This is a genomic window from Pseudomonas sp. GL_135 (assembly GCF_057834665.1).
This window is the reverse complement of record NZ_CM174408.1, coordinates 1497550-1553884: the sequence shown is the minus strand read 5'-3', so window position 1 is coordinate 1553884 and position 56335 is coordinate 1497550. Positions and strand designations below refer to the sequence as shown.

Annotated in this window: 54 protein-coding genes and 1 pseudogene (2 of these 55 running past the window's edge); 30 read left to right on the top strand and 25 right to left on the bottom strand. The window is 60.8% G+C overall.

Annotated elements, in window-relative coordinates:
• The 9 genes and pseudogenes from AC3ISG_RS07070 to AC3ISG_RS07030 all read left to right on the top strand — a co-directional run.
• A protein-coding gene (locus AC3ISG_RS07070; protein WP_489298836.1) for a MarR family winged helix-turn-helix transcriptional regulator crosses the window boundary here: on the top strand, nt 1–256 show its 3' portion. Its footprint begins 218 nt before the window's first position; only the last 256 of its 474 coding nucleotides appear in the window; its start codon lies off the left edge, out of view; the stop codon is at nt 254–256.
• An 86-nt stretch (nt 257–342) separates the two neighbouring features.
• A pseudogene (locus AC3ISG_RS07065) lies at nt 343–453 on the top strand (organic hydroperoxide resistance protein); the annotation flags it as partial.
• 244 nt (nt 454–697) lie between these two features.
• A complete protein-coding gene (locus AC3ISG_RS07060; protein WP_205487096.1) occupies nt 698–1195 on the top strand; it encodes a hypothetical protein in 498 nt (165 codons plus the stop codon).
• A 108-nt stretch (nt 1196–1303) separates the two neighbouring features.
• Entirely contained in the window at nt 1304–3169 is a 1866-nt protein-coding gene (locus tag AC3ISG_RS07055) for a type VI secretion system family protein (RefSeq protein WP_489298835.1), read from the top strand.
• A complete protein-coding gene (locus AC3ISG_RS07050) occupies nt 3156–3824 on the top strand; it encodes a DUF2931 family protein (RefSeq protein WP_489298834.1) in 669 nt (222 codons plus the stop codon). Before AC3ISG_RS07055 ends, AC3ISG_RS07050 begins: the two co-directional genes overlap by 14 nt.
• Nucleotides 3811–4500, top strand: coding sequence for a DUF2931 family protein (locus AC3ISG_RS07045; protein WP_489298833.1), 690 nt, complete (start codon nt 3811–3813; stop codon nt 4498–4500). The genes AC3ISG_RS07050 and AC3ISG_RS07045 overlap by 14 nt, the downstream gene beginning before the upstream one ends.
• The gene (locus tag AC3ISG_RS07040) at nt 4406–4855 is read left to right on the top strand and encodes a MarR family winged helix-turn-helix transcriptional regulator (RefSeq protein ID WP_489298832.1); all 450 of its coding nucleotides are present in this window, start codon (nt 4406–4408) and stop codon (nt 4853–4855) included. Before AC3ISG_RS07045 ends, AC3ISG_RS07040 begins: the two co-directional genes overlap by 95 nt.
• A gap of 155 nt (nt 4856–5010) precedes the next feature.
• Nucleotides 5011–5430 (top strand): organic hydroperoxide resistance protein, encoded by a 420-nt coding sequence (locus AC3ISG_RS07035; RefSeq protein ID WP_065993050.1) that lies wholly within the window; start codon nt 5011–5013, stop codon nt 5428–5430.
• Nucleotides 5431–5481: 51 nt separating this feature from the next.
• Complete coding sequence (locus AC3ISG_RS07030; protein ID WP_172609230.1) at nt 5482–6501, top strand: alpha/beta hydrolase; 1020 nt, start codon at nt 5482–5484, stop codon at nt 6499–6501.
• 348 nt (nt 6502–6849) lie between these two features.
• On the opposite strand, the gene AC3ISG_RS07025 is transcribed toward AC3ISG_RS07030, so the two are convergent.
• Both AC3ISG_RS07025 and earP read right to left on the bottom strand, forming a co-directional pair.
• The gene (locus AC3ISG_RS07025; protein WP_037011849.1) at nt 6850–7419 is read right to left on the bottom strand and encodes an elongation factor P; all 570 of its coding nucleotides are present in this window, start codon (nt 7417–7419) and stop codon (nt 6850–6852) included.
• An 87-nt stretch (nt 7420–7506) separates the two neighbouring features.
• On the bottom strand, nt 7507–8652 hold the full coding sequence (earP, locus tag AC3ISG_RS07020) for an elongation factor P maturation arginine rhamnosyltransferase EarP (protein WP_122623800.1): 1146 nt from the start codon (nt 8650–8652) through the stop codon (nt 7507–7509).
• Between the two features lie 123 nt (nt 8653–8775).
• Between earP and AC3ISG_RS07015 the strand changes: the two genes are divergently transcribed.
• From AC3ISG_RS07015 to AC3ISG_RS06960, 12 genes are all read left to right on the top strand, one after another.
• Nucleotides 8776–9171 (top strand): hypothetical protein, encoded by a 396-nt coding sequence (locus AC3ISG_RS07015; RefSeq protein WP_205487091.1) that lies wholly within the window; start codon nt 8776–8778, stop codon nt 9169–9171.
• 45 nt (nt 9172–9216) lie between these two features.
• Nucleotides 9217–9699, top strand: coding sequence for a GreA/GreB family elongation factor (locus AC3ISG_RS07010; RefSeq protein WP_489299463.1), 483 nt, complete (start codon nt 9217–9219; stop codon nt 9697–9699).
• 123 nt (nt 9700–9822) lie between these two features.
• Entirely contained in the window at nt 9823–10029 is a 207-nt protein-coding gene (locus tag AC3ISG_RS07005; RefSeq protein WP_065993044.1) for a hypothetical protein, read from the top strand.
• Nucleotides 10030–10131: 102 nt separating this feature from the next.
• Nucleotides 10132–10686, top strand: coding sequence for a DUF1003 domain-containing protein (locus AC3ISG_RS07000; protein WP_122623802.1), 555 nt, complete (start codon nt 10132–10134; stop codon nt 10684–10686).
• A 223-nt stretch (nt 10687–10909) separates the two neighbouring features.
• Nucleotides 10910–11713, top strand: a complete 804-nt coding sequence (gene dkgB / locus AC3ISG_RS06995; protein WP_489298831.1) for a 2,5-didehydrogluconate reductase DkgB — start codon at nt 10910–10912, stop codon at nt 11711–11713.
• Nucleotides 11714–12236: 523 nt separating this feature from the next.
• Nucleotides 12237–12974 carry a FadR/GntR family transcriptional regulator gene (locus AC3ISG_RS06990; RefSeq protein ID WP_122535620.1) on the top strand — a complete coding sequence of 246 codons (738 nt, stop codon included), beginning with the start codon at nt 12237–12239 and terminating at the stop codon, nt 12972–12974.
• Nucleotides 12971–13975, top strand: coding sequence for an ABC transporter ATP-binding protein (locus AC3ISG_RS06985; protein ID WP_489298830.1), 1005 nt, complete (start codon nt 12971–12973; stop codon nt 13973–13975). Before AC3ISG_RS06990 ends, AC3ISG_RS06985 begins: the two co-directional genes overlap by 4 nt.
• Nucleotides 13972–15105 (top strand): ABC transporter ATP-binding protein, encoded by a 1134-nt coding sequence (locus AC3ISG_RS06980; RefSeq protein WP_489298829.1) that lies wholly within the window; start codon nt 13972–13974, stop codon nt 15103–15105. The genes AC3ISG_RS06985 and AC3ISG_RS06980 overlap by 4 nt, the downstream gene beginning before the upstream one ends.
• Nucleotides 15102–16601: an ABC transporter substrate-binding protein gene (locus AC3ISG_RS06975; protein ID WP_489298828.1), complete on the top strand. Its 1500-nt coding sequence runs from the start codon at nt 15102–15104 to the stop codon at nt 16599–16601. Before AC3ISG_RS06980 ends, AC3ISG_RS06975 begins: the two co-directional genes overlap by 4 nt.
• A gap of 43 nt (nt 16602–16644) precedes the next feature.
• Nucleotides 16645–17589 (top strand): ABC transporter permease, encoded by a 945-nt coding sequence (locus AC3ISG_RS06970; protein ID WP_037011865.1) that lies wholly within the window; start codon nt 16645–16647, stop codon nt 17587–17589.
• Complete coding sequence (locus tag AC3ISG_RS06965; RefSeq protein WP_485619965.1) at nt 17589–18497, top strand: ABC transporter permease; 909 nt, start codon at nt 17589–17591, stop codon at nt 18495–18497. Before AC3ISG_RS06970 ends, AC3ISG_RS06965 begins: the two co-directional genes overlap by 1 nt.
• A gap of 69 nt (nt 18498–18566) precedes the next feature.
• A complete protein-coding gene (locus tag AC3ISG_RS06960; RefSeq protein ID WP_489298827.1) occupies nt 18567–20162 on the top strand; it encodes a gamma-glutamyltransferase family protein in 1596 nt (531 codons plus the stop codon).
• A gap of 57 nt (nt 20163–20219) precedes the next feature.
• On the opposite strand, the gene AC3ISG_RS06955 is transcribed toward AC3ISG_RS06960, so the two are convergent.
• From AC3ISG_RS06955 to AC3ISG_RS06940, 4 genes are all read right to left on the bottom strand, one after another.
• Nucleotides 20220–20867 (bottom strand): hypothetical protein, encoded by a 648-nt coding sequence (locus AC3ISG_RS06955; RefSeq protein WP_489298826.1) that lies wholly within the window; start codon nt 20865–20867, stop codon nt 20220–20222.
• A gap of 286 nt (nt 20868–21153) precedes the next feature.
• On the bottom strand, nt 21154–21483 hold the full coding sequence (locus tag AC3ISG_RS06950; protein ID WP_489298825.1) for a DUF202 domain-containing protein: 330 nt from the start codon (nt 21481–21483) through the stop codon (nt 21154–21156).
• 8 nt (nt 21484–21491) lie between these two features.
• On the bottom strand, nt 21492–21920 hold the full coding sequence (locus tag AC3ISG_RS06945) for a YidH family protein (RefSeq protein ID WP_489298824.1): 429 nt from the start codon (nt 21918–21920) through the stop codon (nt 21492–21494).
• A gap of 109 nt (nt 21921–22029) precedes the next feature.
• Nucleotides 22030–23340 (bottom strand): L-fuconate dehydratase, encoded by a 1311-nt coding sequence (locus AC3ISG_RS06940; protein ID WP_489298823.1) that lies wholly within the window; start codon nt 23338–23340, stop codon nt 22030–22032.
• A gap of 115 nt (nt 23341–23455) precedes the next feature.
• On the opposite strand from AC3ISG_RS06940, the gene AC3ISG_RS06935 reads away from it, so the two are divergent.
• From AC3ISG_RS06935 to AC3ISG_RS06920, 4 genes are all read left to right on the top strand, one after another.
• The gene (locus AC3ISG_RS06935) at nt 23456–24421 is read left to right on the top strand and encodes a LysR substrate-binding domain-containing protein (RefSeq protein WP_122622167.1); all 966 of its coding nucleotides are present in this window, start codon (nt 23456–23458) and stop codon (nt 24419–24421) included.
• Nucleotides 24422–24638: 217 nt separating this feature from the next.
• Nucleotides 24639–26192, top strand: coding sequence for an altronate dehydratase family protein (locus tag AC3ISG_RS06930; protein ID WP_122535629.1), 1554 nt, complete (start codon nt 24639–24641; stop codon nt 26190–26192).
• A 193-nt stretch (nt 26193–26385) separates the two neighbouring features.
• Nucleotides 26386–27711: an MFS transporter gene (locus AC3ISG_RS06925; protein ID WP_122622168.1), complete on the top strand. Its 1326-nt coding sequence runs from the start codon at nt 26386–26388 to the stop codon at nt 27709–27711.
• A gap of 449 nt (nt 27712–28160) precedes the next feature.
• Entirely contained in the window at nt 28161–29672 is a 1512-nt protein-coding gene (locus AC3ISG_RS06920) for a sensor domain-containing diguanylate cyclase (protein ID WP_489298822.1), read from the top strand.
• Here AC3ISG_RS06920 and AC3ISG_RS06915 read toward each other — a convergent pair.
• Nucleotides 29650–30432, bottom strand: coding sequence for a DeoR/GlpR family DNA-binding transcription regulator (locus AC3ISG_RS06915; RefSeq protein ID WP_489298821.1), 783 nt, complete (start codon nt 30430–30432; stop codon nt 29650–29652). The two genes, AC3ISG_RS06920 and AC3ISG_RS06915, sit on opposite strands and share 23 nt — an antisense overlap.
• Nucleotides 30433–30866: 434 nt before the next feature.
• Nucleotides 30867–32144: a serine/threonine transporter gene (locus tag AC3ISG_RS06910; protein WP_205487077.1), complete on the bottom strand. Its 1278-nt coding sequence runs from the start codon at nt 32142–32144 to the stop codon at nt 30867–30869.
• Between the two features lie 358 nt (nt 32145–32502).
• Here AC3ISG_RS06910 and AC3ISG_RS06905 point away from each other — a divergent pair, with 358 nt between their 5' ends.
• A complete protein-coding gene (locus AC3ISG_RS06905; protein WP_489298820.1) occupies nt 32503–32952 on the top strand; it encodes a DUF4440 domain-containing protein in 450 nt (149 codons plus the stop codon).
• Nucleotides 32953–33023: 71 nt separating this feature from the next.
• On the opposite strand, the gene AC3ISG_RS06900 is transcribed toward AC3ISG_RS06905, so the two are convergent.
• Both AC3ISG_RS06900 and AC3ISG_RS06895 read right to left on the bottom strand, forming a co-directional pair.
• Nucleotides 33024–34358: an ATP-binding protein gene (locus AC3ISG_RS06900; RefSeq protein WP_489298819.1), complete on the bottom strand. Its 1335-nt coding sequence runs from the start codon at nt 34356–34358 to the stop codon at nt 33024–33026.
• Nucleotides 34355–35038, bottom strand: coding sequence for a response regulator (locus AC3ISG_RS06895; RefSeq protein WP_122535636.1), 684 nt, complete (start codon nt 35036–35038; stop codon nt 34355–34357). The genes AC3ISG_RS06900 and AC3ISG_RS06895 overlap by 4 nt, the downstream gene beginning before the upstream one ends.
• 153 nt (nt 35039–35191) lie before the next feature.
• Between AC3ISG_RS06895 and dsbD the strand changes: the two genes are divergently transcribed.
• From dsbD to AC3ISG_RS06875, 4 genes are all read left to right on the top strand, one after another.
• Nucleotides 35192–36967, top strand: coding sequence for a protein-disulfide reductase DsbD (gene dsbD, locus AC3ISG_RS06890; protein WP_489298818.1), 1776 nt, complete (start codon nt 35192–35194; stop codon nt 36965–36967).
• Nucleotides 36967–37815, top strand: a complete 849-nt coding sequence (locus AC3ISG_RS06885) for a TlpA family protein disulfide reductase (RefSeq protein WP_489298817.1) — start codon at nt 36967–36969, stop codon at nt 37813–37815. The genes dsbD and AC3ISG_RS06885 overlap by 1 nt, the downstream gene beginning before the upstream one ends.
• The gene (gene dsbG / locus AC3ISG_RS06880) at nt 37812–38579 is read left to right on the top strand and encodes a thiol:disulfide interchange protein DsbG (protein WP_489298816.1); all 768 of its coding nucleotides are present in this window, start codon (nt 37812–37814) and stop codon (nt 38577–38579) included. The genes AC3ISG_RS06885 and dsbG overlap by 4 nt, the downstream gene beginning before the upstream one ends.
• Before the next feature lie 151 nt (nt 38580–38730).
• Nucleotides 38731–39294: a TetR/AcrR family transcriptional regulator gene (locus tag AC3ISG_RS06875; protein ID WP_122535640.1), complete on the top strand. Its 564-nt coding sequence runs from the start codon at nt 38731–38733 to the stop codon at nt 39292–39294.
• Between the two features lie 60 nt (nt 39295–39354).
• Here the strand turns inward: AC3ISG_RS06875 and fabF are convergent, their stop codons facing one another.
• From fabF to serC, 15 genes are all read right to left on the bottom strand, one after another.
• On the bottom strand, nt 39355–40629 hold the full coding sequence (gene fabF, locus AC3ISG_RS06870; RefSeq protein ID WP_489298815.1) for a beta-ketoacyl-ACP synthase II: 1275 nt from the start codon (nt 40627–40629) through the stop codon (nt 39355–39357).
• A gap of 40 nt (nt 40630–40669) precedes the next feature.
• Nucleotides 40670–41473, bottom strand: coding sequence for an SDR family NAD(P)-dependent oxidoreductase (locus tag AC3ISG_RS06865; protein ID WP_489298814.1), 804 nt, complete (start codon nt 41471–41473; stop codon nt 40670–40672).
• A gap of 169 nt (nt 41474–41642) precedes the next feature.
• Complete coding sequence (locus AC3ISG_RS06860) at nt 41643–41987, bottom strand: ComEA family DNA-binding protein (RefSeq protein ID WP_122535643.1); 345 nt, start codon at nt 41985–41987, stop codon at nt 41643–41645.
• A gap of 197 nt (nt 41988–42184) precedes the next feature.
• Nucleotides 42185–44179 (bottom strand): polysaccharide biosynthesis protein, encoded by a 1995-nt coding sequence (locus AC3ISG_RS06855; RefSeq protein ID WP_122535764.1) that lies wholly within the window; start codon nt 44177–44179, stop codon nt 42185–42187.
• Nucleotides 44180–44288: 109 nt separating this feature from the next.
• Nucleotides 44289–45305, bottom strand: coding sequence for an MraY family glycosyltransferase (locus tag AC3ISG_RS06850; RefSeq protein ID WP_489299462.1), 1017 nt, complete (start codon nt 45303–45305; stop codon nt 44289–44291).
• Nucleotides 45302–46270, bottom strand: a complete 969-nt coding sequence (locus AC3ISG_RS06845) for a UDP-glucose 4-epimerase family protein (protein WP_489298813.1) — start codon at nt 46268–46270, stop codon at nt 45302–45304. Before AC3ISG_RS06845 ends, AC3ISG_RS06850 begins: the two co-directional genes overlap by 4 nt.
• 123 nt (nt 46271–46393) lie before the next feature.
• Nucleotides 46394–47767: a phosphohexomutase domain-containing protein gene (locus AC3ISG_RS06840; protein ID WP_122535646.1), complete on the bottom strand. Its 1374-nt coding sequence runs from the start codon at nt 47765–47767 to the stop codon at nt 46394–46396.
• A 195-nt stretch (nt 47768–47962) separates the two neighbouring features.
• Nucleotides 47963–48202 (bottom strand): lipopolysaccharide assembly protein LapA domain-containing protein, encoded by a 240-nt coding sequence (locus tag AC3ISG_RS06835; RefSeq protein ID WP_122535647.1) that lies wholly within the window; start codon nt 48200–48202, stop codon nt 47963–47965.
• Between the two features lie 17 nt (nt 48203–48219).
• Nucleotides 48220–48519, bottom strand: a complete 300-nt coding sequence (gene ihfB, locus AC3ISG_RS06830; RefSeq protein WP_037011901.1) for an integration host factor subunit beta — start codon at nt 48517–48519, stop codon at nt 48220–48222.
• Nucleotides 48520–48720: 201 nt separating this feature from the next.
• Nucleotides 48721–50412, bottom strand: coding sequence for a 30S ribosomal protein S1 (gene rpsA / locus AC3ISG_RS06825; RefSeq protein WP_065992985.1), 1692 nt, complete (start codon nt 50410–50412; stop codon nt 48721–48723).
• Between the two features lie 121 nt (nt 50413–50533).
• A complete protein-coding gene (cmk, locus tag AC3ISG_RS06820) occupies nt 50534–51223 on the bottom strand; it encodes a (d)CMP kinase (protein WP_489298812.1) in 690 nt (229 codons plus the stop codon).
• Entirely contained in the window at nt 51220–53427 is a 2208-nt protein-coding gene (locus AC3ISG_RS06815; RefSeq protein WP_489299461.1) for a bifunctional prephenate dehydrogenase/3-phosphoshikimate 1-carboxyvinyltransferase, read from the bottom strand. The genes cmk and AC3ISG_RS06815 overlap by 4 nt, the downstream gene beginning before the upstream one ends.
• A gap of 28 nt (nt 53428–53455) precedes the next feature.
• Entirely contained in the window at nt 53456–54568 is a 1113-nt protein-coding gene (gene hisC / locus AC3ISG_RS06810; RefSeq protein ID WP_489298811.1) for a histidinol-phosphate transaminase, read from the bottom strand.
• A gap of 53 nt (nt 54569–54621) precedes the next feature.
• Complete coding sequence (gene pheA / locus AC3ISG_RS06805) at nt 54622–55716, bottom strand: prephenate dehydratase (protein ID WP_122535649.1); 1095 nt, start codon at nt 55714–55716, stop codon at nt 54622–54624.
• Nucleotides 55716–56335: the 3' portion of a 3-phosphoserine/phosphohydroxythreonine transaminase gene (gene serC, locus AC3ISG_RS06800; RefSeq protein WP_122535650.1), read on the bottom strand. 466 nt of this gene lie beyond the right edge of the window; the window shows 620 of its 1086 coding nt (coding positions 467–1086); the start codon falls outside the window, past its right edge — the gene reads right to left on this strand; its stop codon occupies nt 55716–55718. The genes pheA and serC overlap by 1 nt, the downstream gene beginning before the upstream one ends.

Below are 56335 nucleotides of genomic sequence, written 5' to 3'. Positions count from 1 at the left end.
CCTGCTGACCGATCCTGGCTCGCTGACGCCACTGCTCAAACGCCTGGAAGCCGAAGGCCTGATCCGCCGTACCCGCAGCAAGGAAGACGAGCGCGTGGTGCTGCTGACCCTGACCGAGCGAGGCAAGGCGCTGCACAAAAAGGCGCAGAGCGTTCCGCAATGCATTCTGGCCGCCAGCGGCATCAACCTTGAACAGCTGAAGGCCCTGCAGAAAGACCTGCTTGCCCTGCGTGGAAATCTGCAGGAAAGCATCTGATCGGCTGTCGTTATCGAGAATTCTCAAGAACCTCAAAATTTGACGTGCACACTAAGCAGTAGCGCAGTACTGCACATCAGTCTGCTGGCTTTGAACAAGCCGTAGCCCAGGCGCCGGTCGATGCAGCCCGCCAAGTGTGCCCTTACTCCAATCCCACACGCGGCAACGTCGATGTCCGTCTGCACATGACTGTCTGACACTCGCTCACACGCGCAGTGAAGCCCCTGAACTCGCAAGAGTCAGGGGCTTTTTGCTGAGTACGACCAGACACTTTCTGCAAGAAATGGACGACGCGCTTTTCATTTCCGTCCTACGTCATCGCAGGCAAGACGCTTCGGTTTCCGGCTTTGACCCTGATCATCATTTCTGTCCGACCCGCTCAATCATTCCGCATTGATTGATACGGCCCCTCTCAGAATGATCACGACTCAGGACCTGGGCATGACGACCTCACTCGCTCCGATGTACACCAATGAAGTGACAGGCGACTTTCTTCAGACACTCGACACGCCCACCTTCACCTCTGAGCAAATGGCTGAATTTCACGAAGACGCTGTGGCGGTCATTCGCAAAAAAGAAGCCTATTGCCTGGCCCATCCGCCCATCGGCATCTACCGGCTTGCCACTGAAGGCAGCCAGACCCGCAACGGCGGCATTGTTCAAGAAACGCAGTCGACGATCACGTGCACCCTGGAGAACGGCGAGCAAGTGCGCTTAGCGCATAAGGGAGACTGCGTTCTTTATCCGGATGGTTCCACCGCCCACATCATCACAGGCGCAGGCCACAGCAATGGTCACGTCGCGTTGGTGGGCAGCCGCTTGTGCAACGGCGACGAGATCATCAACACGCCACAGCCCCACAGACCGTTCGTAGCCCGCCAGGGCGTCCCTTTGGCTGCCGACTTCCTGCCTGCCGTTGGCAGCGCTAACGCCGAATAACACCCCACTTGCTTCCATTGCGCGACCTGCCCATCAGGCTTTCGCGTGGATCTCCCACATCCCCACTCTTTCGCATGGACGCGACACCTGAACAGGGAACGAGCACTGATGGCTACCGGTTATTACATTCGACTCTACGACAAGACCAGCTGTGGCGGATTCGTCATGGAAGCCACCTCCGGTATGGGAATGCACGGCATCGATCAATCGCGAGAGGGCGACGCGGTGAAGTGCGGTGTCGACGGTAAAACGTATCGTATCAGCGGCGGAATTTCCCACATGACCAGTGACGGCATTCGCCTGGCCGGCACCCTGGACAGTGTCAGCGGTTGCCCCTGTAAAGCCCGGTTGGAGCCGTCGCTATTCTGTGCCACTTACGAGAACGAGGAGTGTTCGGCGGCAGTAGCCGGCAGGCCTTTTTCCGCCGCTGGTTACAGGCAGGGTGCTGCCGTTGCAACTACGTCGATGCCACTCGGCGCACGCCGTACTGCCAATGCGCAGATGGAGCAGGACCTCGAAGAAGAGGAAGAAGAAGTCGAGCAAGAGCAACTGATTACTCTGCGCCTCGGCGTGTTCTTTGACGGCACCGGTAACAACCAGGCCAACAGCGAAACCGTTGCAGGTTGCATGGCGCGGGATGTCGGGCTGGAAAATGAAGCCGAAGAAATTCAGAAGTTCTGTGCCGAGTTTGGCTATGGGATTAACGGGAGTGCGCCAGACAACAGCTTTGGGAATGACACCTCCAATGTGGCGCGGCTTTATGATTTGTACATGGACCAAGCCGGCGAGCGTATTGATTCAGCAGCTGATGAAGCTTCCATAGCGGTGTACATCGAAGGGATCGGAACCGTCAGCGGCGGAGATGACGATCTTTGGGGTCAAGCAACTGGGAGAGGAAAAAATGGAGTACTGGCACGGGTTGAACAGAGTTCGCTGTTGGTTGCGCAGCGGCTGGGGGAGTTTCAAGACAACAACCCTGCAATAATAATTCGCCGTCTTGAGATCGATATATTCGGTTTCAGCCGTGGAGCAGCTGCGGCTCGTCATTTCGCCAATGACTTACGTAAAGGCGCAGAAAGTTTGCTTGCTGAAACTTTGAAGACAGACACCTCTGCATTCACCGAAGGGTTTGGCTGGAGGATTCAGCATGATGTCCACCTGAACTTCATTGGCCTCTTCGATACGGTACCAGCCATTGTCACGCCTTTAATGCTGGACTTTAGCCCCGGCAATGCTCGCAACGGGGGACTCAACCTGGGGCTTCCAAAGGGCGCCGCCCGCAACGTAGTGCAGTTGGTAGCGCGGGATGAGCATCGCCTGAATTTCGCCCTGATCCGCACCGAGAACGACATTGTCCTGCCCGGCTCGCACTCAGACATTGGCGGCGGCTACCGGCCTCGAATGCGTGAACGCCTTCTGGTCGCGAAACCGACCAGTAGCCAGGAACGAAAGACCACGCCAAACGCCCAGTCGCTTGCTTTTTCGCAATCCATTCAAAGCGTCGGGCCTTTGGTCAGACGCCTGCTCGATCAGGGGCTTGAGGTGGATATACATTGCCGCTCAGAAGACGAAGAGCGCACGCAGGAAAATCAAATCCCCCTTCACAAGCAGGTTTACGTCATCACCACACTTGATCGTGAGGTGGAGGGAGATTTGTCGAAGATTTATCTGCGGGTGATGCGTGAGCTGGCAGTACAGCACGGCGCCCCGCTCGATGTTATCAACGAGCACGACCAGCGCCTTTCCTTGCCGACTGATCTCGCCACCATTTCAGCGAAGATTCTGGGTTATGCAACAGGCAGGAGAACAACGCTTGATCTGACCACCGCTGAAGAGGATTTGTTGCTACTACGGTACATACATCTTTCAGCCGGTTGGAATGCGGTGAAAGACAGGAATAGAACGAGCATCGGACCATTGTTTATCAACCGGCCAACCGATGACTACCAGCGGATCGTTCATGACAATCGGTAAGTTCAAAGCGCAGCTTGGATGCGTTTTGGGTCTGATATTCAGCGGGTGCAGCACAATTTATGACGACGTAGAACTTCCTTACGACTCTTGGCGATTGGGCTTCTTTGCTCCCAACTATATGGAGGTCTGGATCGAAACCGCTGACGCTGTGGATATCAACGACAGATGGTTCAAGCGGGCAATGAGTGGCGTAGCAGCCGTGCAGACGCCTCCTAATTTAACGGGCAGTCCGAAGGGCTGGCCAAAACATCCGGGAGCAGGCGCTGGAAAACAAGTCTCGGGTGCTAATCTTCCTCGCTTTATATACGTGCGTTGGCAATCTCTGGCCGAACCGAAGACCTATCAAGCCTACATAGAAATACCTGAGCGCATTCGCAAAGCCATGCTGAAAGGTGAGCGCGCATATTGCAGGGCAGATAACAAATGGATCAACGATTATAGAGACCTGATTACGGTGGGCTTGGCTCCGGGAGGCGTAACTAAGACCTGGATTCAGGGAGGCTGTCTAAATGCAATTGAAGTCAGTCGCGTGCAGGGTCGCATAGTCGAGAAAGGTCCTCATGAAGGCCATTCAAACGGTCATTACTATCGCCCTCCCAATGAGGCATCGCAGGTCTACATCGACAAGTTCGGCATCCCTTATGACTCTTGGTGAAGGCCGATCAAAAAACATCAACGCCCTGCTCGGATGCGTTTTGAGCCTGATCCTGAGCGGATGCAGCAGCGCTAACGACTATGGCGTAGAGCTGCCCTATGACGCATGGCGATTGGGGTTTTTGGCGCCCAGTTATATGGAGGTCTGGATCGAAACGGCCGATGTCGTCGATGTCAAAGGCCGATTATTTAGACGAGCCATGAGTGGAGTGGCAGCGATACAGACGCCACCCAATTTCAGGGGTAAACCGATAGGATGGCCAAAGAGACCAGGCAGCGGCAAAGGGAAACATGTATGGCGCGCAGATGTGCCTCGTTTGATCTATGTCCGTTGGCAATCGTTGGCAGAACCACAAACCTACGAAGCCTACATTGAAATTCCGCAGGCAGCTCGCCATGCCATGCTGCAAGTAGAGGAAAACACATACTGCAAAGCGGCCAAAAACTGGATCACCGACCACCGTGAGCTGCTGGTAATCGGGCTCGCTCCGGGCGGCATTGCTAAAACCTGGATAAGAGGCGCTTGCCTGGACCCGATTGAAGTAAGCCGCGTACAAGGTCGGATAGTCGAGAAAGGTCCTCATGAAGGCCGTTCAAACGGCCTTTACTACCGCCCTCCCAATGAGGCATCGCAGGCCTACATCGACAAGTTCGGCATCCCTTATGACTCTTGGTGAAGGCCGATCAAAAAACATCAACGTCCTGCTCGGATGCGTTTTGAGCCTGATTCTGAGCGGATGCAGCAGCGCTAATGACTACGGGATGGAGCTACCGTATAACGCGGGGCGACCGGGCTCCCTAAAGCCACTGCTCAAACGCCTGGAAGCCGAAGGCCTGATCCGCCGTACCCGCAGCAAGGAAGACGAGCGCGTGGTGCTGCTGACCCTGACCGATCAAGGCAAGGCCCTGCACACCAAGGCGCAGAGCGTTCCGCAATGCATTCTGGCCGCCAGCGGCATCAACCTTGAACAGCTCAAGGCCCTGCAGAAAGACCTGCTTGCGCTGCGTGGAAATCTGCTCGAAAGCATCTGATCAGACCCGTAATCGGCCCCTCTGAAAAAATCTCAAAAATTTATCTTGCGCACTAAACATTAGCGCAGTACATTCTCCCTCACTTGCTTAGCGCACAAACATTTAGCGCCAAGATAAAGCTCGAATCCCATACCATCAGCACGTGAGGAATTACCATGCAAGCTCTCTACACTGCAGTCGCAACCGCAACCGGTGGCCGTGATGGCCGCGCTGTTTCCGACAACAAAATTCTCGACGTCAAACTGGCCACCCCAAAAGAACTGGGCGGCGCCGGTGGCGAAGCCACTAACCCTGAGCAACTGTTTGCTGCCGGCTACTCGGCCTGCTTCATCGGCGCACTGAAATTCGTCGCTGGTCAGAGCAAGAAAACCATCCCCGCTGACGCGTCGATCACTGCCCACGTCGGCATTGGCCAGATCCCCGGCGGTTTCGGTCTGGACATCGACCTGCACATCAGCCTGCCGGGCCTTGAACAAGCCGAAGCTCAGGCGCTGGTCGATGCGGCCCACCAGGTCTGCCCTTACTCCAACGCCACACGCGGCAACGTCGATGTCCGTCTGCACGTGACTGTGTAAAGGCTCGCCACAAGACCTCGTCCCCAACCCTCGTTTGACCGGGAGAAGAACATGAACACGTTTGGCAAGATTGTGGCTGGCTCGCTCCTCGCACTGTCCATCGGCAACGCTTTCGCGGCGACCGATACGGGCGTCGAGCACAACACGCAGGCGTTTCTGGACGCGCTGAATTCCGGAAGCGGCAAGCCGATCGAACAGCTTTCGCCCAAAGATGCCCGCGCGGTGCTGACCGGTGCCCAGGCCGGGGTCAAGCTGACCCTGCCCAAGGCCGATGTCAGCCAGAAGACCATTTCGGTGGACGGCCAGAACATCAGCCTGACGATCGTTCGTCCGGCCGGCGTCAAAGGCACCTTGCCGGTGTTCATGTACTTCCACGGCGGCGGCTGGGTGCTGGGCGATTACCCGACCCACGAACGACTGGTGCGGGATCTGGTAGAGGGTTCGGGCGCAGTGGCGGTGTTCGTCAACTACACGCCGTCCCCTGAAGCGCACTACCCGACGGCGATCAACCAGGCCTATGCGGCGACCAAATGGGTTGCCGAGCATGGCAAGGAAATCAACGTCGACGGCAAGCGTCTGGCGGTGGCGGGCAACAGTGTCGGCGGCAACATGGCGGCGGTCGTCAGCCTGATGGCCAAAGACAAAGGCACGCCAGCGATCCGCTACCAGGTGCTGTTGTGGCCGGTGACCGACGCCAACTTCGATACCGGTTCGTACGATCAGTTTGCCGAGGGTCACTTCCTCACCCGCAACATGATGAAGTGGTTCTGGGACAACTACACCACCGATCCGAAACAGCGCGCCGAGATCTATGCCTCACCGCTGCGGGCCACGACCGATCAGTTGAAAGGTCTGCCGCCTGCCCTGGTGCAAACGGCGGGTGCTGACGTGCTGCGCGACGAAGGTGAAGCCTATGCTCGCAAGCTGGACCAGGCCGGTGTGCCGGTCACGGCGGTTCGCTACAACGGCATGATCCACGATTACGGGCTGTTGAACGTGGTCAGCCAAGTGCCGGAAGTGCGCTCGGCAATGCTGCAGGCTTCGCAAGAGCTGAAAGTACATTTGAAGTAAAGGCAGTATAAAAAAACGGGTCGATCAGCAATGGTCGACCCGTTTGCATTGCTGGATTCCGTCGTTCATAACCCACTGTCGCGCAGCACACGCGGTCCCTGTGAGAGTGAGCTTGCTCACGAAGACATATTTCCAGCCGATGAAGATTTGGCGGATGTACCGGCCTATTCGCGAGCAAGCTCGCTCCCACCGCTCTTTGTCGACAGCTGCATCTGCGGCGGCGACACCTACTCCTACAAGGTCAGCGTGTGTTGGAACTGCCCTTTCACGCACCCACAAAAAAGCCCGACTCGATGATCGGGCTTTTTCGTGTCCGGCATGACATCACCGGTTTTACAAGAGCAGTGCTTATTTAGCACGGCCTTTGTAAGAACCGCCTTCGCGGGTGTCGATTTCGATCTTGTCACCGATTTCGATGAAGTCAGCCACCTGCAGCTCGGTGCCGTTGGCCAGTTTGGCCGGCTTCATGACCTTGCCCGACGTGTCGCCACGAGCCGAACCTTCGGTGTAGTCAACGGTGCGCACGATGGTGGTCGGCAGCTCTACGGAAACCAGACGGTCTTCGAAGAAGATCGCTTCGCAGACGTCGGTCATGCCTTCTTCAACGAATGGCAGAACGGCTTCGATGTCTTCAGCGTTCAGCTCGTACATGGTGTAGTCGGTGGTGTCCATGAACGTGTAAGTGTCGCCGCTGATGAAAGACAGCGTGGCTTCTTTACGGTCCAGGATCACGTCTTCCAGCTTGTCGTCGGCGCTGTAGACGATTTCAGTCTTGTAGCCGGTCAGCAGGTTTTTCAGCTTGGTCTTCATGATCGCGCTGTTACGGCCCGACTTGGTGAATTCAGCTTTCTGAACCAGCCAAGGATCGTTTTCCAGCTTGATCACGGTACCGGGTTTAAGCTCTTTACCAGTTTTCATTACGAGTATCCGAATTTGGATGAAAGATCTTTCTAAGCCCTGTACGAAAAGCCACTTTTCGTACAGGGCTTACTACAAGGCCGCGTATCATATCCAACTTTGGTAAAACCTTACCAGCGCAGTCGTCAGATCGTCCTGCAAGGCCTGTTCCAGACACCAGCGCTGGGCATGGGCGGCCAGTTCGTCGGCGTGTTGTTCCAGCGCATTCCAGCCCTCGGTCATGTCTGTTCCGCCATTCCAGCTGCGCCAGACCTCGGTCAGCGCCTGCCCTGCCGCCTCCGACAACCCCACCCGATACAACGCCAGAAACGCATCGAGTTTGGCCCAGTGGGCGTCGTCGTCCTGCTCATAGATGTGCCAGATCAGCGGCCGCCCCGCCCATTGCGCGCGGACGAATGAATCTTCCCCGCGCACCACGTTGAATTCGCAGCACCACAACAGCTGGTCGTAGTCTTCCTGGCGCACGAACGGCAGGACCTGAATGGTCAGGGCGTCGCGCACTTGCACGGCACCCGCCTTCAATTCATCCACGCCCAACCAACGCTGAACGTCACCCAGAATGCGGCCTTCAGGCACCAGCAAATGGGTCGTGCGATGAGCCTGGGCCAGGCAATCCAGCCAACTGCCGAGGCCGGCGTGCTCGTAGGCAAACAGCGACATCAGCCGCGCCTCGGCGTGAGGCGCAATGTTCAGGCGCTGGAGAAAGGATTGGCGCGCGGCGAAATCCGCCTGAAACGCCTGACGCTTGTCGATCAGGCCCGCCTCACGCAGCAACCCGCCGGTCTTGCCGGTGAAGCCGGGGAAGAAGAAATACTTGCGCAGGCCCGAGGACTGGATCGACGGCAGGCCGTGGCAACCCGACACCCAGTCCTCAGCGCTGAGGTATTCGAGGTTGAACCACAGCGGCCGTTTCTCAGCCCCGTGCATGGCCTCGATGTAATCCGGGGGCAGGCGACAGGCGAAGGCTTCGACCACCACATCCGGCAGCTCGGCCGATTGCCACGTCCTGGGCCATTCCTTTGGCCAATGACAAACGGTCACGCCATCGCGTATTTGCTCTTCCGCCAGCGGATCGGCACCCGGGCACAGCCGCGCAAACGCATTGAGGTCGTCGATCCAGAGGCGAACCTGCAGGTCGTGTTCGGCGACCAGTTGTCGGGCCAGGCGAAAGGTCACGCCGACGTCGCCGAAATTATCGACAACGCTGCAGAAAATATCCCAAGAGGCGTTCATCCGGGCTCCCTGAGGATGTTCAAAAAAACCGATTGTCCTTCATTGCAGCGCAGAATCACCAGCCCCGGTCGTGCGACAATCGCCACCACCGCTGGCCACATGCATACAAGTCTGGAGTCTGTCATGTACGTCAACCACCGCGAACTGTCTGTCACGCTGCGCCCGCTCAAGCTGATCCTGTCGATTGCCGCCGGTATCTGGCTGGGCTTTCTCGCCGTCCTGCTGAGCCTGTGGCTGATCTATAAAATGCTCCCCGCCGAGCAGACCCAGGCACTGAACAACGCGGCCGCGCAAATGACGACCCCGCCTGCGGCCAAGCCAAAGCCTGAAAGTGATAACCCGATGTTCGATCAGTACCGGCAGATTCTGCGCGACAGCGAAGCGCGGCAGAGCCAGGAAGCCGAACAGGCAGAGCGGCAACGCAGCTTCAACGGCCCGAAATGCCAGTTCTGGATGCAGCAGAACCAGACCGCGCCCAGCGAGAAAAGCCGCGCCAGCGTTTATCAATTCTGCGGTTGAGCCCCCTTTGTCGAGCCCTTCCATGCCCCCGAATACGCCATGCCCGTGAACAAGCAAACCGTCCTGCAGTGCATCGTCGAGAAGCTGCAGGTCGATCTCGATGTGGCCGTGCGGGCTGCGCAAACCGCCTACGAAACCGCGACCCACGAAGAGAACATCGCCGAGAACAAGTACGACACCCTTGGGCTGGAGGCCTCTTATCTGGCGGCGGGTCAGGCGCGGCGTGTGGAGGAAATCCGCCAGTCGCTGAACCTGTGTCGCAACCTGGTGCTCAAGCCCTTCGATGCACAGCGCGGAATCCAGACCGGCGACCTCATTGCCCTCCAGGCGAACAACGGTACGGAACAGCATTTGTTTCTCGGGCCTGACGCGGCGGGGCTGAAAATCAACGTCGAAGAACAGGTGATTACGGTGATCACGGCACGCTCGCCGCTGGGTCAGAGCCTGCTCGGCAAGTTCAATGGCGATGAGGTGGAAGTGGTGGTGAACGGCAGCCGTCAATCGTTCGAGATCACGCAAATCCTGTGATCCACTGATCATTTGCAGGGTTGTAGCGTCCGACTTTTTGTGGGTAAGGTGCAGCGTCGCACCACACAGGGTGAACCCCGGAACCCGGAGCCGGGGACACGGATTTAACCAAGGAGATATTTCATGACGAACGTCATCACTTTCCCTGACGCCCATGAACGTGATCGCCTCAAGTCCAGTGACCACCACGGGTTGAGATACCTGAACAAGAAAGAGCGACAACTGATCGACCGCCTGCGCATGACCAGTCACGCCGGCCGCCAGTACGTTTACGACTACGCCAGCATCATGCAGCGCTCCAAGCCGCTGTACCCCGAACCGGTGGACTGACGCGGCTCCCAGGGACGCGTATCGATTCAGCAGCGGTTAAGTACAACGCCAGTGGGCGTGGGCCTATAGTGGGCAGATGTTTCTGTCCTTCAGGAAAGCCCCATGCCCACCGCAACGCCTTCCCCGACGCCCGCCGAACCGAGCGCTGCCGCTGCGCCGGTCGATCACCTGCGCTTCCACAAACGCCACGCCCACCTGGCGCCGACCTTTGGCACCGATGCTTTCGCCCTCAAGGCCGAGGCGTTTGCGCGGTTCTTTGGCACCCCTACCTTTCTCGGCGCACAAACGTTGCTGGTGTTGCTGTGGGTGGGCGCCAACCTGAGCGGGCTGGTGTCGTTCGACCTCTACCCGTTCATCCTGCTCAATCTGGCGTTCAGCCTGCAATCGGCCTACGCCGCGCCGCTCATTCTGCTGGCCCAGACGCGACAGGCCGCCCGCGACAAAGCCAGCGCCGATGCCGACGCAGAGCACAGAGAAGCACTGGCGACCGCCAATGAAGAACGCATGGCCCGCGCCGCGCAGAACACCGCGCAGATGCTGGAACTGCTGGAACAAAACACTCGCCTCACCGAAATGACCAAGGTGCTGACCGAACGGGTGGAAGCGCTGACGGCGGACATGCATAAGCATTTCGTTAAAAGAGATGGGCATGTTTGATCTGGAGCCGGTCGCAGAACCCTGTGGGAGTGACCGCCACAGGCCCTCCGAAATCACATCCCGTTGAACGATCAAGCTCACACGCTGCCCCAAACTCCATGGCATTCATGATCCCCCGTCAAAACTCCCGTGCCCGCGCTGTGGTTTTTCCCTGCCAGCCGACGCGGGATACTGGGCATCTGCTTCATACCTCCCCTTCCCCCTTGAACTCTGGAGTTTTCCCATGACTGTTCCCGCATTTGGCCTCGGCACTTTTCGCCTGAAAGATCAGGTCGTCATCGACTCGGTCAGCAATGGCCTGGAGCTGGGCTATCGCGTCATCGACACCGCGCAGATCTACGGCAATGAAGCTGAGGTCGGTCAGGCCATCGAGCAGAGCGGAGTGCCCCGTGACGAGCTGTACATCACCACCAAGATCTGGACCGACAACTTTGCCGCCGACAAGCTGATCCCGAGCCTGAAGGAAAGCCTGGCCAAGCTGAAAACCGATCACGTTGACCTGACGCTGATCCACTGGCCGTCGCCGAAAGACCAGGTGCCGGTCGCCGAGTTCATGGGCGCGCTGCTGCAGGCCAAGCAGCAAGGCCTGACCCGCGAGATCGGGATTTCCAATTTCACCGTCGCGCTGATGAAAGAAGCCATTGCTGCGGTCGGCGCCGAAAACATCGCTACCAACCAGATTGAGCTGCACCCGTACCTGCAAAACCGCACCGTCGCCGATTTCGCCAAGCAACACGGAATCAAGATCACGTCCTACATGACCCTGGCCTATGGCGAAGTGCTAAAGGACCCGGTGATCGAGCAGATCGCCCAGCGCCACAATGCAACCCCTGCGCAAGTGACGCTGGCGTGGGCGATGCAGTTGGGTTACGCGGTGATTCCGTCGTCGACCAAACGCGCGAACCTGGAAAGCAACCTGAAAGCTGTGGACCTCACGCTGACCGAGGACGACATGGCGCAGATTGCCCAACTGGACCGCGGTCATCGCCTGACCAGCCCGGCCAGCCTCGCGCCGCAGTGGGATTGATTGACTGAGGGCTGCTCAGGTCAGGCCGATGCACCTGCACCCTGTTGCCTTGATGCACAAACGGTCTATGTGGGAGCGAGCTTGCTCGCGAAGAGGCCATTACATCCGCTGAATCTTTACCGGATGAAATGCCGCCTTCGTGAGCAAGCTCACTCCCACAGTGGCCAGCGTGTGCTGGACCAAAGTGGTGGATCAGCAAAAAGAAGTAACCCCACGACGCCCCGCGCTCTGATCCGACGCCCCCTAATAACGCACCCGAACCATAAACAGGCGCCCTGCCTGGTCCCTTCCTGAAATTGGTTCGCTTACTCCCTGAACCAATCCCGCCCCTGCGCGCGAACCAGACTTCCGAACCTTTGCCGATTGGCCCGAAGCAGCAGGATCACGCCTGCGCGCACGACCGGCCATCTGTCATTGCGGGCGAACCAATTTCCATTGGCATCGCTATTGCACTCGTCCCCTGTAGCCAGGCCCTGCTCCACGCGGCTCCTGGCCTCCGGTTCACCCGTGACGAGAGACGCAGATGGACAGCATCGACACCGACGCAACCCACGACACTTCGTCGAAGATGGCCCTCGACGCGCTGCGCCAACTGGTCGCGCAGCAGGCGGCGTTTCCCCAGCGGCCGCTGCCGACCGAACGCGACCTGGCGGTGGACTTCGGCGTCAGTCGCCGAGCCATTCGCCGCGCCCTGGCGGTGCTCGAAGCCGAGGGGCACATCTGGCGGCGGCAGGGCAAAGGCACTTTCGTCGGCCCTACCCCGCCGAGCGCGGCCATGAGCTTTGCCAGGCTGTCGAGCCGGACCAATTTCAGCGAGGTCATGGAAGCGCGCATCTATCTGGAGCCCGCACTCGCTTCACTGGCTGCGCTGCGCGCCAGCGGCGAACAGATGGCGATCCTGCGCCGACTGGCCGAACGCACCACTCACCAGCAACACGCCAGCGAACCCGACGCCGAAGGCATCGAGCTGTGGGACAGCGCGCTGCACCGCGGCATCGCCGAAGCCGCCGGCAACCGGCTGATGCTGGACATCTTCGAAATGCTCGACGCCATCCGTCTTGATCCGGCGTGGCGCGACCTGCGTCAACGCGCCCGCAACACCGACCGCCTGAGCACCTACAGCCACGATCACCACGACATCATCGGCGCCATCGAAAGTCGCGACCCGGCCAAAGCCGCCACCGCCATGCGCGGGCACCTGCGTGCGCTGCAACAGGCGCTCGATCACGTCATCCAGCAAGACCTCGAGGCCAGCGTATGAGTGCTTCACCCGCGAACACCCCATCGGTATTGAGCGTCAGCGACCTCACCGTGCGCTTCAAAGATGCCCCGGCCAACGTCGTCGACGGCGTGTCGTTCGCCATTCAGCCGGGCAAGACCCTGGCCATCGTCGGCGAGTCCGGCTGCGGCAAAAGCGTGACGTCCATGGCCTTGATGGGCCTGCTGCACGACACCGCCACCGTCCAGGCCAGCGCCTCGAACCTGCTGGGCGAGCCGTTGCTGGGTATGTCCGACGAGCGCCTGCTGGACGTACGCGGCAACCGCATGGCGATGATCTTTCAGGAGCCGATGACCTCGCTCAATCCGGTGTTCACCATCGGTGATCAGATCGCCGAAAGCGTGATGCGTCACCAGGGTCTGTCGGCCAGCGCCGCCCGCCAGCGCGCGCTGGAAATGCTGGAAAAAGTCCGCGTGCCCGATGCCCTTCAGCGCCTCGATGCTTACCCACACGAGCTGTCCGGCGGCATGCGTCAGCGCGCGATGATCGCCATGGCGCTGGCCAATGACCCCGCGCTGATCATCGCCGACGAACCCACCACCGCCCTCGACGTGACCATTCAGGCGCAGATCCTTTCGCTGGTCGCCAGTCTGCAGACTGAAACCGGCACCTCGATGATGCTCATCACTCACGACCTCGGCGTGGTCGCCGAAGTGGCCGACGAGGTCATCGTGATGTACGCCGGGCGCGTCGTCGAAAGCGGTTCGGTGAAGACCTTATTCGATGATCCGCAGCACCCTTACACCATCGGCCTGATGGGTTCGATGCCCTCGGTCGGCCCTCGCGAAGGACGGCTGGCGACGATCAACGGACGCGTGCCGACCCCGGCTGAAATGCCCGGCGGTTGCCGCTTTGCCAGCCGTTGCCCGTTCGTCATCGCTGCCTGCCGCGAAACCCGCCCTCCGTTGCTGGAAGTCTCCGCCGGACATTTCGCTGCGTGCATCCGCGTGCCACTTGAACAGCATCTGGGAGTCAGCGCATGAGCCTGTCAGGCCCACACATCGTGAATACCGGGGTGGCTGAATCGGCGCTGGAAAAGCCGATTCTGGAAAGCATCGCGGTGAGCAAACACTTTCACAGCGAAGCAGGATTGTTCCAGCGCAAGAAGCCGCCGGTGCAGGCGGTCAACGAGGTTTCCCTGGCCGTGCGACGGGGCGAAACCCTGGCGCTGGTGGGTGAGTCGGGCTCGGGCAAATCGACCCTGGGCCGCGTGCTGCTGAACCTGCTCAAGCCCACCGCAGGCGATGTCATTTATGAGGGCCGCAACCTGGGCAATCTACCTGCCGACAAGCTGCGTCAAGTGCGCCGGGATCTGCAGATCATTTTCCAGGACCCGTTCGCCTCGCTGAACCCGCGCATGAGCGTGGAATCGATCATTGGCGAGCCGATCTGGCTGCACCGCGACGACAGCCGTAGCGCACGCCAGGACAAGGTCGCCGAGCTGTTGCGTACGGTCGGTCTGGCGCCGGAGCACGGCAGCCGCTTTCCCCACGAATTTTCCGGCGGTCAGCGTCAGCGCATCGGCATCGCCCGGGCGCTGGCGTCGGAGCCACGGCTGATCCTCGGCGACGAGCCGGTGTCGGCGCTGGACGTCTCGGTGCAGGCCCAGGTGGTCAATCTGCTGGAAGACCTCAAGCACCAGTTCGGCCTGACCCTGCTGATCGTCGCCCACGGCCTCGCGGTGATCCGCCACATGAGCGACCGCGTGGCGGTGATGTACCTCGGCGAGATCGTCGAACTGGCGCCGGTCAACGCACTGTTCGAAACGCCCTTTCATCCCTATACGCAAGCGCTGATGGCCGCCGTGCCGGTCAGCCACCCGGACCTGCGCCGCCCACGCCCGCTGCTCGGCGGTGACATGCCAAGCCCGAGCAAACCGCCGTCCGGCTGCCGTTTTCACACCCGTTGCCCCCACGCCAAGCCCCTGTGCCGCGGAGTAAAGCCGCTCTTCGAAACCGTCGAGCCCGGGCGTCAGGTGGCCTGCCATTATTGGCGCGAAATCGCCAACGCCGGCGCCGGTTCGCTGATCGTGCCCACCCCCAGCGCCGCTTACAGCCAGCGTCTGAATCTGTTCAAAAGCCATCAAGCCCTTTCTCTGGAGAGTCAGCCATGAAGTTCGCCCACCTGATGACAACCACGTTGTTGCTGCTCGCTGCGAATGCGGCTGTCGCCGAAACCACCCTGCGCATCGGCATTCAGGACGACCCTGACATGCTCGACCCGCACCGCTCGCGCACCTACTCGGGGCGTCTGGTCTACACCGCGCTGTGCGACAAGCTGGTCGACGTCAACCCGGACCTGACCTACGCGCCGCAACTGGCCACCGCGTGGAACTGGAGCGAGGACGGCAAGACGCTGACCATGACCCTGCGCGACGGCGTGACCTTCCACGACGGCGAGGTGTTCGACGCCGCCGCCGTTAAGTTCAACCTCGACCGCGCCCGCACCCTGCCCGACTCCCTGCGCAAGAGCGAACTGGCGTCGGTGGAAAGCGTTGAGGTGGTTGACGCGAAAACCGTAGCGATCAAGGTCAAGCAGCCCGACGCCACGCTCATCTCGCAGCTGTCCGACCGCGCCGGGATGATGCTCGCGCCTAAAGCCTCAGCAACCGACGTGGCCTCGAAACCGGTGTGTTCCGGGCCGTACAAATTCGTTCAGCGGGTGCAGCAGGACCGCATCGTGCTGGAGCGCTTCGACAACTACTGGAACAAGCAGGCGTACCACTTCGACAAGGTGATTTTCCTGCCGATTCCGGACACCTCGGTGCGCCTGGCCAACCTGCGTTCCGGCGACCTGGACATCATCGAACGCGTTGCGCCGACGGACGTGAAGACCGCCAAGGCCGACAGCCACGTCCAGGTGTTCAGCACGCCGGGCCTGGGCTACATGCAGCTGATGTACAACACCAACAACGGCGACAAGGCCAACAACCCGCTGGGCAAGGACAAGCGTGTGCGCAAGGCCTTCGAGCTGGCCATCGACCGTGAGGCGATCAACCAGGTGGTCTTCGAAGGCCTGTACGCGCCGAGCGCCCAGCCGTTCCCGAAAAACAGCCCGTATTACGACAAGGACCTGCCGCTCCCGACCCGCGACGTCGAAGCCAGCAAAAAACTGCTGGCGGAAGCCGGGGTGAAGACGCCCCTCAGCGTCGAGCTGAAAGTCGCCAACAACCCCATTGCGCAACAGGTCGGCCAGATCATTCAGGCGATGGCCGAAGAAGCCGGGTTCAAGGTCAATCTGATCGCCACCGAATACGCCACGCTGCTCAGCGAGCAACAGGCCGGCAACTTCCAGATCGGCATGAGCGCCTGGTCGGGCCGTCCTGATCCGGATGGCGACATCCACCAGTTCGTGACCTGCAAGGGCGGCCAGAACGACGGGCATTTCTGCGACCCGAAACTCGACGAGCTGCTGAACAAGGCGCGCACCGTGAACGACCAGGGCCAGCGTCAGGCCCTTTACTTCGAGGCCCTGCGCCTGCTCGCCGAAGACGTGCCGACCAGCTACCTGTATTTCGATCCGCGAATCATCGCCATGCGCAGCAACCTCACCGATTTCGTGCCCAACCCGGATGGCCTGATTCGCCTGAACAACGTCGCTTTCAAATGACAGCGGCGCCCGTGGACAACCGCTTCGGCCGCGAGGAATCGTCATGCTGACTTTCATCCTGCGACGCCTACTCAGTGCCATCCCGACGCTGATCCTGGTTTCGCTGTTCGTCTTCACCCTGCAAAAGCTGCTGCCGGGTGATCCGGTCCAGGCCATGGCGGGTGAAGAGCGCGACCCGGCGGTGATGGAATACCTGCGCGAGAAATACCGGCTCAACGACCCGCTGCCGCTGCAATATGTGCACTGGGTCGGCAACGTCCTGCAGGGCGACTTCGGCACCTCGTTGCGCACCGAGCAACCGGTGACCGTGCTGCTGGCGTCGAAGCTGCCGGTGACCATCGAGCTGGCGGTGCTGGCACTGATCATCGCGCTGGTAATCGGCATTCCCACCGGGGTGATCTCGGCGGTGCGCAAGGGCACGTCGGTGGATTACGCGGCCAACGTGTTCGCCCTGTCGGGGATCTCGATTCCGCATTTCTGGCTGGGGATTCTGTTGATCATGATCTTCGCCGTGAAGCTGCAATGGCTGCCGGCCTCGGGGTTTGTGCCGCTGGGTGAAGACGTCGGGCAGAACCTGAAAACCCTGATCCTGCCGGCTTTCGTGCTGGGCGCCGGGCTGTCGGGCGTGCTGATGCGCCACACCCGCAGCGCGATGCTCGAAGTGTTGCGCGCCGACTACGTGCGAACCGCGCGGGCCAAAGGTCTGTTCCCGCGCACGGTGATCTTGAAGCATGCCCTGCGCAATGCCCTGATGCCGATCGTCACGCTGACCACGCTGCTGTTCGGTGAGTTGCTCGGCGGCGCCGTGCTGACCGAGCAAGTGTTCAGCATTCCCGGCTTCGGCAAAATGATTGTCGATGCCGTGTTCAACCGTGATTACGCCGTGGTGCAAGGCGTGGTGCTGTGCGTCGCGATCGGTTTTCTGCTGCTAAATCTGTTGGCCGACGTGCTCTATCGCCTGATCAATCCGCGTCTGAGGACTGCCTGATGACTTCGATTGCGACCCATCCTTCGGCGCCGCTGAACGCGCCGTCCCAAGCGCCGCTGAGAGAACCCCTTTGGCCACGCACCCGCTCGCCGTTCGTGAAGAAATTCCTCGCCAACAAGGGCGCAGTGGTCGGCGCGGTGGTGCTGATCGTCTTCATTCTTGCCGCGCTGCTGGCGCCGTGGATTGCGCCCCATGATCCGCTGAAGGCCAACTTCCTCGCCGTGCGCAAGGCACCTTCGCTGATCTACTGGCTGGGCACCGACGAACTCGGCCGCGACCTGTTCTCCCGCCTGCTCTGGGGGGCGCGCAGTTCGTTGCTGGCCGGTGGGGTTTCGGTGGCCATTGCCATGGTCATCGGCGTGCCGCTGGGCCTGTTGGCCGGCTACTTCGGCGGCAAGCTCGACGCGGTGATTTCGCGCGTCATGGAAGCGCTGCTGTCGTGTCCGTTTCTGGTGCTGGCGATTGCCTTGGGCGCGTTTCTGGGCCCGAGCCTGAGCAACGCGATGATCGCCATCGGGCTGTCGGCGATGCCGATTTTCTCGCGCCTGACCCGCGGTCAGGTGCTGGCGATCCGTCACGAAGATTACCTGGAAGGCGCCCGCGCCATTGGCCTGCCGGACCGCTGGATCATCCTGCGCTACGTGCTGCCGAACGTGCTCTCGCCGCTGGTGGTGCAAGCGACGCTGACCATCGCGTCGGCGATTCTGGCGGAAGCGAGCCTGTCGTTCCTCGGCCTGGGTCAACAACCGCCCTCGCCGTCCTGGGGCTCGATGCTCAACACCGCGAAGAACTTCATGGAACAGGCGCCTTGGATGTCCATCGCCCCGGGCGTGGCGATCTACATCACGGTGCTGTGTTTCAACCTGCTGGGCGACGGGCTGCGTGATGCCCTTGACCCGAAAAGCTGACGGCGCTCGCCCTTATACGCCGAAGCCGCGCCTCTATAACCGATCAACTGCCAAGAAGAGAACGACTGCATGTTCGATGATCTGGATTACAGCCAACCTTACGCATCCGCCCGCTCGCCGGTGATGGGCAACAACATGGTCGCCTGCTCGCAACCGCTGGCCGCACAGGCCGGGCTGGACATGCTGCGTCAGGGCGGCAACGCCGTTGATGCTGCCATCGCCGCCGCCATGGTGCTGACCGTGGTCGAACCCACCGGCTGCGGCATCGGCAGCGACGCCTTCGCCATCGTCTGGGACGGCAAGACGCTGCAGGGCCTGAACGCCTCGGGCCGCTCGCCGCAAGCCTGGACAGCGGAGCATTTCGCCGGCCAGCAGGAAATGCCCCAGCGCGGCTGGGCCTCGGTGACGGTGCCGGGCGCGGTGTCGGCCTGGGTCGCGTTGTCCGAGCGCTACGGCAAGCTGCCCTTCGCCACCCTCGCGGCACCGGCCATTGGTTATGCGCGGGACGGTTACCAAGTCACGCCGATCATTGCCGAACTGTGGCGGCGCGGCGCGGGGCTGTTGAAGGATCAGCCGGGGTTTGCCGAGTGCTTCCTCCAAGGCGGCAAAGCGCCGAAGGCCGGGGAGAAAGTTGTGCTGAAGGATCACGCGACAACCCTGGAGCTGATTGCTGAAACCAAGGGCGAGGCGTTTTATCGCGGCGAACTGGCCAAGGCAATGATCACTCACGCCCACGCCAATGGCAGCGTCATGAGCTTGGATGATCTGGCGAACCACCGGGTGGACTGGATCGATACTTTGTCGGTGCCGTATGCCGGCGCCGTGGTTCACGAGCTGCCGCCGAATGGTCAGGGCATCGCCACGCTGGCGGGTCTGGGCATCTTAGAAGCGCTGGGCGTGGGCGAGCAGCCGGTGGACAGCGTCGAGACCGTGCACCCGGTGCTGGAAGCAATGAAGCTGGCGCTGGCCGATCTCAATCAGCACGTCACCGACAACGACCACATGCGCGTGGCCGCGGAACACATGCTGGACCCGGCGTACCTGCGCGACCGCGCGGCATTGGTCGGCGAACGAGCGGAAGACCCGCTGCATGGCGCGCCCAAGGCCGGTGGTACGGTGTACCTGTCGGCGGCGGACGAGAGCGGCATGATGGTCTCGTTCATTCAGTCGAACTACATGGGTTTTGGTTCCGGCGTGGTGGTGCCGGGCACGGGCATCAGCCTGCAGAATCGCGGGGCGGGTTTTACCCTGGACCCGGATCACGTCAACACCGTGGCACCGGGCAAGCGGCCGTTTCACACCATCATTCCGGGCTTTGTGATGAATGCCGACGGCACGCCGCTGATGTCCTTCGGCCTGATGGGCGGGCCGATGCAGGCCCAAGGGCATTTGCAGATGATGCTGCGCATCCTTCGCTACAAGCAGAATCCCCAAGCCGCCGCCGACGCGCCGCGCTGGCGTATCGAGTCGGGCCTTAAGGTCGCGGTGGAGCGCTCATTTGATCCCCAAGTGATCGAAGCGCTGCGCGCCAAGGGTCACGACGTGGAGGTGGAAGACCCCAGCGGCGTGTTTGCCTTCGGCGGCGCGCAGATCATCCAGCGCACGGCCCATGGTTATGTGGGCGGGACCGACCCGAGGAAAGATGGGCTGGTAGCGGCGTATTGAATGCCATTGATTCAAGCATGAAGTGAGTGCACGATTTGGAATGAATGGCCCCCGTCACTAGAGAGTGACGGGATCTTCAACACCCATCTCCAAAACATTGAGCGTGATATTTAACGGCTTCTTGGATAAAAAAACCTTTCCAGCGTATTTTTCCAAATCAGAGATCGTATGATCACTGGCGCAGCAAATATTGCTGACCCAGTTCTTATCGACAGTTTGACGGTCCAGCCCCATGAGATATCCAGCGCTAGGTCGCACCAGCGTCACGGAATTATTGATGCCTGGCTTTATAAGGGAGCTGGAGTTTATGGCCCACCCCCCTCGCCAGCTCGAGTCGCGTGACTCACCTCTTGAACCAGAAACCCAGGACTGATTGTACTCGGTTGGGCTAGAAGTGCCGAACGGCGTGTTCTGACCTTGGACGTAGCAGGGAAGGCCGACGCTCTCACGTGGATTCATTGGATATAGCTGCCAAATCGCAACCAAGACTGGCCACATTACTGAACCATCGCTTAACGTTCTTTTATAGACAATCTCGTAGCTGCGTCCGCCTTCGCTATATTCCCTGAAAAGGAACCAAAACTGTTGAGGATCTGCGCTAGCTGAATTGAACCTTAGGCTATTTCCTGCAATCTCAAATCCACCCGACTCACCTGCAATATGCATAGTACAAGTGAAAGATTGATCTTTAATGTAAACAGTCATAACAATCGCCTCATTTCTAGATTAAATATTAGGAGGCCCTAGTTTTACGCTCGCAAATTGTGGTGTCTACTGTCACTAATGACAGTGCTCATGTTGGTCTGAGTCAGTCCGGTGGAGATTATCCCAAAGTGCCCACTGGCGTCGGAGGGGTGGCTAAACAAGAAAGCGAGGTGTCTCGAACAAGCTAGCGCCTAGCACCCTCCTGTACAAAGGAGGCGAGCATTTTAATCTTCACGCGCAGAAGTGATGGTGACGAATAGGACGCTAACCACAGGTGTTTGTCTGCTCAGCGAGACACCACCGCAACAACTCCCACCAGACTCAACACCATCACCGTGCAACCCAACACCGCCACTTCACGCAGTGGCGGCGGTATGCGCTCTTGGGCCATTCCCCGGGCGCTTTTGCGGTAGCGGGCATTGAGGCCGATCTGGATCAGGAGGCCCGCCATCAACGAAAGAATGACCGGCAGCAGCGCCACCCACCCAAACGGCGGAATCCAGCGCAGAAACAAGATGCACACGCCGATCAACGTCAGCAGCGTCCGACGCCAGGCCAGCAGCGTGCGTTCGGGTTGCAGACCGGGATCGTCGTGGCGCAACGGTACGGCAGGCATGCGCCGATTCACGACGCGCCGTAAATCAGAAAGACGATCAGCCCCGCCGCCACCAACCCGCCGCCCAACGACAGAATCGGCACCAGCACCGGCAACGGCAATGGCTTGCGTTGACGCATCGCCCGCTCGACCTTCAGCCAGCGCACGCAGGCACTGGCGCTCACCAACAAGGCCAGCACCAGCAACGACAGGGCCACCGCCCGACGCAGGCCCGGGCTGAACACGTCGCTGGTGAAGGCTTCGACCGCGATGCCACCGGCCAGAAACGCCAATGCCGTGCGGATCCAGGCCAGAAAGGTGCGTTCGTTGGCGAGGGTGAAGCGCGGGTCAGGCTCGCAGCCGCCGCCGAGCAGTGAAGCCGAGAGCCGGTCACGCTCGGGTGGCGTGACGGGGGCACTGGCGGGAGGGGTGACGTGGCCGGGCTCGGGGGAATTCATGTCGCACCGTGGTCGGGTAGATGCGACGGATCATACCGGTGATGCCCGGGAAAGGCCCGTGTCCACAGCGACATGGGGTTGTCTGTTGCCGCAGCGCTCCTGCCTCTGATTACCGGTTCGCCAGGTCCACCCACACCGCGCCTTCGGGATATTGATAGCGCTCCAGCGTTTCGGCGTGCATTTCGATGCTGTACCCCGGCCGTTGCGGTGGCATATAGCGACCGCGGCGGATGACCACCGGATCAAGGAAGTGCTCGTGCAGGTGATCGACGTATTCCAGCACGCGTTTGTCCAGGGAGCCGGACACGGCGATGTAATCGAACAGCGAGATGTTCTGCACGTATTCGCACAACCCGACCCCGCCACCGTGGGGGCATACCGGGATGTCGAACTTCGCGGCCATCAGCAGCACGATCAGCACCTCGTTCAGCCCGCCCAGCCGGGCCGCGTCGAGCTGGCAGAAATCCAGCGCGCCGGCCTGGAACATCTGCTTGAACATCACCCGGTTGTGGCAATGCTCGCCGGTGGCCACGCCAATCGGTGCGATGCGCTGACGAATCGTCGCATGGCCGAGGATGTCATCGGGGTGGGTCGGCTCTTCGATCCACCAAGGCTCGAACGCCGCCAGTCGGCGCATGTTGCTGATCGATTGCTCGACGCTCCAGACCTGATTGGCGTCCATCATCAGCGTGCGTTCCCAGCCCAGTTCGTCGCGCAGGATCGCGGCACGGCGCATGTCTTCTTCGATATCCGAGCCAATCTTCTGCTTGATGTGGGTCCAGCCTTCGGCCACGGCTTCGCGGGCCAGTCGGCGCATTTTCTCTTCCGAATAACCCAGCCAGCCCGGCGCGGTGGTGTAGCCCGGATAGCCCTCCTCCCGCATCTGCGCCTCGCGCTTCGCTTTGCCCGGCACTTGGCGACGGAGCAAGGCGATGGCTTCTTCGGGGGTGATTGCATCGGTGACGTAGCTGAAGTCCAGGCACTTGACCAACTGCTCGGGGGTCATGTCGGCCAGCAACTTCCAGACCGGCTTGCCCTCGACTTTGGCCCACAAATCCCAGACCGCATTGACCAGCGCGGCGGTGGCCAGATGGATCACGCCTTTTTCCGGCCCCAGCCAGCGCAACTGGCTGTCGCCCGCAGTGATGTTGTGCCAGAACGCGCCCATGTCCGCCGTGATCGATTCCAGGCTCAGCCCCACCACGCAGGGCGCCAGGGAGTGGATCGCGGCGGCGCAGATTTCGTTGCCCCGGCCGATGGTGAACGTCAGGCCATGGCCCTCCAGCCCTTCGGACGAATCGGTGTGCAGCACAACGTAGGCGGCGGAATAGTCCGGCGCGCTGTTCATCGCGTCGGACCCGTCAAGGGACAGGGACGTGGGGAAGCGGATGTCGCGGACGGAAATCGAGGTGATCTGCATGGTGGGCTCTTATTGTGGGTGGCAACGCATGCCTTGGAGGAGTGACAAGCGACTGTAGGCCTATCCGCGATACAGGCATAATCGCCAAATCCTAACCATCGATATCAAATCTGATATGTCAGACACATCACCTTCTTCCGATCTGCCTGGCACCTTCCCGACACTGAAAATCTCCAGCCGGCAGATCGCCTTGCTTAACGCCTTGGGGGAACTGGGCACTCTGCGCAAGGCCGCCACCGCCATTCACACTACCCAGCCCGCCGCCAGTCTGTTGCTGCAACAGCTGGAAGAGCGTCTCGGCGTGCAATTGTTCGAACGTTTGCCGCGCGGCATGCAGCCGACGCTGTTCGGCGAGGTGATGATTCGTTACGCCCGGGGTGCGCTCCATGAGTTCGAATACGCCGAAGCGCAGTTGGCTGAGCTGGCACGAGGGGCTACAGGAATGGTGCGCATCGGCGCAGTGATGGGCCCGGTGCCGACACTGCTGACCCGCGGTGTGCTGGCGTTCAAGGCCGCGCACCCGAAGGTGCGCATCGCCCTGGAAGTCGGCACCAGCGATGAATTGATACCAGCGCTGATTCGCGGCGATTTCGACGTGGTGCTGGGCCGCCTGCCCGATCAACTCGACGGCCAGAGCCTCGACATTCAGCGGTTCGAACAGGGCGAGCGCATGCGCATCATCGCCCGGCCGCAGCACCCTCTGGCGAGCCACAACGGGCTGACGCTGGCGGCGCTGGCGCCGATGACCTGGATCCTCCACCCGATCGGCAGCCCGATGCGGCGCCAGGTCGAAAACGCACTGCAGGCAGCGCAACTGATTGAGCCGCTGGACATCGTCGAAACCCGCTCGATTCTGGCAACCACCTCGATGCTCGAATCCTCGGACATGATTGCCGTGGTGCCCAATGACGTTGCCGACCACTACACGCGTTACGGCATGATCGCCATTCTGCCGGTTGAGTTGCCGTTGAGCATGGCCAATCTCGGGCTGATGACGTCGAAAGCCAGGCCGCTGTCGGCGGCGGTGAAGGCGCTGCTCACGTGTCTAAGCGCCATTTCTAACGGTGCAGACGGCCCATGAATTGATAACCCTGCGTTATCGCTCAATCGAAACCTTTCATTGGGAAATTACGTACTGGCTTCATAGAGTGGCTGAAAATCGGCCGACAACGTCCGCGCTCTGAAGCGGGTGCTTGATACGTCGTACATAACAATAACCGGCCAGCCGCGGTGCCGCTTCCTGAAGGAAGTTGCGTCTGGCACTGTTGACCCAGGCCGCAACCGTCATGAGAGGCCGCATGGAACTCATCGCCAAAACGCCCGCGTTCGATAGCAGCGCGCTGTTCATCCGCCTGAACCCCCTCGATAACGTGCTGATCGCTCGCCAGGCGCTGAGTGAAGGCACGTACCTGGACGAAGAAAACGTCACGGTCTCCCAGCCGGTTCCGTCCGGGCACAAGGTCGCGGCGGTGCGGGTCGAGCAAGGTCAGCCGCTGCGGCGGTACGGCCAGATCATCGGCTTCGCTTCCCAGCCCATCGAGGCCGGGCAGCACGTGCATGTGCACAACGTCGAAATGGGCGACTTTTCCCGTGACTACGCCTTTGGCGTCGACGCCCACGAGACGCCGAAAACCGAAGCGTACTTTCAGGGCATCGTGCGTGCCGACGGTCGTGTGGCGACGCGCAACTACATCGGCATTCTGACCTCGGTGAACTGCTCCGCCACCGTGGCCCGGGCCATAGCCGACCGTTTCCGCCGCGACATCTTTCCCGAAGCCCTTGCGGACTACCCCAACATCGACGGCGTGGTCGCACTGACCCACGGCTCCGGCTGCGCCATCGACTCCAAAGGCGAGGCCATCGACCTGCTGCGCCGCACCCTCGCGGGCTACGCCGTGCATCCGAACTTTGCGGCGGTGCTGGTGGTGGGCCTGGGCTGCGAGACCAACCAGATTCAGGACATGCTCGACAGCCAGGGTCTGAAGGCCAGTGACCAACTGCGCGCGTTCACGATTCAGGGCACCGGTGGCACGTCGAAGACCATCGCCAGCGGCATCGCGCAGGTGCAATCGCTGCTGCAGCAGGCCAATCAGGTCACCCGGGAAAGCGTCAGCGCCCGGCACTTGATCGTCGGTCTGCAATGTGGCGGCTCCGACGGCTACTCCGGCATCACCGCCAACCCGGCACTGGGCAATGCGGTGGACCGGCTGGTGGCGGCGGGCGGTACGGCGATTCTGTCGGAGACCCCCGAAATCTATGGTGCCGAGCATTTGCTGACGCGGCGCGCGGCCAGTCAGGCCATCGGCGAAAAACTCGTTCAGCGCATTCATTGGTGGGAAGACTACTGCCAGCGCATGAACGCCGAACTGAACAACAACCCCTCCGCCGGCAACAAGGCCGGCGGGCTGACGACCATTCTGGAGAAGTCGCTGGGCGCCGTGGCCAAGGCCGGCTCGACCAACCTGATGGGCGTGTATGAATACGCCGAAGCCGTCCGCGCCCAGGGCCTGGTGTTCATGGACACCCCCGGCTATGACCCGGTCTCTGCCACGGGGCAAGTGGCGGGCGGTGCGAATTTGATAGCGTTCACCACCGGGCGGGGCTCTGCGTACGGCTGCGCGCCAACGCCGTCGATCAAGCTCGCCACGAATAACCGCGTGTTCGAATTTCAACAGGAGGACATGGACGTCAATTGCGGCGGCATCGCCGACGGCACGACGACAATTGAGGAACGCGGCGCGTACGTGTTCCAGATGATGCTCGACATCGCCTCCGGCGCCCGCAGCAAAAGCGAGCAGCATGGTTATGGGCAAAACGAGTTCGTGCCTTGGCACATCGGTGCGGTGACCTGACAGGACAGGCTGCCTTGGTAGGACCGGCTTCAGCCGGGAAGCTGTCTTGCTTTCAGTGGGACCGGCTTTAGCCGGGAAGCTTTTCAAACGTCACACCGCAATATGGATGGTGCCCACACCGGCCCCTTCCCGGCTGAAGCCGGTCCTACACGAACGCAGCCGTTAAGCCCCACAACAATAAAAAAGGTGCGCAATGAAATCCCTCAAGACCTACCAGACGATAACCATCGTTTTTCTGATGCTGTTCGGGATCGTCAATTATCTGGACCGCAGTGCGCTGTCCATCGCCAATACGACGATCCAGAAGGACATGCTGATCAGTCCTTCGGAGATGGGCATTCTGTTGTCGGCGTTCTCGCTGGCCTATGCCTTCGCACAGTTGCCGATGGGCATGATCATCGACAAGCTCGGCAGCAAGATCGCATTGGGCGGCGCGCTGATGGTGTGGTCCATCGCACAGACCGCGTCGGGCTTCGTCAACAGCTTCAGCGGCTTCTTCGCCCTGCGCGTTTTGTTGGGGATCGGCGAGGCGCCGATGTTTCCCTCAGCCGCCAAGACCCTCAACGAATGGTTTGAAGAGCACGAGCGCGGCACGCCGACGGGTATTGTCTGGTCGGCGACCTGCATCGGGCCGTGCCTGGCACCGCCGTTGTTGACGCTGTTCATGGTCAACTTCAGCTGGCGCGGGATGTTCATCATTACCGGCGTGCTCGGCATCGTGCTGTCGCTGTGCTGGCTGATGTTCTACAAAAGCCGCGCGCAGTACCTGAAGGAATTGGCGGCAGAAGGTCGCGAACCGACCGTCCAGGTGGTTCAGGCCGACGCCGCGCCGAAGGCTTCGTTCTTCGCCGGCTGGCTGGACCTGTTCAAGCACCGCAGCACCTGGGGCACCTTCCTCGGTTTCATGGGCGTGATCTATATGCTCTGGCTGCACCTGACCTGGCTGCCCGGCTACTTCCAGCGCGAACACGGCCTGGACCCCTACCAAACTGCCTGGGTGGTGTCATTTGCTTATGTGTTCGGCGCGATTGGCACCATCGCCGCCGGACGCATTTGCGATCGGCTGGTCAAGCGCGGCGTGGGCGTGCTTAACAGCCGCAAATACACAGTGATCGGCGGGCTGGTGTTCGCCGCCGTGTTCACCCTGCCGCTGACGTTCGTCACCGGCCTGAGCGGGTGCGTCGCCCTGCTCTGCCTGGCGCTGTTCGGCATCAACCTGTCCAGCGCCACGGCGTGGATGGTGGTCAATACCGTGGTCGACACCAAACGCGTGGCGTCACTGGGTTCGATCCAGAATTTCGGCGGCTACATTGCAGGCTCCATTGCGCCGATCGTCACCGGCTTCAGCGTGCAATATTCCGGCACCTTCGCCACGGCCTTTGCGGTCAGCGCCATCGTCGCGTTGCTCTCGGCGGTCGCCTACTTCGTGCTGCTCAAGGCGCCGATCCCCGAACACACCACCACGGCGCAGAAGGACTGGCAGGCGAATCGGGATGAGGTGCAAGGGCGTCGGGTTTGATGGGTGCCCCTCCAGCGGATTCCTGGGACCTCGCACTCGGTCCCGGGAATGCTGCAGTAGCCCGCCGAACGCAACACCTGTGGGAGCGAGCTTGCTCGCGAAGGCGGCATTCCAACCGCTGAACATTTAGCGGATGTACTGGCCCCTTCGCGAGCAAGCTCGCTCCCACAGGTCGACATCAGCCAAACTCGCACACGGCCCTATAACCACGTCACGCCCACACAGCAGCACATCTACCGCAGATGATTTATAAGCCATAAATTTCCCTTCAAAATCCCGCACTTGTCCTACGCTGTGAGTCAGACGGGTCGCTGTTGCGATGCTGCGTGTCCGAACGAGTGGATTGTTCGTCACAGTGGCGGGTCTGAAATCGTGGCAGTCAGCGAGGGTGGGGTTTGAGACAGCTAGAAGGATCGGAATTCGGCGTCAGAAACCGAAGACTCAAACGCATGCCGGTGTTGTGGCTGGCGGGACTGTTTACCTTGCTGGTGTGCATCTCCATCACCAGCATCACCGTCTGGCAGCTGCGCCAGACGCGCATTCACGAGCTGGAAATCGCCAATACCACCGTCGCCAACCTTTCTCGCTCGATGGCGCAACACGTTGATGACGCATTTGATCAAGCGCACATCGCCGTGTCATCGGTGGTCGAACGGCTTTCCTTCGACGGCTTCGGCGCCGCCAGTGGTTCGCGCATGCACGATTATCTGCGCGCCACCGCCGCCAGCGTCCAGCAGATCCAGGGTCTGTTCATCTATGACAAGGATGGCAACTGGGCGGCAACCTCCCTTAACCACATGCCGGCCAACGCCAACAATGCCGATCGTGAGTATTTTCGGTTCCACCGGTCCATCGCCAGCAACCTTCCCCACATCGGCCCCGCCATCCAGAGCCGCACCACCGGCGACTGGATCATCCCTGTGTCGCGAAGGGTGGACGATGAGATGGGCAACTTCGCCGGTGTGGTGCTGGCCACCGTTGAACTGAACTACTTCGAACAGTTCTTTGAGCGCTTCGACATCGGCAAGCACGGCGTCATCACCCTGGCCATGGCCGACGGGACCGTGCTGGCACGACGTCCGCTCATTCAAAACGTGCGCGGCACCTCTATCGGCGACGGCGAATTGTTCCGGCTTTATGTCAGCGAACACTACGAAGGCACGGCGAACGTCGTGTCGATGCTCGACCACGAACAACGCCTGTACGGCTACAAGAAACTGGACCGCTACCCGATGGTGGTGCTCGCCGGTCTGTCCCAGCGCGAAGTGCTCGACGAGTGGCGGCAGTATGCGTGGCGCTCGCTGGCGATCATCATCTGCGTGGTGGTCGCCAACCTCCTGTTTGGGGTCTTGCTGTTCCAGCAGATCCGCTTCGGGCTGAATGCCGAATCACAACTGCGCATTGCCAGCCACTCGCTGGAAAAGCTTGCGCTACAGGACAGCCTGACCGGCCTGGCCAATCGACGGCACTTCCAGGAGATTCTCAGTCTGGAGTTTCGCAACGGTGAGCCGAACCTGCATCCGCTGAGCCTGATCATGATCGACATCGATTTTTTCAAGAGCTACAACGACAACTATGGCCACGTCGCCGGCGACAAATGCATTGTCGCCGTGGCCGAGTGCATTCGCAGCAACCTCAACCGCACTGGTGACCTCGCGGTGCGCTACGGCGGGGAAGAAATGGCCGTGTTCCTGCCCTACAGCGATATGCAGGGCGCCGTGAGTCTGGCGGAGAAGATTCGGTTGGCTGTGCTCACGCGAGCCCTGGAACATCAGGGCAATCCGATCGGCATCGTCAGCATCAGCCTCGGGGTTTACGGTTGTCGGGCGCAGGAATGCCAGAGCATGGAAGACTTCGTCAAACGCGCGGACGCGGCGCTGTATGCCGCCAAGCACCAGGGCCGCAATCGTACCGTCGCATGGCAGGAGTCGACGCTGCTCAGTGCGCTGCCTGCGCCGTGACGATCTGCGCGACCTTGCCGCGAAACAGCTCCAGCCGGTCGGCTGGCGCGTCGTGTTCGACCACCAGCGCGCCGACTTCCTCGCACTGCGCGACCTGATAGTGCGCGATGCTGGAAAGCTTCTCGTTGATCACAGCCACCGCCACCTGACCGCTGCGCGCCACCACGGCGCGCTTGAACTCGGCAACGTCCATGTCGAACGCGGTCACGCCTTTCAGCGCATCCAGGGCACAGGCGCCAAGAAAGCACAGATCGAAATTGAAGTGGGCAAGTTGCTGAATCGTGGTGAAGCCGTAGGTGCTGCCCGCCACGGGACTCAAGCGCCCGCCGAGCAGAATCACTTCCACTGCCGGCAGCTTCATCAGCTCGACCGCGATCAGCGGCGCATTGGTGGTGACGGTCAACGGCATGTGCGGATCAAGGGCTTTGGCGATCGCCAGATTGGTCGAACCGCCGTCGATAAATACGTGTTGCCCGGCGCTGATCAATGCCGCCGCCGCGACGCCCAACTGCCGCTTGCGCCCCGGCTCGTGCTCGACACGCGCCGCCAGCGGGCCGTCCGACGCCAGCGAAATCGCCCCGCCGTACACGCGTTTGCACAGGCCGGCAGACGCCAGAACGCCCAGATCGCGACGAATGGAATGCTCGGACACATTGAATTCGGTCGCCAGCTCTGCGGCGATCACCCGACCCTGCACGGCCAGGCGCTCGGTGATCAGACGCTGACGCTCGCCGGGGAACGCTTCAGGGTTGGCAGACATGGGGCCTCGATAAAGGGCTGAATCGATCAGGAACGAGCAGGATCATGGGGCGACGCAATTGGCAAAGTCAATGTGGCGACTATCTGAGAAGACCGGGCGGGGCAGTGGATCTACTGCGGCCAGACCACCGTCTTCGTGAGCAAGCTCACTCCCACATGATCGGCGTTTGCTGACCGACTTTGCGATTACCCGGACCCAGGCCGGAGGCCAACGGTCTCTCACTCAACTCAGAAGTGTGCGTGGTCGGTGCCCAACTGTGGGAGCGAGCTTGCTCGCGAAGAGGTCGGTACATTCCCCGAATGTTCAGTGATGAAATCCCGTCTTCTTGAGCCATGGGTTGCGCCATCTCGTTCATGCTCACACGAGCGGTATTGGCTATCCCACAGCGCAGCTTCAGGACGACGGACGATCTGCCCTCCGCCGCCCTTGGAGCGTCACTGCAACAACGAATAAACCAGCGCCGAGATCGAGATCAACCCTATCACCACCACAAACACGTTCGACAGCTTGCCCGCATACCGGCGCATGGCCGGCACTTTGCGCACGGCGTACATCGGCATGAGGAACAGCAGCGCCGCGATCACCGGGCCGCCGAGGGTTTCGATCATCCCGAGAATGCTTGGGTTGAGCGTTGCCACCAGCCAGCAGACTACCAGCATGAAGCCTGCGGTCAGGCGATCGAGCGTGCGCGGTGAAGGACGGCGGCCGGTCTTCAGCACCAGTCCTTTCAGGCCTTCGCTGGCGCCGATGTAGTGGCCCAGAAACGACTTGGTGATCGCGACGAACGCAATCAGCGGTGCGGCAAACGCGATGGTCGGGTTGCTGAAATGGTTGGCCAGATAGGACAGGATCGACAGGTTCTGCGCCTTGGCTTCCGCGAGTTGCTCCGGCGCCAGGGTCAGCACGCAGCTGAAGACAAAGAACAGCACCATGACCACCATCAGCAGATGGGCGCGTGCCAGGATCTGCGAGCTGCGCGGTTCGGCCTGCTCGCCATATTGACGCTTCTGGTCGACGGCAAATGCCGAAATGATGGGCGAATGGTTGAACGAGAAGACCATCACCGGAATCGCCAGCCACAGCGTGTGCAGCAGTGCCGAGGGTGCCGGAAAGCTGCTTGCCGTGGTGAGAATGCCGCCGTTCCAGTGCGGAATCAGAAACACGGCGAGGAACAGCAGCGCCACGATAAACGGGTACACCATCAAACTCATGGCTTTGACGATGATCTGCTCACCGCAACGCACCACCGCCAGCAGGCCGAGGATCAGCACGAACGCCAGCAGCGCGCGGGGCGGCGGCTGCACATGCAGTTGGTGCTCCATAAAACTGCCCACGGTGTTGGTCAGCGCCACGCTGTAGATCAGCAGGATCGGAAACACGGCGAAGAAATACAGCAGCGTGATCAAGGCACCGGCTTTCTTGCCGAAATGTTGCTCAACCACCTCGGTGATGTCCGCGCCGTTGCGGCCCGACAGCACGAAACGGGTCAGCCCGCGGTGCGCATAGAAGGTCATCGGGAAGGCCAGCACGGCCAGAATCACCAGCGGCCAGAACCCGCCGATGCCTGCGTTGATCGGCAGAAACAACGTGCCCGCGCCGATGGCGGTGCCGAACAGCCCGAGCATCCAGGTGGTGTCGTTTCGGTTCCAGGTCGTCACGTTCGCGGGTGCCGCGTCGACGGTGTGTTCGACGCTGTTGGCCTGATCATTCATCCGGTCGATTCTCCGTTGCCGGTGATAGCTACATGGTCAAAAGCGCGTCGAGAAAACATGGCAGTCGGCGCCCCTGACCGGTTCTCTACAGGGAAAGGGGCGCGATTGTCCGGGATTGGAGAGCAGAATCAAAGGCTTGTCGGACCAAAAGCCCGCGGGGCGGGATCATCGAAGTTTCAAACCGGCTTAACTTCCTGGTTAAAACAGCCACGATTCTTACTTAATGAACCGGACAATTCCCGCATCGAAGACGGCCAATTTAGTTTACGAAACGTATTGTAAATCCTCGGCAGTACAACTTTAAGTCGTCCTCAACTAGGCTCTCGACCCACATTCAACCGCCCATGGAAGGTAACGCATGCTTAAGACTTTTGCCGTCATTACACTGCTCACTGCCAGCACTTACGCGAGTGCAAACAACGCCCCCTCACACTGCGCAACACTTGATAAGCAGCAAGCGAAAATCCTGTTCGAGCGCTGGAACAACACACTGCAAACCGGCGATTCTCGCAAGGTCGCCGCGAACTATACGTCCGACGCCGTGCTGCTTCCGACCCTCTCCAACCAGCCCAGAACAGACCTTGCCGGCAAACTCGATTACTTCAACACGTTTCTTAGAAAGAAGCCGTTCGGCACCCTCGACAGCAGCACTGTTATTACAAGTTGCAACAGTGCAATCGATACCGGCCTGTACACGTTTCGTTTCAGCGATAACTCAGAAGTCCAGGCACGTTACACCTTCACTTACGCACTTGTTGATAACGAGTGGCTGATTACCTCCCATCACTCTTCGGCCATGCCGGAGTAGCGGACATTCAGCCAACAGTCGGCCTGAGGTGCAACGGCAGGCCGACTCCACTTTCAGACCCTTCCCACACGTCACTCGCCTGCGACATCGCGACGCAACGGCATGCTCAACTCCACGCGCAAACCGTCATGACGGCTGTCAAAGCGCAGCGAACACGCGCAGCGCTGAACAATGGCCTGAACAATCGCCAATCCCAGCCCGGCGCCGGGACTCTTGCCGTTGCGCCAGAAGCGCTGGGTGAGCTTGTCCAGATCCGGCTCGGGAATCCCCGGACCATGATCGCGAACGCGGAAATGCGCCTGCCCGTCGAAGGTTTCAACGCTCAGTTCCACCTGCGCCGCGGCCTGGCTGTGGCGCAGGGCGTTGTCCAGCAGATTGCGCAGTGCGGCCACCGCCAGCGCCGCCGGCATTTGTAGTGCAGCGCTGGACAACTGCGACGGAAGGATCAGTTCGATGCGCTGTTCATCGCCGTGACTGGCATCGTGAATCGCCAGCCGCGCGACCTGCTCGGCATCGCACTGCACGCCATCATCGAACGACAGGCTGCCCTCGACACGGGCCAACAGCAGCAGCTGTTCGAGGGTGCGGTGCATGCGGTCAGCGCCCTCCTCCGCATGGGCCAGCGCCGTGTCGCGCTTCTGACCGTCGGTCATGCGCGCCACTTGCAGATGGGTCTTGATGGCCGTAAGCGGGCTGCGCAGTTCATGGGCAGCGTCGCCGGTCAGCCGCCGCTCGCGCTCAAGGGTCTGGGCAATGCGCTGAAACAGCTGGTTCTGGCTTTTCAGCAGCGGCTGAAGTTCGCTGGGCAGGTTGGGCACGTCCAGTGGCTCGACCGAATCGGCGCTGTGGCAATTCAACGCATCGCGCATGCGGTTGAGCGGCGCCAGCCCCCGGCCGATGCCGAACCAGACCAGCGCCAGGCTGCCGAACAGCGCGACCAGTACCGGCACCGATGCCGCCAGCAGCACCGAGTGCCCGAGCACGTCGCGTTCGATCTGCCGGTCGGCGGTGCTCACCCGCACGTTGTCATGCATCATCGTGTACACGCGCCAGTGGTCGCCGTTGATCATTTGGTCATGGAAGCCGCTGGCATCGGCCTTCAGCGGTTCGCTCGGCGAGCTGTCGGTGCGCGCCAGCACCTGCCCGCGCAGGGAACTCAGCTGACAGGCCATGCCGTTGGGCAACGCCGGATCATCGGCCCGAAGCGAGCGAGTGTCGCTGCCGGTGGGCATTTGCATCTGTTCGAGTAGCCCCGCCACCATCCGCGCCGAGGCCTCAAGGCGTTGATCGAGGGACTGCATCATCTGCGTGCGCAAGTCGCGCAGCATCCACGCCGCCGCCAGCACCCAGATCAGAATGAACGCCGAGCCGAGGATCAGACTCAGCCGCGTCCGCAGGCTCATCATGGCGTGGGCTCCGAATCATGGCCGGCCGGGCCGAGGCGATAACCGAGCCCGCGGACGGTCTCGATGATGCGGCCACCCAGCTTGCGCCTCAGGTGGTGGATATGAACATTGAGGGCGTTACTCTCCACTTCGTCGCCGAAGCCGTACACGCAGTCCTTTAGCTGTTCGCCCGAAAGCACGCGCCCGCTGTTGTTGAGCAACGCTTGCAGCAAGGCCTGTTCACGGCGGGAGAGATCGACCGGCTGACCGGCAAGGCGGGTTTCCCGGCTGCTCGGGTCATAGCTGAGCACCCCATGTTCGATCACGTTGACGCTGCGCCCGGCCATGCGTCGCACCAGGGTATGCAGGCGTGCGCTGAGTTCACGCAGGTCGAAGGGCTTTAGCAGGTAATCGTCCGCGCCGGCCTGCAAGCCGTCAACACGGTCGGTGACGGTGTCGCGTGCGGTAAGAATCAGCACAGGGATTTCCACGCCCTGCTGGCGCAACTGGCGCAACAGCTTCAGGCCATCTTCATCGGGCAGGCCGAGGTCAAGAATCATCACGTCGAAATGCGCGGCCGACAGCATCGCCCGCGCCGATGAGGCCGTTGCCACGCGGTCCACCGTCAGGCCCTGGGCATCGAGGCCCGCGACGATGCCGCTGGCAATCAGGTCGTCGTCTTCACAAAGCAGTACGTGCATGGTCGGCCCCGAAAAAAAGGCGATTGAAGCGCAGAGGGATTAACGGCGGATTATGCACGAGCCGCCGCAGACACAACGCGCCCCATCGGGTTAATCGACTGTTAATCGCCACTGCGCAGGCTTCGCCCCATTCACTAAGGATGGAAAGAATGCATGCGTAATCTATGGTTGATGATGTTGATCCTTTTCCCGCTGCTGGCGCAGGCCCTGCCCGGTGGAGACCCCTTCCCGGCCAGATCCGGCCCTTCACTCTTCAGCGAGCAGCCGGATTTTCTGCCGGCCAGTAAAGCATTTAGCTTCACTTCTGAACGCTTGGCGACCGGCGAAACCCGGCTGAACTGGCAAATTGCGGACGGCTATTACCTGTATCGGCACCGGCTCAAGTTCGAAGGGCTGAGCCAGGAACAGCAGCCCGTCCTGCCGACGGGCGAGGACCATCACGACGAGTATTTCGGCCAGCAGCAGGTCTATCGGCAAACCCTTGCAGTCACGATCCCGGCCTCGGCCAGCGGTCAGATCAAAGTGGGCTGGCAGGGCTGCGCCGATGCCGGCTTGTGTTATCCACCGCAAAGCCAGCTCGTCAGTGTGAGCAGCGGCAACGGGCAACCCGCCAACGCTCAAGTCGGCGATCAGGCTGAAGATCAAGCGCTGGCCAGTGGGCTTGCGCAACGTTCTCTGGCCCTGAGCCTGCTGGCATTTTTCGGGCTGGGTCTGCTGCTGGCGTTCACCCCGTGTTCACTGCCGATGCTGCCGATCCTGGCCGGCGTGGTGGTCGGCAGCGGCGCAAGACCGGCACGAGGTTTTGCGCTGGCTGGGGTTTACGTGGTGAGCATGGCGTTGATCTACGCCGGGCTGGGCGTGGTCGCCGCGCTGTTGGGCAGCAACCTGCAATCGACCCTGCAACAGCCTTGGCTGCTGGGCAGTTTCGCAGTGCTGTTTGTGCTGCTTGCGCTGCCGATGTTTGGCTTCTTCGAGCTGCAGTTGCCAGGTTTTCTGCGCGATCGTCTGGAGAACGCCGGGCGTCAGCGCCACGGCGGCAGTCTATTGGGCGCATCTGTTCTCGGCGCGCTGTCGGGACTGATGATCGGCCCCTGCATGACCGCCCCCCTGGCGGGCGCGCTGCTGTATATCGCCCAGAGCGGCAATGCGCTGCATGGCGCCCTGGTGTTGTTCGTCATGGGCCTGGGCATGGGCCTGCCGTTGTTGCTGCTGGTCACGGCCGGCACGCGTTTTCTGCCAAAACCGGGGGCCTGGATGAACCTGGTCAAAGGCCTCTTCGGGTTTCTACTACTGGGCACGGCGCTGATCATGATCCGGCCGCTGCTCGCCGACGTGCTGTGGTTGGCGCTGTTCGGCGTGCTGCTGATCGTGGTTGCTTATAGCGCTATCCTGCAGACCCGGTTGCTGCCACGCGCCTCACTCCTCTGCGCACCCATCGGCCTGGTCGTGGGCCTGTGGGGCGTGATGATGGTGACCGGCGCGGCGGCGGGCGGCGACGATCCCTGGCAGCCGCTCAAGGTCTACAGCGGGTCGAGTTCGTCTCCCGCGATTGAGGCCGATGATGCATTCACCACTATCAAGGACCCGCAGGCCCTTGACCGGGAACTCGCCGCCGCCATAGCCACCGGCCAGTGGGTGCTGGTCGACTACTACGCCGACTGGTGCGTGTCCTGCAAGGTCATGGAGAAGAACGTGTTCGCCAAGGCTGAAACCCTGCAGGCATTGAACGGCGTGCGCCTGCTGCGCCTCGATGTCACGGCCGACAACGACGCCAGTCGCGCGCTGCTCGCTCGTTACAATGTGCTGGGCCCGCCGACGCTGGTGTGGATCGCACCGGACGGCAGCGAAAGGCGCGATCGGCGAATCACCGGCGAAGTCGACCTTGAGGGCTTTTTGCAGCACTGGGAAACGACCCGGGGGCGTGGCTGATGCTGAGTTTTTCCGTCGGGCCGTTTGCCCTGTCGCTCAACCATCTGCTGCTGCTCGTTGCCCTCGCGCTGGCGACTCTGGTCGGCTGGATCTGTGGCCGCAAGCAGAGGATCAACCCGGAACGCGCCGTGTTCGGCCTGTTCATGTTCGGGCTTCTGGTGGCGCGTCTGGCGTTCGTCGCGCGCTACTGGCCGCAGTATGAGAGTGACCCGCTGCGCATTGTCGATATCCGCGACGGCGGCTTCAGTGCCTGGCCTGGCGTGATCGCCGTTGTGGCCAGCGCCGTCACGATGGTGTGGCGACGACCGTTGCAGCGCAGGCCACTGGGGTGGGGCGTCGCCAGCGGGTTGCTGTTTTGGTGGCTGAGCAGTCTGGCGGTCGAAAGCATTCGTCAGGATGCCCCGCTGCCGGATCTGGCGCTTCGCAATGACAAGGGCGAGCGCGTTCACTTGCGTGACTACGCCGGGCGCAAGCTGGTGATCAACCTGTGGGCGACGTGGTGCCCGCCCTGCCGGAGGGAAATGCCAGTCCTGCAAGCCGCGCAACAGGCCAATCCCGACGTCGTGTTTCTGTTCGTCAATCAGGGAGAAAGCCCACGGGAGGTGGCGACCTTTCTCGGCAGCCAGGGTCTGCAACTGGACAACGTGTTGTTCGATGACAGGGGTGATCTGGGCCGACATGCCGGATCAGCCGCCCTGCCCACGACGCTGTTTTACGGCGAGAACGGCCGACAACAGGACGGGCATCTGGGCGAACTGTCCAGCGCCAGCCTGAAACATTACCTGGACGGTTTCGGCCAGCCTGTCTCCTCTTCCACCCCGTCTTCACAGCAAAGGATCATTCCATGAATTTTATTCACCCTGCGTTCATCGCCGTCGCCGTTTCGCTCAGCCTGCCAGCCTCGCTGGTTCACGCCGAAGACTTGCCCGCTCCGATCAAGGCACTGGAGGCCAAGGGCGCGACTATCAAAGGCAGCTTCGACGCGCCGGCCGGACTGAAGGGTTACGCCGCCGAGTACCAGAATCAGGGCATGGCGCTGTACCTAACCCCTGACGGCAAGCATGTGCTCGCCGGCAATCTGTTTAATGAAAAGGGCGAAGACCTGAGCACCGGGCCCCTGCAGAAACTGGTCTATGGGCCAATGGCCGAGGCGATGTGGAGCCGCATGGAAAACAGCACCTGGATCGCCGACGGTGTCAAAACCGCACCCAAAATCATCTACCTGTTCAGCGACGCCAACTGTCCGTACTGCAATCTGTTCTGGGAGCAGGCGCGGCCATGGGTCAAATCGGGGAAAGTACAGTTGCGCCACATCATGGTCGGCGTGATCCGCGAGGACAGCGCCGCCAAAGCCGCGAGCCTGCTAGCCGACGCAAACCCGGAAGTGGCTCTGCAGAAACACGAGCAGGCAGGCAAAGCCAGCACGCTCAAGGCCCTGCAAAACATCCCCAAAGACATCCAGACAAAACTCGACGCCAACATGAAACTGATGGAAGACATGGGCCTTTCGGCCACCCCGTCGATTTTCTACAAGGACGAGGCCGGACACCTCCAGCAACAACAAGGCGCGCCCCGGCCTGAGGCGCTGGCGAAAATGATGGGGCCGAAATAAAGGCGCTGTGACGCCGTCGTCATCAGCGGGCTGTAAATGAGGCGCTCTGACCGACGGCGACACGCGATCCAACGGGACTACTGCGCGGGCCTGTCAGACGTGTAAAAATGTCGACCACCATTTCAAGAGCCACAATCGGGAGGCTCGCTCCATGCGTTACGCCGAAGATCACAAAGCCCAGACCCACCAGCGCATCCTTCAGGAAGCCGCCGCGCGCTTTCGCCGTGACGGCATTGGCGCCACCGGTTTGCAGCCGTTGATGAAGGCATTGGGCCTGACCCATGGCGGTTTTTACGCCCATTTCAAATCCAAGGACGACCTGGTCGAAAAATCCCTGCGATGTGCCGTTGATCAATTGCATGCTTCACGGGCCGAGAAACTGGCCGAAGACAGCTCGACCCAGGCGTTCATCGACCTGTACCTGTCGACCGCCCATCGCGATCATCCGGAAAAGGGCTGCCCGCTGCCGACCATGGCGTCCGAGCTGGGCCAGCGGGGGCAACCGAGCGAGATCACCGACGAGTTGATCAACCGTATGCTCGCCACCCTCGAAGCCGGAATGCCGGCCGAAGGGCTGAGCCGCGACAAGAGCGTGATGCTTATGTCCGGGCTGGTGGGGGCGATGGTGCTGGCGCGCAGCGCGAAAGATCCGGCGCTGGCCGAGCGAATCCTCGAGACCACCCGCGATCAGCTCAAGCAACTGATCGAAGGCTGACCCTCACTTCCCTGCCCTCTTCGCGGCAGGGAAGCGTCACGTTTATTTCACTGAGGCCTCTCAGGGATGCCAGCGACGGAACAACACGCTGGCGTTCACGCCCCCGAAGCCAAAACCGTTCGACAGTGCGTACTCGATGTTCATCGGACGCGCCTTGCCGTGGACGATGTCGATGCCTGTCGCCGCCTCGTCAGGGTTCTCCAGATTAAGCGTCATCGGCGCGATCTGATCGCGGATCGCCAATGCCGTGAAGATCGCCTCGATACCGCCCGCTGCGCCGAGCAGGTGCCCGGTGGCGGATTTGGTCGACGTCACCGCAACACCGTTCTGGTCACCGAACACCGTTTTGATCGCCGCCATCTCTCCCTTGTCCCCCACCGGGGTGGACGTGGCGTGGGCGTTAACGTGCTGGACGTCGGCGGGTTGGATGCCGGCCTGACGGATCGCTGCGTGCATCGCCCGGCGCGCACCACTGCCATCCTCCGGCCCGGCCGTCAGGTGATAGGCGTCCGCGCTGGTGCCGTAACCGACCAGTTCGACAATGGGCGTGGCGCCGCGGGCGAGTGCGTGTTCCAGCGTTTCGATGACGATGATCCCCGCCCCCTCGCCCATGACGAAGCCGTCGCGGTCCCGATCAAAAGGCCTCGACGCGCGCTCCGGCGTGTCGTTGAAACCATTGGATAGCGCCCGCGCCGCCGCGAAGCCACCCAGGGCAACGCGATCAATGCAGGCCTCGGCGCCACCGCAGATGGCCACGTCCGCTTCACCGTTGCGGATCAGCCGCGCGGCATCGCCGATCGCCTGCACGCCCGCTGCACACGCCGTGACCGGCGCGCCCAACGGACCTTTGAAACCATGCTGGATCGACACATGCCCGGCCGCCAGATTGACCAGAAACGACGGAATGGTGAACGGCGACAAACGCCGCGGCCCACGGGTATCCGTGATGCGCACGGCCTCGGCGATGGCACCGAAACCACCCACCCCGGCGCCGATGATGGTCGCGGTGCGTTCGCGTTCTTCCTCGGTGGACGGCGCCCAACCCGCCTGCTTGACTGCCTGCTGTGCAGCGCCCAGGGCAAAGAGGATGAAGCGGTCCATCTTCTTCTGCTCCTTGGGCGGCGCGGCGGCGTCAGCATCGAACCCGGCTTCAGGGTCTTGCTCCAGCGTCGGCACCGGGCCGCCGACTTTCCCCGCCAGATCAGCCACCGTCTGCTCAGGCAACTGCACGATGCCGGAGCGGCCTTCGAGCAACCGCTTCCATACCGCCTCGACGCCGGAGCCCAATGGCGTTACCAGCCCCATACCCGTCACTACGATGCGACGCTCACTCATGGGTTCACCTTTTCCTCGTTTTTGGCAGTGGCCGGCACCGTTAAGCGCCAGCCGTTTTGTAACGCTGCGCCGCGTGCTGCAGCGACAGATTCGGGCCCAGCGCCAGCCGTGCCTGGGTGAAAGCCTGCCAGTGCGCGGCATCGGGCAGCGATGGAATGGTCACCAGCTCCTTCTGATCAAACCCGGCTAACGCGGCGTCGACCATTTCGTTGACGTCCATGACCATCTCCACCGGGAAGGCATTGATGTCCATGCCCGCGCGCTCCCAGATTTCAGTACGTGTGGCACCGGGCATTACCGCCTGAACCTGCACGCCCTTTTCGCTCATCTCGGCGGCGAGCGACTGGGTGAGGCTCAACACATACGCCTTGCTGGCGGCGTACACCGCGTTGAAGCGTTCCGGCAACAGTGGCACCACGGACGCGATGTTGATGATCGCCCCGGTACCGCGGGCCGCAAAACCGGCCGCTGCGGCGGAGGCCAGATGGGTCAGCGCAACGATATTGAGTTGGATCAGACGGTCCACTTCGCCCATATCCGATTCGGCGAGGGGCGTGCTCAGTGCAACCCCGGCGTTGTTCACCAGCAGCGTGATCAATGCGTCCGTGCGCAGCCGTTGCTCGAGGGCACTGGCGTCGGCGGGCTGGATCAAGTCGGCTTTCACCACCTCGACATTGATCGAATGTTTCGCGCGCAGATCCGTCGCCAGCGCTTCCAGACGCGCTTGGTCACGGGCCACCAGGATCAGATGAAATCCGCGCTGTGCCAAGCGGTCCGCGTAGGTGAAGCCAATGCCCGACGATGCGCCGGTGATGACAGCTTTGCCTTGATTTTGACTCGTCATGAACGTTCTCCACGGGTAATTGAGCGTAGCTGCGGAGGGATATTACGCCCGTAATTTAAAAAATAATATGTCGATCATCATTTTTATGATCGGTCCGTCAACGGCGAGCTTTGGGTTATTGCAGGCATGAAAAAGGCCGATCAGTGATCGGCCTCAGGCTCATGGGGTTTCAGTCAATCGACAGCTTGTCGCGGTTCTTGTCCAGCAGCGCCTTGCCAATGCCTTTCACTTCGATCAACTCGTCCACGGCCGTAAAGCCGCCGTGCTCTTCACGGTACGCGATGATGGCATTGGCCTTGGCGGCGCCGATGCCTGATAGCTCTTTCTGCAGGGTCTCCGCACTGGCGGCGTTGAGATTGACCTTTGAGCCCTGCACACCCAGCGGAGCGGAAATCGCAGGCTTGGCGACGTCTGCCGGCGTGGTGGCAGGGGCGGCGGAAGTCGCGGCATTCACGGCGAGGGATGTACCCGCCAGCAGCGCGAAGATCAAGGAGGACAGATAAGAAGTACGCATGAGTCATGCTCCATGGGCATCGTAAGTGGAAGCAGCATTCCTGAGCTGCTTCCCAAACCTAGCCGATGGCGGCAGTGCGTCAATGCAGGGATCGGTGACCGGATATGTCCCGGCGCGCAGGCCCGGTATATGTGGGGCTCGCGCCCGATTCAGGCCCGGTTTGGCTAAGTAAGAAAAGGTTTCCGTGGCGCGTGCACTTACGGTTCCCGACGACGCTGCTGATGGATCCAGTCGACGATATCGCCTTCCGGCGCGTAGCCGCTGACGGTGTCACCGAGGATCTGCCGAACGCGAGTGTAATCGTCATCGTCGAGCGCCTTGAGCAGATGCGAGAGGCTTTGCTTGAAGGCGTCCCACGACAGGAAGTCTTCCTGAGCGCTCATGATCATCGGGTGGCGAGTCGCCGCAACGTTGTTGCCGATCAACAGCTCCTCATAGAGCTTCTCGCCAGGCCGCAGCCCGGTAAATTCGATGGCAATGTCGCCTTGCGGGTTGTGTTCCGAGCGAATGCTCAGTCCCGACAGATGCACCATCTTCTCCGCCAGCTCGATGATGCGCACCGGCTCGCCCATGTCGAGCACGAACACGTCGCCGCCCTGCCCCATGGAACCGGCCTGGATCACCAGTTGCGCGGCTTCCGGGATAGTCATGAAATAGCGGGTGATCTTCGGGTGGGTGACCGTCAGCGGCCCGCCGGATTTGATCTGCTGATGAAACAGCGGAATCACCGAGCCGGAGGAACCCAGCACGTTGCCGAATCGCACCATGATGAATCGCGTCTTGTTGACCTGATGCACATTGGAGCGGTCGCCGAACATCACCGGCGCGGTTTCGCGGCTCAACGCCTGCAGCGTCAGCTCGGCCAGTCGCTTGGTGCTGCCCATCACGTTGGTCGGGCGCACGGCCTTGTCGGTTGAAATCAGCACGAAGTTGGCCACGCCCGCTTGGAGCGCCGCCTGGGCAGCATTCAGCGTACCGACCACATTGTTGAGCACGCCCTCGGCAATGTTGTGCTCGACCATCGGCACATGCTTGTAAGCCGCCGCGTGGTAGACGGTATTCACCTGCCAGGTTTTCATCACGTCCAGCAGTTTGGCGTGATTGCGGATCGAACCCAGAATGGGCAGCACTTTGACCTTGAGCGATTCGCGAGCGACGCGTCGCTCCAGCTCGGTGAGGATCGTGTACAGGTTGAATTCGCTGTGATCGAGCAGCAACAGCGTAGTCGGCTTCAGGAGCAGGATTTGCCGGCACAGCTCCGAACCGATCGAGCCCCCCGCCCCGGTCACCAGCACGCACTGATTCTTGATGCAGTGTTCGAGCAATTCTTCCTGGGCAGGCACGGCGTCGCGGCCGAGCAGGTCGGCGATGTCGACTTCCTGAAGATCGTCGACCTTCACCCGTCCCGCGGCCAGATCAGAGAAATTCGGCACGCTGCGCACGTGCAGCGGGAAGCCCTCGAGAAAGCCCAGAATTTCCCGTCTGCGCGCCCGGGCTGAGGACGGGACAGCCAGCAGGATCTCCTGCGCCCCAGTGACGTTGATCATCTGCTGGATGTGCTTGGGCTTGTAAACCTGCAACCCGGAAATGACCCTGTTGGAGATCGAATCATCGTCATCGATGAATGCCACCGGACGCATTGACCGGCCCATGCGCAACGCGGCAACCAACTGGTTACCCGCAGCACCGGCACCATAAACGGCCACTTTGGGCAACCCATCGTCCCGGGTCGCAAACGGAACATGGCGAACGGCGGAGAACCAGTCCCCCAGAAAATACTGACGCATGGCCAAGCGCAGGCCGCCAATCATGACCATGCTCAACCACCAGTAATTGAACATCACCGATCGCGGCACCACATGCTGGTGGTTGCTGTAGAGGTAGACGATAAACCCGAGAATCAGCGCCGACAGGCTGACTGCCTTGATGATCGCGATCAGCGCGTCGTTGCCGAAATAGCGCATGACTGCGCGATACATGCCGAAACGAATGAACAGCGGGATAGCAACAACGGGCGCACAGGCGAACAGCCAGGTGTGGATTTCCAGGGGGTTGATGAGTTCGTCGATGCCCAGGCGGACGACAAACGCCATCCACAAGGCAAACCAGATCAGACAGACGTCTGCGGCGACCTGCATGATCCGCTTGTGCCGGCGAGGCAACGCCAGCAGCGAAGTACGAATTTTCTCCATTTTCCCCTCAAGCACGCGTTCAAACTCCTTCCAGTCGACCCCTGCGTTGACCATTGATTCCTGTCCCGCCGGGGATTCGGATCAACAGCTTCAGCGCCAATGTCCACACTCAGCTCTTTTCAAGCGCCCCTGCTTTGAACAGGACTGCCAGAGCGAGCAGTGGAGCGTAAGCAATGATCACGCCGAGTGCGCCGTCCAGATTGAAACGGGTGACACACACAGCGACCGGCAACAGCCAGCACAGATTGATTACACCGACTGCGGACGTCACCGGAAGGTGCTTGCCAAAACGTCGCGAGGCGAATTGATAAGCGTGACTTCTGTGAGCCTCATAGACCTTGTCGCCCCGAACGAGCCGACGGATGAGGGTTACTGTAGCGTCTACGATGAAAACCCCGAGGAGAATAAGCCATACCCACAAGAACTGCGAGGAAATCCACGTGCCCTGCAGTGATAGACAGCCCAGCATGATGCCGAGGAATCCGCTGCCGGCGTCGCCCATGAAGATCTTTGCTGGGGGAAAATTCCAGAACAGAAAGCCCGTCACTGCGCACGCCAGCAGGACCGGCAGCCACACCATCGAGGCGAAACCGCTCAGCGCGTAGATGAGCGCCGCGCCCACGCAGACACAGATCGCCTCAACGCTGGCAATGCCATCGATGCCGTCCATGAAGTTATACAGATTGAGCAGCCACACCAGATAGAACGCCGCCAGCACGTTAACAATCAAGCCCGGCGCCAGCGTCATGCCGAACACGCTGATCGCAGGAAGACCACCCAGCCAGAACAACGCCCACGCCGCAGCAAAAAAATGCCCCAGCAGACGCCATCGCGCTGCGATATGACCATGATCGTCGAGAAACCCCAGTGCGGCGATCAATGCGCCCGCGCCAGACATGGCCAGAAACAGGTCGCGCCCCAACAGTCCTGTAGAGACCATCCAGACCAGTACAACCAGGTAACTGATGACAATCGCCACACCGCCGCCGCGCGGCGTCGGAATCGTATGGGAGCTTCTGCCGTTGGGAATATCAATCAGGCTCTTGTGCAGCGCATACCGGCGCAATACATGCGTCAGCGCAGACGAAAAGAACACAACAGCAACCGCGACCCACCAATAGTTCATGCTCGATCCGTAACCAGAAAATGCTCGACGGTCTTCTTCAAGCCGTCCTCTACCGATACCGGGGGCTGCCACTGCAACCGCTCGCGGTTTTTGCTGATGTCCACCCGCAGCGATCCCAGCACCCGCTCGGCCGCGGATTTGCGACCCAACAGGGTGGCGCCGAGCATGATAAGGGATTCGGGGACCGGAATGAGCCAACCGGATGCAGGCAGGTGCGCGCTGAGGCGGCTGGCCAGCTCAGTGGTCGACAGGTCCCGGCCATCACTGACCAGAAAGACCTGATTCGCGGCAGCAGGATGATCGATGCAAACCTGGATAAGGTCGATCAGGTTATCCAGCGAAACCAGACTGCGTGCGTTGTTCACTGAACCGAGGGGTAACGGCACACCTCTGCGCAACGTGCGCATCAGTTGCAGGAAATTGGCTTTGACCCCGGGCCCGTACACCAGGACCGGACGGATGATCACCACTTCCATCGTAGAGGTCTTTGCGAGGGTCAGAAGGCCCTGTTCCGCTTCGTGCTTGGAAATGGCGTAGGGATCGCTCGGATTGGGAGCGTCGTCCGCACGAAAGCATTCGCCCCGTGCCGTTGATTCGCCGTTGACCTTGATCGTACTGATGAAGATGAAGCGCCGGACACCGGCTGCAGCGGCCTGCTCCGCCAGATGCAGCGTGCCGAGGGTGTTGACCTCCCGGTACAGCGAAAGCGGGTCAGCGGCCGTGTCGCGCATGACATGCACACGCGCTGCTGCATGAACGACCGTATCGACGTCGTGCAGGACTGTCTGCCATGGGGTATCGGCATTCAGCCCGGCAACAATGGCCGTCGTAACGTTTGGAGAAGAGTGGGTCGTCGCTTGTCTGCTGAGCGCGACAATGTGCGCGTCAGACAGGTGTGCAAGGTGGTCAACCAGCGCTGTTCCTAAAAATCCCGAACTCCCTGTTACCAGGATTTTTCTGGTCATATCCGATCCATGCACATAAAGATTCGCCGTCCATCATGACGGCCGCTGCATGGCAGCGGCGCCATTGTAGACGATTGACTCGCGGCCCCGCCATTCAGTCAGCAGGGCCGTGCGCCAGGTGCATCACTTGCCGTTGATCAGCGCTTCGATCTCTTTGACCTTGGCTTCTACCAGGGCTGGATCACGGCGGCTTTCCACGTTCAGACGCAGCAAGGGCTCGGTGTTCGAGCCGCGCAGGTTAAAGCGCCATTCGGCGAACTCGAGGCTAATGCCGTCGGTTCTGTCGATGTTCGAGCAAGACGGCGTGTAGTGTTCCAGGATCTTGGCGATGATGGATTTGACGTCTTCAACCTTGTAGTTGATTTCGCCGCTGCACGGGTAGGCCGCCATGCGCTCATCAACCAGTTGCGAGAACTTCTTGCCGGACACGGACATCAGCGCGGCGACCAGCAGCCACGGGATCATGCCGCTGTCGCAGTAGGCGAAATCGCGGAAGTAGTGGTGAGCACTCATCTCGCCGCCATACACGGCATCTTCCAGCCGCATGCGCTCCTTGATGAACGCGTGGCCGGTTTTGCACAGCACCGGCGTACCGCCCGCCTGCTTGACCTGATCGATGGTGTTCCAGGTCAGGCGTGGGTCATGAATGATTTTCGAGCCAGGGTGTTGCTTGAGCAGCATTTCGGCCAGCAGGCCAACGAGGTAGTAGCCCTCGACGAAACGGCCTTGCTCGTCAAAGAAGAAGCAGCGGTCGAAATCGCCGTCCCAGGCCAGGCCCAGGTCGCAACCGTGCTTGAGCAGCGCGTCGCGGGTGATGCTGCGGTTTTCCGGGAGCAGCGGGTTCGGCACGCCGTTGGGGAAGTTGCCATCCGGTTCAGCGTTGATGATCACCCACTCGAACGGCAGCTGGGAGCGGATCGCGTCCAGTGCAGGACCCACAGCGCCATTGCCCGGGTCGGCCAGGATCTTCAATGGACGCAGGTCGGCACCTTTGACGTAGGTCAGCAGGTGTTCGATGTAGGCGGTTTTGTCCGGCTTGGACTGGACGCTGCCGTGCTGAGCGGCGACCTGACCGAAGTCTCCCGCATCCACGCGCTGGCGAATGGCATCGAGCCCGGTGTCGCCGCTGATGGGACGGGACGATTTCTGGACCAGCTTCATGCCGTTATAACCCTTCGGGTTATGACTGGCTGTGACCATCACGCCGCCGTCTGCATCGTAGTGGCTGGTGGCGAAGTAGACTTCTTCGGTGCCGCACAGGCCGATGTCGATGACATCGGCGCCGGCTTCCTGAATGCCTTTGATCAATGCCTGAGCGAGAGCCGGGCTTTCAAGACGCATGTCTCTGCCTACAACGATATTTTTGGCACCCAGTTCAACAACCATGGACCGCCCGATGCGGTACGCGATGTCATCATCGAGGTCATTGGGCACTTGGCCACGGATGTCGTAGGCCTTGAAGCAGCGAGTCTGCAGAGCGGGATAGTCGGAACTCATGTGTAAAAACCTATGCGACGAAAAAACCCGAAGGTTCCTCTGTTCAGTAGAAGCAGCTCGAATAACGAACTGCACGCAACCCTCGCGCCTGAAAGCTTGAGGCGTGGGTTAGGCATTAAAAAAGGAGATTAGTTATAAGTGCGCTTGTAATTATCTTCAGCGCAAGCGCTGAGGTGTCTGGCGCGCGGGATTCTATCAGGGCAGACGTGACGCTTTGGGCTTCCTGCGCAGACGCGCGATTGAGACCAACAGGGGGCCAATCAGCATGCCCACCAGCAGTGCAAAGATCACCGGCACGGCGACAGGCAGCTCGGGCGCATTCCAGCCAAAGAACACCAATGCAACGGCTTGCTGGTTTTCCAGCACAAATACAACAATCGCCGCTGCGATCAACAGGGCGATAACTAAAAAGATCAGACGCTTTACATTTCGCATGAGAACCCCTCAAAGAGCTATTGGAGCTCATGCTCCTCTTCTTCGTTCACCCGGTCGCGGAGCTCTTTGCCTGGTTTGAAGTGAGGGACAAACTTGCCGTCGAGGCTGACAGACTGACCTGTCTTTGGATTACGGCCTACGCGGGGCGCGCGGTAATGCAGCGAGAAGCTGCCGAAGCCGCGTATTTCAATACGGTCGCCCGTCGCAAGGCACTGCGACATCTGCTCAAGCATGGTCTTGATGGCCAACTCCACATCTTTGGATGAGAGCAGTCCTTGATGGGTGACAATTCGTTCGATCAACTCCGACTTCGTCATATTTTTCCCTTCTTTTTCAAGCAGCTAGGTAAAGCGCTTTGAAGGTTTTAGCATGACCTGAAGGATTTGAACAGAGTGTGTCCGGACTTAAATGAGACGAGCTTCCAGATCGTCAACCGGCCAATGGCCGAATCTGCCGTAAAACACCCGCCCACAAAAAAGGGCGACCGAAGTCGCCCTTTTTCAATGGTCAGACAGAACTCAGTTCTGTTTTTCCATTTGAGCACGCAGCAGGTCACCCAGAGTGGTAGGACCAGTGCTTTCAGCGGTTTCAGGCTTGCTACGCAGGCTCTGAATCGCTTCTTTCTCGTCTTCAACGTCTTTCGACTTGATGGACAAGCTGATCACGCGGCTCTTGCGGTCAACGCTGATGATCTTGGCTTCGATCTCTTCGCCTTCTTTCAAAACGTTACGCGCGTCTTCAACGCGGTCACGGCTGATTTCGGAGGCTTTGAGGGTCGCTTCGATGTCGTCGGCCAGAGTGATGATGGCGCCTTTGGCGTCAACTTCTTTAACGATACCGCGAACGATAGCGCCTTTGTCATTGACAGTGACGTACTCGGAGAACGGATCGCTTTCCAGCTGCTTGATGCCCAGCGAGATGCGCTCACGCTCTGGATCAACCGACAGGATCACGGTGTCAAGCTCGTCGCCCTTCTTGAAACGACGTACGGCTTCTTCGCCCACTTCGTTCCAGGAGATGTCGGACAGGTGAACCAGACCGTCGATGCCGCCGTCCAGACCAATGAAGATACCGAAATCGGTGATCGACTTGATGGTGCCGGAGATCTTGTCGCCCTTGTTGAACTGGCCAGAGAAATCTTCCCACGGGTTAGATTTGCACTGTTTGATGCCCAGGGAGATACGACGACGCTCTTCGTCGATGTCCAGAACCATGACTTCCACTTCGTCGCCAACCTGAACGACTTTAGACGGGTGGATGTTCTTGTTGGTCCAGTCCATTTCGGAAACGTGTACCAGGCCTTCCACGCCTTCTTCCAGCTCTGCGAAGCAGCCGTAGTCGGTCAGGTTGGTAACACGCGCGGTGACGCGAGTGCCTTCCGGGTAACGAGCCTTGATAGCAACCCATGGATCTTCACCCAGTTGCTTCAGACCCAGGGAAACACGATTGCGCTCGCGATCGTACTTCAGGACCTTTACATCGATCTCATCGCCAACGTTGACGATTTCCGATGGATGCTTGATACGCTTCCAGGCCATGTCGGTGATGTGCAGCAGGCCATCGACGCCACCCAGATCGACGAATGCGCCGTAATCGGTGAGGTTCTTGACGATACCCTTGACCTGTTGGCCTTCCTGCAGCGATTCCAGCAGAGCTTCGCGCTCGGCGCTGTTTTCGGCTTCCAGGACACTGCGACGGGAAACGACAACGTTGTTGCGCTTCTGGTCCAGCTTGATGACCTTGAATTCCAGCTCTTTGCCTTCCAGGTGCGTGGTGTCGCGCACTGGACGGACGTCAACCAGAGAACCTGGCAGGAACGCACGGATGCCGTTAACGTCGACTGTGAAGCCGCCTTTAACCTTACCGTTGATAACGCCCTTGACCACTTCCTCAGCTGCGAAAGCCGCTTCCAGAACGATCCAGCACTCGGCACGCTTGGCTTTTTCGCGGGACAGCTTGGTTTCGCCAAAGCCGTCTTCGACCGCGTCCAGCGCAACGTGCACTTCATCGCCAATCTTGATGGTCAGCTCGCCAGCGTCGTTGTGGAACTGCTCCAGCGGGATGAGGCCTTCAGACTTCAGACCAGCGTGAACGGTGACCCAACCAGCCTGGTAATCGATATCGACGATGATCGCGGTGATGATCGAACCGGCCTGAAGGTTAAGAGTCTTTAGGCTTTCTTCGAAAAGTTCAGCAAAGCTTTCGCTCATTTTAATTCCTGTTGATAAGGGCGAAGAATACGCCCATCTGCCACGCTCCAGACAACGTGGGTTTCGTTCATATGAAAGAAAGCCTGCGGGACTATGACTGGTCTCCCACATGGCTTTCTGGTCATCCGGCGAGATCGCGGAGTGCGACTTCACTCAGGATGCGTTCAAGCACCTGCTCGATGGACAATTCGGTGGAATCCAGCTGAATGGCGTCATGCGCCGGCTTGAGCGGGGCTACCGCTCGCTGGGTGTCGCGCTCGTCGCGGACACGGATCTCATCTAGCAGACTCGGCAGACTAACATCGTCACCCTTGGCCTTCAACTGCAAATATCGCCGGCGGGCACGCTCGTCGACGCTGGCCGTCAGAAAAATCTTCAATGGCGCGCCGGGAAAGACCACCGTGCCCATGTCGCGGCCGTCGGCAATCAGGCCCGGAAACTCCTGAAACGCCCGCTGGCGCTGCAACAATGCTTCGCGAACCGCCGGCAACGAGGCCACCTGCGACGCGCCACTGCCTACGTGTTCATTGCGGATGGCCGACGTCACGTCCTCACCTTCCAGGATAATGCGCTGACCGTGGTCGTCGGTCGCTGCCATGAACTGCACATCCAGATGCGCGGCCAGCAGCTTCAATGCTTCTTCATTGGTCAGGTCGACACCATGGTTGACTGCGGCGAAGGCCAGCAGCCGATACAGCGCGCCGGAATCCAGCAGGGACCAGCCCAGACGTTCGGCCAGCTTGCCCGCCACTGTGCCCTTCCCGGAACCGCTAGGTCCGTCGATCGTAATGACCGGAGCTTGAACTTTCACGATTGCCCCTCTTGCGTTACACGAATACCCACCTGAGCACACAGCGTCAGGAAACTGGGAAATGAAGTCGCCACATTGGCGCAGTCCCGGATGTGGATCGGGCTGCCCGCGCGCAGCGACGCGATACTGAATGCCATGGCGATGCGGTGATCACCTTGCGCATTGATTTGACCACCGCCGACGGTTCCACCATCAATAATGATGCCATCTGCAGTCGATTCAATGTTTATACCGAGCGTCGCCAGACCGTCGGCCATGGCTTGAATGCGGCCGGATTCCCTGACACGCAGGGCCTGGGCACCGTTAAACACGGTTCGCCCTTCGGCGCACGCGGCGGCAGTGAGAAGTGCCGGAAGCTCGTCGGTAGCCAGGAGCACCAGCGCCCGGGGTATATCGATCCCTTTGAGGCGGGCATGGCGCACGCGCAGATCCGCCACCGGCTCACCGCCGGCGTCGCGCGGGTTAAGCAGCGTGATGTCCGCACCCATCAGGCGCAGGATATCGATAACGCCCGAGCGCGTCGGGTTGACGCCCACGCCTTCCAGAATCAGGTCGGAGCCTTCGGCGATGGAGGCTGCCGCCAGGAAAAACGCCGCCGAAGAAATATCAGCGGGCACTTCGATGCGTGCGGCCTTGAGCTCTACCCCTGACTGCAGCGCCGCAGTCCCGTCATGGACAGCAACCGAATGGCCGAACCCTTGCAGCATACGCTCGGTATGGTCCCTGGTCGGCGCCGACTCATGCACCATCGTTGTGCCATTTGCGTAAAGACCGGCGAGCAACAGCGCGGATTTCACCTGAGCGCCGGGCAACGGCATGTCGTAGCGGACGGCCTGAAGCCCCTGCCCGCCGCGAACGGTCAGCGGCGGTCGGCCGTCCTCTGCGGTTTCGATCACCGCGCCCATCTGACGCAGTGGCTCGACGACACTGGTCATCGAGCGCCGGGACAGCGACGCATCGCCGGTCAGCACGCTGTCGAATCGCTGCGCGACCAACAGGCCACAAAGCAGGCGCATCGACGTGCCGGAGTTACCGAGGTATAGCGGCCCCGGCGCAGGTTGAAGCCCGTCAAGCCCAACGCCATGAATGGTCAGGCGACCGTGGTGCGGCCCTTCGATGACCACGCCCATGTCGCGGAAGGCCTGCAAGGTCGCCAGCGCGTCTTCGCTCTCAAGAAAGCCTTCGACGACGCTGGTGCCTTGGGCCAGTGACCCGAGCATGATCGCCCGGTGGGAAATCGACTTGTCCCCCGGCACGCGAACCCGCCCCCTGACCACGCCGCCCGGCTGGGCAATAAAGCTGAGGTCGGCGCCTGAGGTTTTTTCAACGTAAGCACGACGGGCGAGGATATTGCCGAAATGCTCCCGGGCGACGCGAGCCCGGGTGAACACACCGAGCAACTGATGTCCGTCGCCTGCATCGACCGCGTCGCGCAACGCATCCAGGTCGCTGCGGAAGGTGTCGAGGGTGCGCAGCACCGCCTCGCGATTCGCCAGGAAGATGTCATGCCACATCACCGGATCGCTGCCGGCGATGCGCGTAAAGTCGCGGAAGCCGCCCGCGGCATAACGGAAGATATCGAGGTTTTCGTTGCGCTTGGCCAGGGAATCCACCAGACCGAAGGCCAGGAGGTGAGGCAAATGACTGGTCGCCGCCAGCACTTCATCGTGACGCTCGACCTGCATGTGCTCGACGTCAGCGCCCAGAGCCGACCAGAGACGATCGACCAGCGCCAGCGCAGAAGGGTCGGTTTCAGCCAGCGGTGTAAGGATGACTTTGTGCCGCTTGAACAGCTCGGCGTTGGAGGCTTCCACCCCGCTCTGCTCGGAACCGGCAATCGGGTGCCCGGGCACGAAGCGTGCGGGCATCACACCAAACGCTTCGCGGGCAGCACGGACCACATTGCCCTTGGCGCTGCCGACATCGGTGAGCACGGCATTGCCCAGGTCCAGGCCTGCCAGTATCCCGAGGAGCTTTTCCATGGCCAAAATCGGCACGGCCAACTGAATGACGTCCGCGCCTGTGCAAGCGGCAGCGAGACTGTCTTCACAGCGATCAACCACGCCCAGTTCGACGGCCAGTGTGCGCGATTGCGGGTCGAGATCGACGCCCACCACTTCGCGACACAAGCCACTCTCCCTCAAGCCTTTGGCGAATGACCCTCCGATCAAGCCGAGGCCGACCACCACCAGGCGGCCGATCACAGGCTCAGCGGGTTGCAGCGACATGACATCAACCACGCGCCAAAACCTTGCTCAACGCCTCAAGAAAGCGGCTGTTTTCTGCTGGCAGACCAATGCTCACCCGCAGATGATGGGGCATGCCGTAACCGCCGACCGGTCGAACGATGACGCCTTCGCGCAGCAATCCTTCATAAACCGAAGCGGCTTCGCGGCCCAGATCAACGGCGATGAAGTTGGCTTTGGAGGGAATCCAGCCCAGGCCCATCCGCCCCAGCCCTTCTTCGAGCTGCTGCATGCCGGCTTCATTCAGCTGACGGCTTTGCGCAACATAGTCAGCATCGTCCAGCGCGGCGCAGGCAGCTGCCAGTGCAAGGCTGTTGACGTTGAATGGCTGACGCACGCGGTTCAGCACGTCGGCCACGACCGGCGAGGACAACGCATAACCGACGCGCAACGACGCCAGGCCATAGGCCTTGGAGAACGTCCGCGAAACCAGCAAGTTCGGATAGGCATTCAGGAAGTCGAGCCCGTCAGGCAGTTCCGCACCTTCGGCGTATTCAATGTAAGCCTCGTCCAGCACAACCAGCACGTCCCTGGGCACCTGAGCGAGGAAGTCCGCCAAAGCGCCCGGCCCGAACCAAGTCCCGGTGGGGTTGTTCGGGTTGGCGATGAAGACGACCCGGGTGTTGCTGTCGATGGCGGCGAGCATGGCCGGCAGGTCGTGCCCCCAATTCTTTGCCTTGGCAATGTGAGCGGTTGCGCCCACGGCCTGGGTGACGATTGGATAGATCGCGAACGCGTGTTCGCTGAACACCGCATTGAGCCCCGGGGCCAGATAGGCACGGGCGACGATTTCCAGAATGTCATTGGAGCCGTTGCCGAGCGTCACTTGCTGAGGCTGCACTCCACAGGCCTGCGACAAGCGCTGCTTGAGTTCGAAACCATTGCCGTCGGGGTAGCGGGTCAATTCCGCCAGCGCATCGGTGATTGCCTGCAACGCCCTGGGGCTGGCGCCCATCGGGTTTTCGTTGCTCGCCAGCTTGATGATGCGCGCCGGATCGATACCCAGCTCACGGGCCAGTTCGTCCACCGGTTTGCCGGGAACGTAAGGCGATAGTTTTTGCACGCCGGGCTGTGCCAGCGCGAGGAAGTCGCCGCTCATGTATCGCATTACCTTTTCAGTGAAACCTGTGGGCTACAAGTCCGGACGCAGGATCAAAGCACTGCCTTCGGATAGGAACCCAACACCTTGAGCGCCACGGCTTCCTGGCTGATTTGCTCGAGAACGGCCTTGATCAGCGGGTCGCGGTAGTGGCCGACGAAATCGATGAAAAACACGTAGGTCCATTTACCGCTTCGCGAAGGCCGCGTCTCGATCCGCGTCAGGTCGATGCCGTTTTCGTGGAAAGGCACCAGCAGTTCATGCAGCGCGCCGGGCTTGTTGCTCATCGACACAATGATCGACGTCTTGTCGTCGCCAGTCGGCGGCACTTCCTGATTGCCGATCATGAGGAAACGCGTGGAGTTGTCCGGACGGTCTTCGATCTTCTCGGCAATCCGCGTCAAGCCGTAAAGGCCCGCCGCCATATCACCGGCGATCGCCGCCGAGTTCCACTCACCCTTGACCCGCTTGGCCGCCTCGGCATTGCTGGCGACAGCGACGCGCTCGACGTTCGGGTAGTGCGCGTCCAGCCATTTGCGACATTGCGCCAGGGACTGCGCGTGGGAATAGATGCGGCTGATGCTGTCGGTCTTGGTGCTCTCGCCCACCAGCAGATGATGGTGAATACGCAGCTCGACTTCGCCACAGATGACCATGTCGTGCTCAAGAAAGCTGTCGAGGGTGTGGTTGACCGCACCTTCGGTGGAGTTCTCCACCGGGACGACGCCGAAGTTCACCGCACCGGCGACGACTTCGCGGAACACTTCGTCGATCGCAGCCATCGGCTTGCTGATCACGGCGTGGCCAAAATGCTTCAGCGCCGCCGCCTGGGTAAAGGTGCCTTCCGGGCCGAGATACGCGACCTTGAGCGGCTGCTCAAGCGCAAGGCACGAGGACATGATTTCGCGGAACAGGCGCGCCATCTCTTCGTTGCTCAAAGGGCCACGATTACGCTCCATGACGCGCTTAAGCACCGCGGCTTCACGTTCAGGCCGATAAAACACCGGTACTTCGCCAGCCGGGAGACCGGCCATCTTGACGCGCGCGACTTCCTGGGCACAGCGGGCGCGCTCGCTGATCAGCTCCAGAACCTTTTCGTCCAGGCTATCGATGCGGACCCGCAGTGCCTTGAGCTCTTGTTCAGACATTAGCCGTGTTCCTTCTCGAACTCTGCCATGTAGGCGGTCAGGGCATTGACCGCATTGATGTCGATGGCGTTGTAGATGGAGGCGCGCATGCCGCCTACCGAACGGTGGCCCTTGAGGTTCAGCAGATTGCGCGCTTCGGCACCCGCGAGGAACGGCTTGTCCAGGCGATCATCGGCCAGACGGAACGGCACGTTCATCCACGAGCGATCGGAGGGGTTGATCGGGTTGCTGTACAAGCCGCTGGCGTCGATGAAGTCGTACAGCGTGCGCTGCTTGAGCTCATTGCGCACGGCCATGGCCTCGACGCCGCCCTGCTCTTTCAGCCATTCGAAGACCAGACCGGACAGGTACCAGGCCAGCGTTGGCGGCGTGTTGTACATGGATCCGTTGTCGGCGGCGACTTTGTAGTTGAGCATCGTTGGACACAGCGAGCGCGCGCGACCCAGCAGGTCCTCGCGGATGATCGCCACGACAATGCCGCTCGGGCCGATGTTCTTCTGGGCGCCAGCGAAGATCATGCCGAAACGCGACACGTCGAGACGGCGCGAAAGAATGTCCGAAGACATGTCAGCAACCAGCGGCACGTCGCCGGTTTCCGGAATCCAGTTGAATTGCAGAC

What these genes read in the sequence shown, in the direction of transcription:
- AC3ISG_RS06850 (WP_489299462.1), bottom strand. Translation starts at nt 45,305, where the DNA reads ATGAACTATTGGTGGGTCGCGGTTGCTGTTGTGTTCTTTTCGTCTGCG.
- AC3ISG_RS06930 (WP_122535629.1), top strand. Translation starts at nt 24,639, where the DNA reads ATGGAACTCATCGCCAAAACGCCCGCGTTCGATAGCAGCGCGCTGTTC.
- AC3ISG_RS06935 (WP_122622167.1), top strand. Translation starts at nt 23,456, where the DNA reads ATGTCAGACACATCACCTTCTTCCGATCTGCCTGGCACCTTCCCGACA.
- AC3ISG_RS06905 (WP_489298820.1), top strand. Translation starts at nt 32,503, where the DNA reads ATGCTTAAGACTTTTGCCGTCATTACACTGCTCACTGCCAGCACTTAC.
- AC3ISG_RS06910 (WP_205487077.1), bottom strand. Translation starts at nt 32,144, where the DNA reads ATGAATGATCAGGCCAACAGCGTCGAACACACCGTCGACGCGGCACCC.
- AC3ISG_RS06925 (WP_122622168.1), top strand. Translation starts at nt 26,386, where the DNA reads ATGAAATCCCTCAAGACCTACCAGACGATAACCATCGTTTTTCTGATG.
- AC3ISG_RS06970 (WP_037011865.1), top strand. Translation starts at nt 16,645, where the DNA reads ATGCTGACTTTCATCCTGCGACGCCTACTCAGTGCCATCCCGACGCTG.
- AC3ISG_RS06990 (WP_122535620.1), top strand. Translation starts at nt 12,237, where the DNA reads ATGGACAGCATCGACACCGACGCAACCCACGACACTTCGTCGAAGATG.
- AC3ISG_RS07015 (WP_205487091.1), top strand. Translation starts at nt 8,776, where the DNA reads ATGTACGTCAACCACCGCGAACTGTCTGTCACGCTGCGCCCGCTCAAG.
- AC3ISG_RS06950 (WP_489298825.1), bottom strand. Translation starts at nt 21,483, where the DNA reads ATGCCTGCCGTACCGTTGCGCCACGACGATCCCGGTCTGCAACCCGAA.
- AC3ISG_RS07060 (WP_205487096.1), top strand. Translation starts at nt 698, where the DNA reads ATGACGACCTCACTCGCTCCGATGTACACCAATGAAGTGACAGGCGAC.
- AC3ISG_RS07025 (WP_037011849.1), bottom strand. Translation starts at nt 7,419, where the DNA reads ATGAAAACTGGTAAAGAGCTTAAACCCGGTACCGTGATCAAGCTGGAA.
- AC3ISG_RS07050 (WP_489298834.1), top strand. Translation starts at nt 3,156, where the DNA reads ATGACAATCGGTAAGTTCAAAGCGCAGCTTGGATGCGTTTTGGGTCTG.
- AC3ISG_RS06980 (WP_489298829.1), top strand. Translation starts at nt 13,972, where the DNA reads ATGAGCCTGTCAGGCCCACACATCGTGAATACCGGGGTGGCTGAATCG.
- AC3ISG_RS06985 (WP_489298830.1), top strand. Translation starts at nt 12,971, where the DNA reads ATGAGTGCTTCACCCGCGAACACCCCATCGGTATTGAGCGTCAGCGAC.
- AC3ISG_RS07055 (WP_489298835.1), top strand. Translation starts at nt 1,304, where the DNA reads ATGGCTACCGGTTATTACATTCGACTCTACGACAAGACCAGCTGTGGC.
- AC3ISG_RS06835 (WP_122535647.1), bottom strand. Translation starts at nt 48,202, where the DNA reads ATGCGAAATGTAAAGCGTCTGATCTTTTTAGTTATCGCCCTGTTGATC.
- AC3ISG_RS06900 (WP_489298819.1), bottom strand. Translation starts at nt 34,358, where the DNA reads ATGATGAGCCTGCGGACGCGGCTGAGTCTGATCCTCGGCTCGGCGTTC.
- AC3ISG_RS06965 (WP_485619965.1), top strand. Translation starts at nt 17,589, where the DNA reads ATGACTTCGATTGCGACCCATCCTTCGGCGCCGCTGAACGCGCCGTCC.
- AC3ISG_RS06855 (WP_122535764.1), bottom strand. Translation starts at nt 44,179, where the DNA reads ATGGAGAAAATTCGTACTTCGCTGCTGGCGTTGCCTCGCCGGCACAAG.
- earP (WP_122623800.1), bottom strand. Translation starts at nt 8,652, where the DNA reads ATGAACGCCTCTTGGGATATTTTCTGCAGCGTTGTCGATAATTTCGGC.
- AC3ISG_RS06840 (WP_122535646.1), bottom strand. Translation starts at nt 47,767, where the DNA reads ATGAGTTCCGACTATCCCGCTCTGCAGACTCGCTGCTTCAAGGCCTAC.
- fabF (WP_489298815.1), bottom strand. Translation starts at nt 40,629, where the DNA reads ATGAGTGAGCGTCGCATCGTAGTGACGGGTATGGGGCTGGTAACGCCA.
- AC3ISG_RS06860 (WP_122535643.1), bottom strand. Translation starts at nt 41,987, where the DNA reads ATGCGTACTTCTTATCTGTCCTCCTTGATCTTCGCGCTGCTGGCGGGT.
- AC3ISG_RS07035 (WP_065993050.1), top strand. Translation starts at nt 5,011, where the DNA reads ATGCAAGCTCTCTACACTGCAGTCGCAACCGCAACCGGTGGCCGTGAT.
- AC3ISG_RS06960 (WP_489298827.1), top strand. Translation starts at nt 18,567, where the DNA reads ATGTTCGATGATCTGGATTACAGCCAACCTTACGCATCCGCCCGCTCG.
- AC3ISG_RS06915 (WP_489298821.1), bottom strand. Translation starts at nt 30,432, where the DNA reads ATGTCTGCCAACCCTGAAGCGTTCCCCGGCGAGCGTCAGCGTCTGATC.
- hisC (WP_489298811.1), bottom strand. Translation starts at nt 54,568, where the DNA reads ATGAGCGGCGACTTCCTCGCGCTGGCACAGCCCGGCGTGCAAAAACTA.
- AC3ISG_RS06845 (WP_489298813.1), bottom strand. Translation starts at nt 46,270, where the DNA reads ATGACCAGAAAAATCCTGGTAACAGGGAGTTCGGGATTTTTAGGAACA.
- AC3ISG_RS06895 (WP_122535636.1), bottom strand. Translation starts at nt 35,038, where the DNA reads ATGCACGTACTGCTTTGTGAAGACGACGACCTGATTGCCAGCGGCATC.
- AC3ISG_RS07000 (WP_122623802.1), top strand. Translation starts at nt 10,132, where the DNA reads ATGCCCACCGCAACGCCTTCCCCGACGCCCGCCGAACCGAGCGCTGCC.
- dsbG (WP_489298816.1), top strand. Translation starts at nt 37,812, where the DNA reads ATGAATTTTATTCACCCTGCGTTCATCGCCGTCGCCGTTTCGCTCAGC.
- AC3ISG_RS06885 (WP_489298817.1), top strand. Translation starts at nt 36,967, where the DNA reads ATGCTGAGTTTTTCCGTCGGGCCGTTTGCCCTGTCGCTCAACCATCTG.
- rpsA (WP_065992985.1), bottom strand. Translation starts at nt 50,412, where the DNA reads ATGAGCGAAAGCTTTGCTGAACTTTTCGAAGAAAGCCTAAAGACTCTT.
- dkgB (WP_489298831.1), top strand. Translation starts at nt 10,910, where the DNA reads ATGACTGTTCCCGCATTTGGCCTCGGCACTTTTCGCCTGAAAGATCAG.
- AC3ISG_RS07045 (WP_489298833.1), top strand. Translation starts at nt 3,811, where the DNA reads ATGACTCTTGGTGAAGGCCGATCAAAAAACATCAACGCCCTGCTCGGA.
- AC3ISG_RS07005 (WP_065993044.1), top strand. Translation starts at nt 9,823, where the DNA reads ATGACGAACGTCATCACTTTCCCTGACGCCCATGAACGTGATCGCCTC.
- pheA (WP_122535649.1), bottom strand. Translation starts at nt 55,716, where the DNA reads ATGTCTGAACAAGAGCTCAAGGCACTGCGGGTCCGCATCGATAGCCTG.
- AC3ISG_RS07030 (WP_172609230.1), top strand. Translation starts at nt 5,482, where the DNA reads ATGAACACGTTTGGCAAGATTGTGGCTGGCTCGCTCCTCGCACTGTCC.
- AC3ISG_RS06945 (WP_489298824.1), bottom strand. Translation starts at nt 21,920, where the DNA reads ATGAATTCCCCCGAGCCCGGCCACGTCACCCCTCCCGCCAGTGCCCCC.
- AC3ISG_RS06920 (WP_489298822.1), top strand. Translation starts at nt 28,161, where the DNA reads ATGCCGGTGTTGTGGCTGGCGGGACTGTTTACCTTGCTGGTGTGCATC.
- AC3ISG_RS07040 (WP_489298832.1), top strand. Translation starts at nt 4,406, where the DNA reads ATGAAGGCCGTTCAAACGGCCTTTACTACCGCCCTCCCAATGAGGCAT.
- AC3ISG_RS06875 (WP_122535640.1), top strand. Translation starts at nt 38,731, where the DNA reads ATGCGTTACGCCGAAGATCACAAAGCCCAGACCCACCAGCGCATCCTT.
- AC3ISG_RS06975 (WP_489298828.1), top strand. Translation starts at nt 15,102, where the DNA reads ATGAAGTTCGCCCACCTGATGACAACCACGTTGTTGCTGCTCGCTGCG.
- dsbD (WP_489298818.1), top strand. Translation starts at nt 35,192, where the DNA reads ATGCGTAATCTATGGTTGATGATGTTGATCCTTTTCCCGCTGCTGGCG.
- AC3ISG_RS06940 (WP_489298823.1), bottom strand. Translation starts at nt 23,340, where the DNA reads ATGCAGATCACCTCGATTTCCGTCCGCGACATCCGCTTCCCCACGTCC.
- AC3ISG_RS06955 (WP_489298826.1), bottom strand. Translation starts at nt 20,867, where the DNA reads ATGACTGTTTACATTAAAGATCAATCTTTCACTTGTACTATGCATATT.
- ihfB (WP_037011901.1), bottom strand. Translation starts at nt 48,519, where the DNA reads ATGACGAAGTCGGAGTTGATCGAACGAATTGTCACCCATCAAGGACTG.
- AC3ISG_RS06865 (WP_489298814.1), bottom strand. Translation starts at nt 41,473, where the DNA reads ATGACGAGTCAAAATCAAGGCAAAGCTGTCATCACCGGCGCATCGTCG.